This is a genomic window from Maribacter sp. PR1 (assembly GCF_028464145.1).
Taxonomy (GTDB): domain Bacteria; phylum Bacteroidota; class Bacteroidia; order Flavobacteriales; family Flavobacteriaceae; genus Maribacter.
In genome coordinates, this window is record NZ_JAQPCG010000013.1 from 1 (window position 1) to 57,671 (window position 57,671).

General features: G+C 39.5%; 53 protein-coding genes (1 of these 53 running past the window's edge). 33 read left to right on the forward strand and 20 right to left on the reverse strand.

The window, feature by feature from the left end; translation table 11 throughout:
- The first annotated feature begins 11 nt into the window (after positions 1-11).
- From PP182_RS20060 to PP182_RS20155, 20 genes are all read left to right on the forward strand, one after another.
- The gene (locus PP182_RS20060; protein ID WP_272653091.1) at positions 12-152 is read left to right on the forward strand and encodes a T9SS type B sorting domain-containing protein; all 141 of its coding nucleotides are present in this window, start codon (positions 12-14) and stop codon (positions 150-152) included.
- Positions 153-248: 96 nt separating this feature from the next.
- Positions 249-1,718, forward strand: coding sequence for a DUF5687 family protein (locus tag PP182_RS20065; protein ID WP_272653035.1), 1,470 nt, complete (start codon positions 249-251; stop codon positions 1,716-1,718).
- Positions 1,719-1,733: 15 nt separating this feature from the next.
- The gene (locus PP182_RS20070) at positions 1,734-2,429 is read left to right on the forward strand and encodes an ABC transporter ATP-binding protein (RefSeq protein ID WP_272653036.1); all 696 of its coding nucleotides are present in this window, start codon (positions 1,734-1,736) and stop codon (positions 2,427-2,429) included.
- Positions 2,430-2,673: 244 nt separating this feature from the next.
- Complete coding sequence (gene porW / locus PP182_RS20075; RefSeq protein ID WP_272653037.1) at positions 2,674-5,289, forward strand: type IX secretion system periplasmic lipoprotein PorW/SprE; 2,616 nt, start codon at positions 2,674-2,676, stop codon at positions 5,287-5,289.
- 3 nt (positions 5,290-5,292) lie between these two features.
- Positions 5,293-5,739: a bactofilin family protein gene (locus PP182_RS20080; protein WP_272653038.1), complete on the forward strand. Its 447-nt coding sequence runs from the start codon at positions 5,293-5,295 to the stop codon at positions 5,737-5,739.
- Positions 5,717-5,950 carry an AtpZ/AtpI family protein gene (locus tag PP182_RS20085; RefSeq protein ID WP_272653039.1) on the forward strand — a complete coding sequence of 78 codons (234 nt, stop codon included), beginning with the start codon at positions 5,717-5,719 and terminating at the stop codon, positions 5,948-5,950. Before PP182_RS20080 ends, PP182_RS20085 begins: the two co-directional genes overlap by 23 nt.
- Before the next feature lie 227 nt (positions 5,951-6,177).
- Entirely contained in the window at positions 6,178-6,576 is a 399-nt protein-coding gene (locus tag PP182_RS20090; RefSeq protein ID WP_272653040.1) for a DUF6168 family protein, read from the forward strand.
- Positions 6,577-6,683: 107 nt separating this feature from the next.
- Positions 6,684-7,811, forward strand: a complete 1,128-nt coding sequence (gene atpB, locus PP182_RS20095; protein WP_272653041.1) for a F0F1 ATP synthase subunit A — start codon at positions 6,684-6,686, stop codon at positions 7,809-7,811.
- An 88-nt stretch (positions 7,812-7,899) separates the two neighbouring features.
- Positions 7,900-8,091 (forward strand): ATP synthase F0 subunit C, encoded by a 192-nt coding sequence (atpE, locus tag PP182_RS20100; protein ID WP_089889166.1) that lies wholly within the window; start codon positions 7,900-7,902, stop codon positions 8,089-8,091.
- Positions 8,092-8,177: 86 nt separating this feature from the next.
- Positions 8,178-8,678 (forward strand): F0F1 ATP synthase subunit B, encoded by a 501-nt coding sequence (locus PP182_RS20105; protein WP_272653042.1) that lies wholly within the window; start codon positions 8,178-8,180, stop codon positions 8,676-8,678.
- Positions 8,679-8,682: 4 nt separating this feature from the next.
- Entirely contained in the window at positions 8,683-9,222 is a 540-nt protein-coding gene (gene atpH, locus PP182_RS20110; protein ID WP_272653043.1) for an ATP synthase F1 subunit delta, read from the forward strand.
- Positions 9,223-9,283: 61 nt separating this feature from the next.
- Positions 9,284-10,861, forward strand: a complete 1,578-nt coding sequence (gene atpA / locus PP182_RS20115; RefSeq protein WP_272653044.1) for a F0F1 ATP synthase subunit alpha — start codon at positions 9,284-9,286, stop codon at positions 10,859-10,861.
- A 65-nt stretch (positions 10,862-10,926) separates the two neighbouring features.
- A complete protein-coding gene (gene atpG / locus PP182_RS20120) occupies positions 10,927-11,787 on the forward strand; it encodes an ATP synthase F1 subunit gamma (protein ID WP_272653045.1) in 861 nt (286 codons plus the stop codon).
- A gap of 241 nt (positions 11,788-12,028) precedes the next feature.
- A complete protein-coding gene (locus PP182_RS20125; RefSeq protein ID WP_272653046.1) occupies positions 12,029-13,285 on the forward strand; it encodes a TCR/Tet family MFS transporter in 1,257 nt (418 codons plus the stop codon).
- A gap of 68 nt (positions 13,286-13,353) precedes the next feature.
- Complete coding sequence (locus PP182_RS20130; RefSeq protein ID WP_272653047.1) at positions 13,354-14,811, forward strand: lipopolysaccharide biosynthesis protein; 1,458 nt, start codon at positions 13,354-13,356, stop codon at positions 14,809-14,811.
- 30 nt (positions 14,812-14,841) lie between these two features.
- On the forward strand, positions 14,842-15,276 hold the full coding sequence (dut, locus tag PP182_RS20135) for a dUTP diphosphatase (protein WP_272653048.1): 435 nt from the start codon (positions 14,842-14,844) through the stop codon (positions 15,274-15,276).
- A 4-nt stretch (positions 15,277-15,280) separates the two neighbouring features.
- Positions 15,281-16,225, forward strand: coding sequence for a tetratricopeptide repeat protein (locus PP182_RS20140; RefSeq protein WP_272653049.1), 945 nt, complete (start codon positions 15,281-15,283; stop codon positions 16,223-16,225).
- Positions 16,225-17,013, forward strand: a complete 789-nt coding sequence (locus PP182_RS20145; RefSeq protein WP_272653050.1) for a DUF4292 domain-containing protein — start codon at positions 16,225-16,227, stop codon at positions 17,011-17,013. The genes PP182_RS20140 and PP182_RS20145 overlap by 1 nt, the downstream gene beginning before the upstream one ends.
- Before the next feature lie 31 nt (positions 17,014-17,044).
- Positions 17,045-18,244, forward strand: coding sequence for a murein hydrolase activator EnvC family protein (locus PP182_RS20150; protein ID WP_272653051.1), 1,200 nt, complete (start codon positions 17,045-17,047; stop codon positions 18,242-18,244).
- Between the two features lie 149 nt (positions 18,245-18,393).
- The gene (locus PP182_RS20155; protein WP_272653052.1) at positions 18,394-19,227 is read left to right on the forward strand and encodes an aldo/keto reductase; all 834 of its coding nucleotides are present in this window, start codon (positions 18,394-18,396) and stop codon (positions 19,225-19,227) included.
- A 54-nt stretch (positions 19,228-19,281) separates the two neighbouring features.
- On the opposite strand, the gene PP182_RS20160 is transcribed toward PP182_RS20155, so the two are convergent.
- Together PP182_RS20160 and PP182_RS20165 are read right to left on the reverse strand one after the other, a co-directional pair.
- Positions 19,282-19,794 carry an acyl-CoA thioesterase gene (locus tag PP182_RS20160; protein ID WP_272653053.1) on the reverse strand — a complete coding sequence of 171 codons (513 nt, stop codon included), beginning with the start codon at positions 19,792-19,794 and terminating at the stop codon, positions 19,282-19,284.
- A 60-nt stretch (positions 19,795-19,854) separates the two neighbouring features.
- On the reverse strand, positions 19,855-20,817 hold the full coding sequence (locus PP182_RS20165) for an SPOR domain-containing protein (protein WP_272653054.1): 963 nt from the start codon (positions 20,815-20,817) through the stop codon (positions 19,855-19,857).
- Positions 20,818-20,907: 90 nt separating this feature from the next.
- Between PP182_RS20165 and dprA the strand changes: the two genes are divergently transcribed.
- Positions 20,908-22,026 (forward strand): DNA-processing protein DprA, encoded by a 1,119-nt coding sequence (gene dprA / locus PP182_RS20170; RefSeq protein WP_272653055.1) that lies wholly within the window; start codon positions 20,908-20,910, stop codon positions 22,024-22,026.
- Positions 22,027-22,206: 180 nt separating this feature from the next.
- Here dprA and trpS read toward each other — a convergent pair whose 3' ends face one another.
- Positions 22,207-23,175, reverse strand: coding sequence for a tryptophan--tRNA ligase (trpS, locus tag PP182_RS20175; protein ID WP_272653056.1), 969 nt, complete (start codon positions 23,173-23,175; stop codon positions 22,207-22,209).
- A gap of 73 nt (positions 23,176-23,248) precedes the next feature.
- Between trpS and PP182_RS20180 the strand changes: the two genes are divergently transcribed.
- The gene (locus PP182_RS20180; RefSeq protein WP_272653057.1) at positions 23,249-23,995 is read left to right on the forward strand and encodes a lysophospholipid acyltransferase family protein; all 747 of its coding nucleotides are present in this window, start codon (positions 23,249-23,251) and stop codon (positions 23,993-23,995) included.
- Between the two features lie 9 nt (positions 23,996-24,004).
- Here the strand turns inward: PP182_RS20180 and PP182_RS20185 are convergent, their stop codons facing one another.
- The 4 genes from PP182_RS20185 to recA all read right to left on the reverse strand — a co-directional run bounded on the left by PP182_RS20185 (position 24,005) and on the right by recA (position 27,602).
- Entirely contained in the window at positions 24,005-25,474 is a 1,470-nt protein-coding gene (locus PP182_RS20185; RefSeq protein WP_272653058.1) for a hypothetical protein, read from the reverse strand.
- Between the two features lie 34 nt (positions 25,475-25,508).
- Entirely contained in the window at positions 25,509-26,072 is a 564-nt protein-coding gene (locus PP182_RS20190) for an RNA polymerase sigma factor (RefSeq protein ID WP_272653059.1), read from the reverse strand.
- Positions 26,073-26,095: 23 nt separating this feature from the next.
- A complete protein-coding gene (locus PP182_RS20195) occupies positions 26,096-26,515 on the reverse strand; it encodes a hypothetical protein (protein WP_272653060.1) in 420 nt (139 codons plus the stop codon).
- A gap of 79 nt (positions 26,516-26,594) precedes the next feature.
- Positions 26,595-27,602: a recombinase RecA gene (gene recA / locus PP182_RS20200; protein ID WP_272653061.1), complete on the reverse strand. Its 1,008-nt coding sequence runs from the start codon at positions 27,600-27,602 to the stop codon at positions 26,595-26,597.
- Between the two features lie 343 nt (positions 27,603-27,945).
- On the opposite strand from recA, the gene trhO reads away from it, so the two are divergent.
- From trhO to PP182_RS20250, 10 genes are all read left to right on the forward strand, one after another.
- Positions 27,946-28,977, forward strand: a complete 1,032-nt coding sequence (gene trhO / locus PP182_RS20205) for an oxygen-dependent tRNA uridine(34) hydroxylase TrhO (protein ID WP_272653062.1) — start codon at positions 27,946-27,948, stop codon at positions 28,975-28,977.
- Positions 28,978-29,131: 154 nt separating this feature from the next.
- The gene (locus tag PP182_RS20210; RefSeq protein ID WP_272653063.1) at positions 29,132-30,313 is read left to right on the forward strand and encodes a PSP1 domain-containing protein; all 1,182 of its coding nucleotides are present in this window, start codon (positions 29,132-29,134) and stop codon (positions 30,311-30,313) included.
- Positions 30,306-30,791 carry a gliding motility lipoprotein GldH gene (locus PP182_RS20215; protein WP_272653064.1) on the forward strand — a complete coding sequence of 162 codons (486 nt, stop codon included), beginning with the start codon at positions 30,306-30,308 and terminating at the stop codon, positions 30,789-30,791. Before PP182_RS20210 ends, PP182_RS20215 begins: the two co-directional genes overlap by 8 nt.
- Before the next feature lie 4 nt (positions 30,792-30,795).
- Positions 30,796-33,138 (forward strand): penicillin-binding protein 1A, encoded by a 2,343-nt coding sequence (locus tag PP182_RS20220; RefSeq protein WP_272653065.1) that lies wholly within the window; start codon positions 30,796-30,798, stop codon positions 33,136-33,138.
- Positions 33,139-33,248: 110 nt separating this feature from the next.
- Positions 33,249-33,950, forward strand: coding sequence for a CoA transferase subunit A (locus tag PP182_RS20225; protein ID WP_272653066.1), 702 nt, complete (start codon positions 33,249-33,251; stop codon positions 33,948-33,950).
- 3 nt (positions 33,951-33,953) lie between these two features.
- Positions 33,954-34,610: a CoA transferase subunit B gene (locus tag PP182_RS20230; RefSeq protein ID WP_272653067.1), complete on the forward strand. Its 657-nt coding sequence runs from the start codon at positions 33,954-33,956 to the stop codon at positions 34,608-34,610.
- A 514-nt stretch (positions 34,611-35,124) separates the two neighbouring features.
- On the forward strand, positions 35,125-35,493 hold the full coding sequence (locus tag PP182_RS20235) for a hypothetical protein (protein WP_272653068.1): 369 nt from the start codon (positions 35,125-35,127) through the stop codon (positions 35,491-35,493).
- Between the two features lie 178 nt (positions 35,494-35,671).
- On the forward strand, positions 35,672-38,038 hold the full coding sequence (locus tag PP182_RS20240; RefSeq protein WP_272653069.1) for a S9 family peptidase: 2,367 nt from the start codon (positions 35,672-35,674) through the stop codon (positions 38,036-38,038).
- Between the two features lie 13 nt (positions 38,039-38,051).
- Positions 38,052-38,573, forward strand: a complete 522-nt coding sequence (locus PP182_RS20245; RefSeq protein ID WP_272653070.1) for a GNAT family N-acetyltransferase — start codon at positions 38,052-38,054, stop codon at positions 38,571-38,573.
- Between the two features lie 10 nt (positions 38,574-38,583).
- Entirely contained in the window at positions 38,584-39,735 is a 1,152-nt protein-coding gene (locus PP182_RS20250) for a serine hydrolase domain-containing protein (protein ID WP_272653071.1), read from the forward strand.
- On the opposite strand, the gene PP182_RS20255 is transcribed toward PP182_RS20250, so the two are convergent.
- The 9 genes from PP182_RS20255 to PP182_RS20295 all read right to left on the reverse strand — a co-directional run bounded on the left by PP182_RS20255 (position 39,732) and on the right by PP182_RS20295 (position 49,828).
- Positions 39,732-40,886 carry a methionine aminotransferase gene (locus PP182_RS20255; protein ID WP_272653072.1) on the reverse strand — a complete coding sequence of 385 codons (1,155 nt, stop codon included), beginning with the start codon at positions 40,884-40,886 and terminating at the stop codon, positions 39,732-39,734. The genes PP182_RS20250 and PP182_RS20255 overlap by 4 nt on opposite strands.
- A gap of 69 nt (positions 40,887-40,955) precedes the next feature.
- A complete protein-coding gene (locus PP182_RS20260; RefSeq protein WP_272653073.1) occupies positions 40,956-41,501 on the reverse strand; it encodes a type 1 glutamine amidotransferase domain-containing protein in 546 nt (181 codons plus the stop codon).
- Positions 41,502-41,637: 136 nt separating this feature from the next.
- Positions 41,638-42,114, reverse strand: a complete 477-nt coding sequence (locus PP182_RS20265; protein ID WP_272653074.1) for a very short patch repair endonuclease — start codon at positions 42,112-42,114, stop codon at positions 41,638-41,640.
- A 70-nt stretch (positions 42,115-42,184) separates the two neighbouring features.
- On the reverse strand, positions 42,185-42,931 hold the full coding sequence (locus PP182_RS20270) for a succinate dehydrogenase/fumarate reductase iron-sulfur subunit (protein WP_272653075.1): 747 nt from the start codon (positions 42,929-42,931) through the stop codon (positions 42,185-42,187).
- A gap of 34 nt (positions 42,932-42,965) precedes the next feature.
- Positions 42,966-44,981, reverse strand: coding sequence for a fumarate reductase/succinate dehydrogenase flavoprotein subunit (locus tag PP182_RS20275; RefSeq protein WP_272653076.1), 2,016 nt, complete (start codon positions 44,979-44,981; stop codon positions 42,966-42,968).
- Between the two features lie 12 nt (positions 44,982-44,993).
- A complete protein-coding gene (locus PP182_RS20280; protein WP_272653077.1) occupies positions 44,994-45,671 on the reverse strand; it encodes a succinate dehydrogenase cytochrome b subunit in 678 nt (225 codons plus the stop codon).
- Positions 45,672-46,001: 330 nt separating this feature from the next.
- Positions 46,002-46,430, reverse strand: coding sequence for a hypothetical protein (locus PP182_RS20285; protein ID WP_272653078.1), 429 nt, complete (start codon positions 46,428-46,430; stop codon positions 46,002-46,004).
- Between the two features lie 105 nt (positions 46,431-46,535).
- Positions 46,536-46,925 carry a DUF2721 domain-containing protein gene (locus tag PP182_RS20290; RefSeq protein ID WP_272653079.1) on the reverse strand — a complete coding sequence of 130 codons (390 nt, stop codon included), beginning with the start codon at positions 46,923-46,925 and terminating at the stop codon, positions 46,536-46,538.
- A gap of 17 nt (positions 46,926-46,942) precedes the next feature.
- Complete coding sequence (locus PP182_RS20295) at positions 46,943-49,828, reverse strand: glycosyl hydrolase (RefSeq protein ID WP_272653080.1); 2,886 nt, start codon at positions 49,826-49,828, stop codon at positions 46,943-46,945.
- 231 nt (positions 49,829-50,059) lie between these two features.
- Here PP182_RS20295 and PP182_RS20300 point away from each other — a divergent pair, with 231 nt between their 5' ends.
- Positions 50,060-50,638, forward strand: coding sequence for a peptidylprolyl isomerase (locus PP182_RS20300; protein WP_272653081.1), 579 nt, complete (start codon positions 50,060-50,062; stop codon positions 50,636-50,638).
- Here PP182_RS20300 and PP182_RS20305 read toward each other — a convergent pair.
- From PP182_RS20305 to PP182_RS20320, 4 genes are all read right to left on the reverse strand, one after another.
- Complete coding sequence (locus tag PP182_RS20305; RefSeq protein ID WP_272653082.1) at positions 50,635-52,356, reverse strand: M28 family peptidase; 1,722 nt, start codon at positions 52,354-52,356, stop codon at positions 50,635-50,637. The genes PP182_RS20300 and PP182_RS20305 overlap by 4 nt on opposite strands.
- A 20-nt stretch (positions 52,357-52,376) precedes the next feature.
- The gene (locus PP182_RS20310; protein WP_272653083.1) at positions 52,377-53,939 is read right to left on the reverse strand and encodes a sulfatase family protein; all 1,563 of its coding nucleotides are present in this window, start codon (positions 53,937-53,939) and stop codon (positions 52,377-52,379) included.
- A 69-nt stretch (positions 53,940-54,008) separates the two neighbouring features.
- The gene (locus tag PP182_RS20315; RefSeq protein WP_272653084.1) at positions 54,009-55,460 is read right to left on the reverse strand and encodes a M20/M25/M40 family metallo-hydrolase; all 1,452 of its coding nucleotides are present in this window, start codon (positions 55,458-55,460) and stop codon (positions 54,009-54,011) included.
- Positions 55,461-55,481: 21 nt separating this feature from the next.
- A protein-coding gene (locus tag PP182_RS20320) for an exo-alpha-sialidase (protein ID WP_272653085.1) crosses the window boundary here: on the reverse strand, positions 55,482-57,671 show its 3' portion. 972 nt of this gene lie beyond the right edge of the window; 2,190 of the gene's 3,162 nt are visible here — the last part of the coding sequence; its start codon lies beyond the right edge, outside the window; its stop codon occupies positions 55,482-55,484.

Here is a 57,671-nt window from a genome sequence, read left to right on the forward strand (position 1 = left end):
GATATGGCAAGCTGTTAAAACAATTGGCCTATAATTCAGAAGGGTGGGATGGTACCTATCAAGGGCAACCCATGCCCGCTTCGGATTACTGGTTTCGCTTTGTTTACAACCAAGACCAGGTCTATACGGGACATTTTACCTTGAAAAGGTGAAATTGGTATTTGAATTAAGCTCATAAAATTTTCTAGATTTTGTAACATTTCCCATTTTTAACTTACTTATGGTCTAAACAACAACATCCAACCCTTATGTTTAAACAATTTGCTTCCCTACAATGGAAATCCTTTTTTAGGTCGGCCAATTTTGGTAAAAGCCTTGCCGTAAAGATTCTCATGGGCTTTTTCGCAGTCTACATGCTTGTCGTTTTGGCAGGTTCAGGTGCTGGGATGTATTTTATACTCAGAAAAGCCGTGCCGGACCAAAGTCCTATGTGGACCTTGAGCCAGTATCTTATTTACTGGGTACTGATTGAATTGTTTCTGCGGTATTTCATGCAGAAACTTCCCGTGATGGACATTAAGCCCTTTTTGACCACACCCGTTAAGAAAAGTTCCATCGCCCATTATATTTTAGGACGATCGGCCGCTTCCGTCTATAATTTGTTATCCCTTTTCTTTTTTGTTCCGTTCTGTATCGTCCTTTGGTTTCAAGGATATCCAGGATTAAACGTGTTACTTTGGTTAGTAGCCATCGTAGCCATTGTTTTGAGTATCAACTATCTTAACCTTTTGATCAATAAAAGTGATAAGGCGTTAATCGCTATTGGAATTGTAATAGTGACTTCCTATGCGCTGGATTATTTTGGGATTTTCTCCATAAAAGACGTTTTTGGTCCTCTCTTCCATGCCTTATATGCGTTCCCCATAACTGTTTTAGTTCCTTTGGCCTTGGCAGTTTTCATTTACTATATCAACTATAAGTTCCTCCATGATAAGATATACTTGGACTCCACTTTAAAACCTAAAAAGGTAAAGGCCAATACCAGTGATTTGGCCTGGACAAAGCGTTTTGGGGATTTGGGAACCTTTCTTCAATTGGATTTAAAAATGATTTGGCGGAACAAACGAACGAAATCCCAGGTTTGGATATCCTTGTTATTTGTTTTTTATGGACTCATATTTTATACCCAGGAAATCTATGCCAGCATGATGCCCATGAAAGCCTTTTTGGGCGTTTTTATGACGGGTATTTTTCTGAGTAATTTCGGGCAGTTTATTCCCGCATGGGACAGTAGTTATTATAGTATGATGATGTCCCAAAACATACCTTTGAGAAAATATTTGGAGTCCAAAGCGCTACTCATATCAGTGAGTGTAGTATTTATGTTCTTGTTAACTATCCCCTATGTTTACTTTGGTTGGGAAGCATTGGCCATTAATTTTGGTTGTGCCCTTTATAACCTAGGTGTAAATATACCGGTCATTTTATATTTTGGGTCCTTCAATAAGAAAAGAATAGAATTGGATCAGAGTCCATTCGGAAATATGCAGGGCACCAGCGCCAATCAGTTTCTGATTATGGTCCCTGTGCTTATTGTTCCTATACTCATTTTCACCTTGTTTTATTACTTGGTTTCCCTCCAGGTTGCGGTAATTGTTCTGTGCGTCTTGGGCTTGGTAGGACTGGCTTTAAGAAATACACTTTTGAACAAGGTGACCGAGCAATACCGAAAAAAGAAATATGGCATGATTGCCGGATTTAAGGAAAAAAATAGCTAACACATATCAACCATTATGATAACAGTACAGAATTTAACAAAGAAATACGGGAAGCAGACCGTTTTGAATATAGAAAACCTTGAAATACCTACCGGACAGAGTTTTGGTCTTGTCGGTAACAATGGTGCCGGGAAAACTACGTTCTTTAGTCTATTGTTGGATTTGATTCAGCCAACATCCGGGCATATTGAAAACAATGGCGCTCAAGTGAATACCAGTGAGGAATGGAAACCCATTACTTCTTCTTTTATAGACGAAACTTTTTTAATAGGATATTTAACCCCAGAGGAATATTTTTATTTCATTGGTGACTTAAGGGGACAGAATAAAGCGGATGTGGATGCATTACTTTCCCAGTTTGAAGACTTCTTCCATGGAGAGATTCTGGGGCAAAAGAAATATCTGCGGGATTTGTCCAAGGGAAATCAGAAAAAGGCGGGTATCGTAGCCTCTTTTATTGGAAATCCCAAAGTGGTAATTCTAGATGAACCCTTTGCCAATTTAGATCCTACTACTCAAATTCGCTTAAAAGGAATCATCAAGGACTTGGCGGCCAAGGATAATGTTACCGTTTTGGTTTCTAGTCATGATTTGATCCATGTAACCGAGGTCTGCGAACGTATCGTGGTGTTGAACAAGGGCGAAATGGTCAAGGACATCAAAACGTCTACGGAAACCTTAAAGGAACTGGAGACATTTTTTGCGGGGTAACCTTAAAAAGAAGGTTAATCCACCATACATACTTAAAACCGACCATCAAGTCGGTTTTTTTAATTGATTTTAAAAGTATTGATTACCGCAAATCCGATTTTCGTTCAATGACCATCGTTAAAAGGTTAAAAAGTGTCCCAAGAATGACCTACAATTGGCCGAAACAGACTGTTGGGTCTGTAAATTTTTAGGCGATTGCTTAAGCACTCCATCCATAACTGATTCTTAAAGTTGCCTTTTGTCGATGAACTGTATAATAATATGGATGTTTTTCAGTTATGCATACATACGTATACTGTCTATTTTGAACTTCAGAAACAAACTTTTTTTATTCGTTATTTTGGGAACTTTGCTCTTTAACGCATGTTCCACAAAAAAGGATGCCTTTATCAATAGGAATTGGCATGCCCTAAATACCAAATACAATACCCTTTATAATGGTAACATAGCTTTTGAAGAAGGAAGGTCCACCTTGAACGATACATATAGGGACGACTACTGGGAAATATTACCGATTGAGCGTTTGGAGGTATCGGGGGAAGTAAAACTGGATTCTGAAGATAACAATCCCAATTTCTTAATTGCCGAGGAGAAGGCCACTAAAGCTATTCAAAAGCACAGTATGGATATCAAGGATGAGGAACGAAACCCTCAGACTGATGAAGCTTTTTTACTATTGGGTAAGGCCCGTTATTTTGACGAACGTTATATCCCGGCATTGGAATCATTCAATTATATTTTGAATAAATACACGGAGAGCGATAAACTGAACGAAGCGAGCATCTGGAGGGAAAAAGTAAATATTAGATTAGAGAATGAGGAATTGGCCATTAAGAACCTTAGACGCTTAATGAAGTTTGAGACCTTAAAAGATCAAGAGTATGCAGATGCACGAGCCATGTTGGCACAGGCATACATAAACTTGAATGTACCGGATACCGCGATCCAACAATTGAAAGTTGCATCATATTATACCAAAAAGAATCCTGAAAAAGGAAGGTACTATTTCATCATTGGACAATTATACAATCAATTGGGCCATAAGGACAGCGCCAATTATGCTTTCGATAAGGTAATCGACTTGAATAGGAAATCACCTCGAGTCTATTTGATTAATGCTGAAATTCAAAAAATCAAGAATACGAGGGTCACTTCGGAGAACAAAGAGGACATATTAGAATATTTGACAGATTTGGAAGAAAATCGGGAAAACAGACCTTTTTTAGATAAAATTTACAGACAAATCGCTGAGTTTCATATGGAACAGGAGTCGGACAGTTTGGCTTTGGCCTACTTTAATAAATCACTGCGAGCCACGCAGAACGAGCCCAAACTAAATGCTTTAAACTATGAAAATCTGGCCGAATATAATTTCGACGAGAATCAATATAGAAATGCCGGGGCATATTATGACAGTGTGTTGACCAACCTAAATGAAAACACCAAAAAATACCGTACTACCAAAAAGAAGTTGGACAATCTTGAAGATGTAATCAAATACGAAGACATCGTGCAATACGCAGATAGTGTAATTACCATTTACGATTTGCCGGTAGATGACCAGATTGCTTACTTCGAAAATCATATAGACGAGTTAAAAGCTGCCAAGGAAGCGGCTCAAAAAAAGGAGCGCGATAAGTTAACTGATGGTTTTGCGAATTTTGCCAAAAGCAAGGGAGGAAAGGAGAATAAGGGTAAATTTTATTTTTACAACATCACCAGTCTTGGTTATGGCCAGAACGATTTTAAAAATAAATGGGGTAACAGGGAACTGGAGGACAATTGGCGTTGGTCCAATAGGTCCGTCTCCAACATATCGGAGGCTACAGGAGAACCAATTGCTGAAAATAGTGAAGAGGGAGTACCTGTTTCTGAAGATGAAAAATTCTCATTGGATTTTTATATGGATAGGGTGCCCAAGGATGAATCTATCATTGATAGTTTAAAGACGGAGCGAAACTTTGCCAACTACCAGTTGGGTCTCATTTATAAGGAAAAGTTTAATGAGAATTTACTCGCCGCTGAAAAATTAGAGGAAGTACTCGCCTCCAATCCGGAAGAGCGTTTAATTCTTCCATCCAAGTACAATCTTTATAAGATATATGAAGAGGAGGGGAGTCCATTAATGGCATCCATGAAAGCTGATATTATTGCCAATCATAGGGATTCCCGTTATGCGGAAATTCTCTTGAACCCACAGGCAGTATTAGCAGACAATGCCGATAGTCCCGAAAAAAGGTACCAGAAACTATTCAAAAAATTCCAGGACCAGGAGTTTCTTGAAGTGATTACAGGTGCAGAAGAGAACATCAATAAATTTACAGGAGACCCTATAGTCCCAAAATTTGAAATGTTAAAGGCGAATGCCATTGGCAGATTACAGGGTTTTGAAGATTTTAAAGAGGCCTTAAACTATGTGGCCCTCACATACCCAAATAATCCCGAAGGAAAAAAGGCCGAACAAATGGTCGCTGAGCAACTTCCAAAATTGGAGCCTACGGAATTTTCACCGGAAACAGGCTCAACAGGTACTTCAAATTGGAAGGTCATATTCCCTTTTAAAAGAAGTAATAACGAAAAGGCTTTGAAGCTTATGGAGCTTTTAGAAAAATCCATAGTCGACCTTAAGTATAAGAATATCGTCTCCAAGGATATTTACAATTTGGAATACCAATTTGTAGTTGTACATGGATTTAAATCCAAGGATTTTGCCCTAGGCTATTCCGAGCTTTTAAAAAACAATAAGGATTACAGGGTTGCTGATGAGAATTTCGTAATTTTATCGGACAACTACAAAACAATACAAGTACACAAGAATTTACAGGCATATAGAAATACACTTATAACCCCAAAACCTTGAACAATGTTTTCAGATAAACAAAAACCCAGAACTATGAGCGAAATAGGAGGACAACCAAACAGAATTGAGAAAAACACGAAAATTAAAGGAGATATTATTTCTGAAGCGGACTTTAGAATCGATGGCAAATTAGATGGCAATGTAAAGACATCTGGTAAGGTGGTCATTGGAAAGGATGGCTATATTCACGGAAAGGTAGAATGTGTGAATGCCGATATAGAAGGAAGCTTCAATGGTGAACTTTTAGTGTCGGACTTACTTTCCTTAAAATCCTCTGCCGTTATAGAAGGTACAGTGTCTGTATCAAAATTGGCCGTAGAACCAGGTGCTACATTCAACGCCTCATGTACCATGGGTGGCGGCAAACCTACAAGCTCTAGCGCAAATACCAATTCCGGAGGTTTCAAATCTTCCATGAGCGGAAAAAATGAGCCAGCAAAAGCCTCCTAAAAAAAAGGATAAAAACCTAAAAAATATAGCAATGCTTTCGGGCATTGCTTTTGAAATGGGGGCCATTATTTTTTTGTCTGCAAAGGGAGGAATTTGGCTAGATGAACATTATCACAATGAAAAAAAAATATTTACGGCCATAACGACAATAATCGGTGTGGCTGTGGCTATTTGGGTGGTTTTAAGACAAATTAAACGGATTAAATATTAAGTGACCCAAAATCCTATACCTATACTATCATATTTGAAATGCGCGTATTCCTAAAAGTTTATTCTTTTAGGGAACGGATTATTCTAGGCGAAAATTCATATTGGAATCCTAAATTTGCAGGTTACGAGAACCGAAACAACGTATTTTGACTTATTTAGTTAAAAGGTTCTTTTCTTCCCAAATGACAAATGCTTTATTTTGCGGTGTCTTACATTTAGTGACTTGTAATGAAGAAACAAAACCCTATACTACTTTTCAATTTTATTCTGGTAACCTTATTGGCGGTGGTTTTTTTCATTCATACAAGTATCTTGTCGTTACAGGGATTTCCTAAATATGGCAATTCCATTATTTTATCCTACCTACTCAATTTCTTGCTGGCGGCCATAATTTATATTGGCTTGTTTCTTTTTAGGAACAGGATTAAAACTCAAATTGGTTTTGTTTTTATTGCAGGCAGTTTTTTAAAGTTTCTCGTTTTCTTTTTAGTTTTTTATCCAGGTTTCAAGGTAGATGGTAATATTTCGAGTTTAGAATTTGCCGCATTTTTTGTTCCATATGCCATTTGTCTTAGTGTAGAGACCATTTTTATGGCTAAAATGCTACAGAAAATGGACAAATTTTAGATTCTAAATCCCCTGAAAAATAAAGCCTTAAATTTCTTTTTTCTTTTTGAAAGAATGCCATACATTTGCACCGATTTTTAGGGAACGATATTTTGAGCAATAGGCCCATGACTTACACTACAAAACTTATCTGTATTGTTTTACTTTTTGTCGGCAATTTCGCTTTGGCGAAAAATGATGCGCAGCACTCTGAAGCCCCAAAGAAAGACAAAAAGACAGAAATCAAAGAATATATTGAGCATCACTTGCAAGATTCGCACGACTTTAGTCTGTTTTCCAGCACTGATGAAAACGGGGAGGTGCATCATTATGGTTTTCCATTACCCGTAATACTATGGGATAATGGCATTAAGGTTTTTTCCTCTTCTAAATTTCATCATGGGGAAGAACTTGCCGAGGTAGATGGCAATTATTACAAATTGCATCATAGCAAAATTTACAAGACTGATGCTAGTGGTACGCTGAATTATGACGATTCCCATGGAGAGCATCCTACAAATGTGCGACCCTTGGATTTTTCTATTACAAAAAGTGTCGTAATGATGTTGGTGACCGGACTTTTATTGGTATGGCTTTTTAGTAGTCTGGCCAGGAGTTATGCCAAAAATGGAAGCGTACCCAAGGGAATAGGCCGTTTCTTTGAGCCTATAGTACTTTATATTAGGGATGATATTGCAATTGCGAATATTGGAGAGAAAAAATATAAAAAATATATGCCCTTCTTGTTGACTGTATTTTTCTTTATATGGTTTTTAAATATGTTCGGCTTAACGCCTCTAGGGGTCAATGTAACGGGTAATATTGCTGTTACAACTGCGTTGGCGGTCTTGGTGTTTTTGTTGACCAACTTTACCGGTACCAAAGATTATTGGAAACATATTTTTGATCCTTTGGGAGATGGCATGCCGTGGTACGGAAAAATGATAATATATATCATTTTGGTACCTATTGAAATCTTGGGTCTTTTCATTAAGCCGTTTGCCCTTTTAATTCGTTTGTATGCGAACATGACCGCAGGCCATGTAGTATTAATGAGTTTGATTGGACTAATATTTATATTTAAGAGTTGGGTAGGTGGTCCGCTATCCTTTGGTCTTTCTTTCGCCATTTCCATGATAGAGTTGTTAGTGGCGTTGTTGCAGGCTTACATTTTTACAATGTTGGCGGCCCTTTATTTTGGCTTTGCATCGGAGGAGCATGATCATGACGATGAGGCAGAGTTGGCCCATTTATAAAAATTGTTTTAATCAACACTGTTCATTGATCAGGGTTGGTAGATAGATAATTTAAAACATGTTTGTTTAATTTTTAATTATATATTTTATGGAAATTCCAAGTGTAATAGGTGCCGGTCTAGCCGTAATCGGAGCAGGTATCGGAATAGGAATGATCGGTGGTAAAGCCATGGAGGCAATCGCCCGTCAGCCTGAAGCCTATGGTAAGATTCAAACAGCGATGTTAATTGCAGCAGCGCTTATTGAAGGAATTGGTTTCGCAGCAATTTTTGCTGGATAAACCTAAACAAAAAACGAACGGCTGTAACGGTTGGTTGCAACCGTTCGTTATTATTTGTTCAACATAAAATAGTATACTGAACGATTATGGAAAAACTGGTAAACGATTTCTCATTTGGACTTTTTATTTGGCAGATTGTATTGTTTTTACTTCTGCTTTTCTTATTGCGAAAATTCGCTTGGAAACCTATCCTAAATGCTGTTGAGGAAAGGGAAGATGGCATAAAAAAGGCCTTAGCTTCTGCCGAGGATGCCAAAAAAGAGATGCAAAATGTAACCGCCGATAGCGAAAAGCTTTTGAAGGAAGCCAGGGCTGAACGTGAAGCCATGATGAAAGAAGCACGTGAAATCAAGGAAAAGATGATTGCGGATTCCAAGGAGCAGGCGAAAGTGGAAGGAGATAAAATGATAAAGCAGGCGCAAGCAACGATTGAAAGTGAAAAGAAGGCTGCTGTTGCAGAACTAAAAAGTCAGGTTGCTGAACTTTCCGTATCCATAGCCGAAAAAGTAATTAAAGAGGAGTTGTCTGGAAAGGACAAACAATTGAAGCTAGTAGAAAAAATGCTAGACGATATAAAATTGAATTAAAACGATGAGCAATTCTAGAGCGGCACTAAGATATGCCAAAGCAATTTTAGATTTGGCCACGGATAACAAAGCCACCGAGGCTGTTGAAAAGGACATGCGCTCGGTAGTTGGTACAATATCCGGAAGCAAAGAGCTTAGGGATATGCTATCAAATCCGGTTATTTCCGGGTCGGCCAAAAAGAATGTGTTAAAAGAGATTTTCAAAGGAGGTCATGCAATTTCAGAAGGATTGATGAATATGTTGGTTGACAACAAAAGAGTTTCAATTTTAAATGAAGTGGCTTTAAAATATATCATTCTTAACGAAGACTTGAAAGGAAAAGATGTGGCCTATGTTACCACAGCGGTTCCAATGAACAGTAGTCTGGAAAACCAAGTTTTAAAACAGGTAGCTTCAATTACAGGTAATGAGGTAACCCTAGAAAACAAAGTCGATGAGAGTATCATTGGTGGCTTTATTTTAAGAGTTGGGGATTTGCAATATGATGCAAGTATCTCCAATAAACTAAACAATTTAAAAAGAGAATTTACAAACAGTCTATAAATAATTATTGGTAGAGGGAAGAGTATTCGCTCTTGATCGCTACATTTTATATCTAGAACATATGGCAGGAGTAAAAGCCGCAGAAGTATCTGCAATTTTAAAGAAACAATTATCAGGATTTGATGCAACCGCTACTTTAGATGAAGTAGGAACTGTATTGCAAGTAGGTGATGGTATTGCAAGGGTATATGGTCTGGCCAATGCTCAATACGGGGAATTGGTAGAGTTCGATGGCGGTTTGGAAGGAATCGTTTTGAACTTGGAAGAAGATAACGTAGGTGTAGTACTTTTAGGTCCCTCCAAGGCTGTTGGAGAAGGAGATACTGTAAAAAGAACCCAAAGAATTGCTTCCATTAATGTTGGTGAAGGAATTGTAGGTCGTGTTGTAGATACATTAGGTAACCCAATCGATGGAAAAGGACCAATTGCTGGGGAAACTTACGAAATGCCCTTGGAGCGTAAAGCACCTGGTGTAATTTTCAGGGAGCCGGTAACAGAACCATTGCAGTCAGGTATTAAGGCGATAGATGCTATGATTCCTGTGGGTAGAGGACAAAGGGAACTTGTAATTGGTGACCGACAAACAGGTAAAACAACCGTTTGTATCGACACTATCCTGAATCAAAAAGAATTTTATGATGCAGGTGAACCTGTATATTGTATATATGTTGCGATAGGGCAGAAAGCTTCTACCGTTGCTGGTATTGCACAGACATTGGAGGATAAAGGGGCCATGGCCTATACCACTATTGTTGCTGCCAATGCATCCGATCCAGCGCCTATGCAGGTATATGCTCCATTTGCCGGTGCTTCTATCGGTGAATATTTTAGGGATACTGGTCGTCCTGCGTTGATTATATATGACGATTTATCCAAGCAGGCAGTTGCTTACCGTGAGGTTTCTTTGTTATTAAGAAGACCACCGGGACGTGAAGCTTACCCTGGTGACGTTTTCTATCTACACTCCAGATTATTGGAGCGTGCCGCAAAAGTGATCAATGATGATGATATCGCCAAAAATATGAACGATTTACCAGAGGTGTTAAAGCCAATGGTTAAGGGTGGTGGATCTTTGACGGCACTACCAATTATCGAAACTCAGGCGGGTGATGTATCAGCGTATATTCCAACCAACGTAATCTCCATTACAGATGGTCAGATTTTCTTGGAACAGGATTTATTTAACCAAGGGGTTAGACCTGCGATCAATGTTGGTATATCCGTATCACGTGTTGGAGGTAACGCACAGATTAAATCGATGAAAAAAGTAGCGGGTACGCTCAAGTTGGACCAGGCTCAATTCCGTGAATTGGAGGCGTTTGCCAAGTTTGGTTCAGATTTGGATGCAGCTACCCTTAATGTGATCGAAAAAGGACGTAGAAACGTTGAAATATTGAAACAGGCACAGAACGATCCTTTTACGGTTGAAGATCAAATTGCCATTATTTATGCAGGATCTAAAAACCTATTGCGTAATGTTCCAGTGGAAAAGGTAAAGGAGTTTGAGAAGGACTATTTGGAGTTTTTGAACGCTAAACATAGAGATGTATTGGACACCCTTAAATCAGGAAAGTTAACTGATGAGGTAACGGATACACTAACATCTGTTGCCAAAGACCTTTCCGAAAAGTATAACTAAGGGGATTTAGATAAATAAAGTGAAGGAAATGGCCACCGTGCCAATTTTCAAAATAGGGAACATATATGGCTAACTTAAAGGAAATACGGAATAGGATTACATCGGTCTCTTCAACTATGCAGATTACCAGTGCCATGAAAATGGTATCTGCCGCTAAGTTGAAAAAGGCACAAGATGCTATTACCGCAATGAGGCCGTATGCAGATAAGCTTACTGAGCTTCTACAGAATCTAAGTGCCAGTTTAGAAGGTGACTCTGGTAGTGTGTATGCAGATAATAGACCGGTTAATAAGGTCTTGGTCGTTGCGATAACATCTAATAGGGGGCTTTGTGGTGCTTTCAATACTAATATTTTAAAGCAAAGCACAAATCTTATTGAGAATGTTTATGCAGGAAAGCAAGTAGATTTTGTGGCCATAGGTAAAAAAGCAGATGATTATTTGGGTAAACGTTACAAGGTAATCGCAAATCACAGCAGTGTTTTTGACGACTTGACTTTTGATAATGTTGCCGAAATCGCAGAGGACTTGATGGATAAGTTTTCCAATGGAGCATATGACCGTATTGAAATTGTTTATAATAAATTCAAAAATGCGGCCACACAGATTGTAATGACTGAACAGTTTTTACCGATTAACCCTGCCCAAGAGGGGGAAACCGGCAACGCCGATTACATGTTTGAGCCTTCCAAAGCAGAAATCGTTGAACAATTGATCCCAAAATCTTTAAAAACGCAACTTTACAAGGGTATAAGGGATTCCTTTGCCAGTGAGCACGGTGCTCGTATGACAGCTATGCATAAAGCGACCGATAATGCTACTGAGTTAAGAGATCAGTTGAAGCTTACCTATAATAAAGCGCGGCAGGCTGCAATTACCAATGAAATTTTGGAAATTGTTGGTGGTGCGGAAGCACTGAACAATTAGGCGCAGGCCAAATGTTCAAAAGGTGGTGCGGAAGCACTGAACAATTAGGCGCAGGCCAAATGTTCAAAAGGTGGTGCGGAAGCACTGAACAATTAGGCGCAGGCCAAATGTTCAAAAGGTGGAGCCGAGGCTTTAAATAACTAAGTTTTAAAAAATAATTTATTTTCCAAACCCTTGCTAACGTAGGGGTTTTATTTTTTTATTTCCGTATTCCAGTTTTTATCCGACTTTTGTCGCCAATATGAAATCAAAAAAAACAGCCTTACTCTTCATTTTTGTCACAATACTTGTAGATGTCATTGGTATAGGCATCATTCTACCAATTATTCCGGACTTGATTATGGAGTTAACGGGAGAGGGAACGGCAATGGCTGTTATTTATGGTATGTGGCTGACTACGGCATTTGCCGGGATGCAATTCTTGTTTTCTCCTGTGCTCGGGGAGATTTCAGATAAGTTTGGAAGGCGCCCTATTTTATTGTTAGCGCTACTGGGACTGAGTATAGACTATTTGATACACGCGTGGGCTCCCTCTATTACTTGGTTATTCTTGGGTAGATTTTTAGCGGGTATTACAGGTGCAAGTTTTACTGTGGCCTCCGCATATATTGCGGATGTTAGTACCAAGGAGAACAAGGCAAAGAATTTTGGTTTAATAGGTGCAGCCTTTGGTTTAGGCTTCATTATTGGCCCCGGTGTTGGTGGTTTCTTTGGTGAAATTGATATTCGGTTGCCTTTTTATATCGCAGCCGGATTAACCTTTTCTAATTTTCTCTTTGGTTTGTTTTTTGTCCCAGAGTCACTAACACCTGAAAACCGACGAGAAATAAACATCTCCAAAATGATTCCTGGTGTATCTTTATTCGCATTACGAAATTATAAAGGGGTACTGCTGCTAATTTTCGCCTTCTTTTTGGCCAACTTGGCCGGCCAGGCATTGCCTTCTACTTGGTCTTATTATGGTATTGAGCGATATAATTGGAGTCCTAAAGAGATTGGTGTTTCACTCATGGTGGTAGGTCTATTGGTTGCCATTGTACAAGGGGTCTTGGTGGGCGTTTTGGTTAAAAAATTTGGTAAACGTATGGTTGTGAGTGTTGGGTTTTTACTTTGGACCGTGGGAATGTTCTTTTTCTCCCTAGCCACTGAACCCTGGATGCTATATGCTTTTTTAATTCCGTATGCTTTGGGTGGAGTGGCTGGCCCCACCGTACAGAGTATTATTTCCAACCAAGTTTCGGAAAAGGAACAGGGTAATCTTCAAGGTTCTATCACCGGTCTTGTAAGTATTACCGCTATTTTAGGACAACTTATTTTCTCTCCGGTTTTTTACTTTTTTATACGTCCCGGAGGAGCTATATACTATCCTGGAGCGCCCTACACACTTGCCGCAATTTTTCTATTCATTGCGTTTATTATGGCCTTTTTAGCTATGAAACGTATGCAACTTGAAGATGAAATGAAAATGGAGATTAAACCAAACCACTCCAGTTCCTAGAAATCGGAGAAAACCAACTTTTTTTAACGAGGGTAAATAGGTACATTTAACACTTCAATCTAAGGTGTTTGAATCCACTCAAAAAACTTTTTAAACAAACAGCGATATATGGCTTGGCAACCGTCCTCCCCCGGATGTTATCGTTCTTGTTGGTGCCCATATATACTTCGGTAATGCCTCCTGGCACCTACGGTGAGGTTACCCTTATTTTTACATGGTTTGCTATTTTCAATATTTTCCTGGCCTACGGCATGGAAACTGCTTTTTTTCGATTTTATAAGGATTCTGAAAACAAGAAAAAGGTAGTTTCAACCGCTCTTATCTCCTTGGGTGTCTCGTCGTTTATTTTCTTAATACTGGGTCTATTGTTCAAAACAACGATTGCTACCGGGCTGAATATTGAGCTCAGGTTCATGAACTATGTACTTTGTATTTTGGTGTTGGATGCACTTGTAATCATTCCCTTTGCTTGGTTACGTGCTAATGAGAAACCCATTAGGTACGCTATTGTAAAAACTCTGAATGTAGCCTTGAATTTAGGATTTAACTTATTTTTTCTGATACTCTTACCGAATTTAGCTACTGGAGAAAATACAGGGTTTTTTGGAAAACTCTATGTGCCAAATTTTGAAATATCCTATATTCTAATATCTAATTTAATTGCCAGTAGCGTTACACTTTTATTAATGCTTAGGGTGTATCTAGGAAGGGCTTATGTTTTTGATAGCGATTTATGGAAACGTATGATTACCTATGCAATGCCAATTATGGTTGCAGGAATCGCATTTACCATCAACGAGGTTTTTGATAAGTATTTGTTATCCGAATTGCTACCTCCCGATATTGCCAAAAGTGAAATGGGTAAATATGCGGCATGTTATAAGTTGGCTTTGTTCATGACCTTGTTCGCCACTGCCTTTCGTATGGGGATTGAACCTTTTTTCTTTAGCCACTCCGATACTAAAAACCCGCAAAAGGCCTATGCTCAAATTACCAACTACTTCGTAGTTCTAGGGAGCATTATTCTTTTAGCAGTAGTAGTTTTTGCCGATATATTAAAGCAATGGTTTGTATTGAATAGTTCCTATTGGGATGCGATGTCCGTTGTGCCCATAATTGTATTGGCAAGCTTTTTTCTTGGTATATACCACAATCTATCGGTTTGGTACAAAGTAACGGACAGGACCAAGTTTGGGGCCTATATCTCTTTAATTGGGGCCGTACTAACGATTGTAATAAATGTGGCACTTATTCAATACTTTAGCTACGTAGCATCTGCCATTGCCACTTTGGTCGCCTACGGTACTATGATGCTACTTTCGTTTTATTTTGGACGTATGTATTACCCCATACCCTATAATTTTAGAAAAATTATATTTTACTTAGGAATTTCTATTCTGTTTTCAATCATTTCCTTCTATATCTTTGATAGAAATTTATATGTGGGTATTCCCCTATTGTTGATTTTCCTAGGCCTTGTTTACAAATTGGAAATTGATAATTTAAAAAAGGTATTTGTCAAGTAACGAAAAACTTGATTTTAAACAACCGACATTATGAAAATTAGGATAATAAATAAATCGGAGCATAAACTTCCACATTACGAAACGGATGCATCCGCAGGAATGGATTTACGAGCAAATTTAACGACGCCTGTTACCCTAAAACCTTTGGAGCGGGCCATAATTAAAACAGGTCTCTTTATGGAGCTCCCCATTGGCTTTGAGGCTCAAGTACGACCAAGAAGTGGACTAGCTGCTAAAAAGGGCATTACGGTATTAAACGCACCTGGTACGATAGATGCTGATTATAGAGGTGAGGTTGGTGTTATACTGGTAAACTTGTCTAATGAGAATTTCACCATTGAAAATGGTGAGCGTATCGCACAAATGGTCATCGCAAAACATGAACGCGCCGAGTGGGAAGCCGTTGAAGTGCTATCTGAAACCCTGAGGGGAGCGGGTGGTTTTGGAAGTACCGGGGTAAAATAAATCTATGAAAATAACAATCCCATTAATGATACTTTGTATAGGAGCAATTTTTGCACCTGGGATTGTTTTTGGACAAGCTGAAGATCCAATTGTTATAGAGGAAAGTGCCGAAGTCTCTCTAGAGGATTATACCGATGAATTTCAGGAAAGCTTCTTCGAAGGCCTAAAGCAAAAAGGAATTCAAAACTATGATAAGGCCATCAATGCGTTTTTAAAGTGTAAAGAAATGGAGCCAGAGAAGGATGTTATTTCCTTTGAACTAGCCAAAGCCTATTTATCGGACAAACAATTCATCAATGCGCAGCAATATGCAGAGGAGGCAATAACCAAAAATCCTTCCAACTACTGGTACGCGCATACCTTAGCAGAAATAATCAAGGCCCAAAACTCATCTATAGCCATGGTCAAGCATCAAGTTCCTTGGGAAAATGAGGAGTTTAAATCCAATTTGGCCCAAGTTTACTATAAAATGTCCGAATATGAGCAGGCAAAATCAGTATTGAAAGAGCTGAAAAAAACAAGAAATACGGTATACCTTGCTTCAAAAGTTAACGATTCCATCGCCAAGGAAGCGGCCGAAAACTCAAATAAGAGTCTAGCTGCTGAAGACAAAGGGAATGAGGCCATAAAAGATGTATTGGGTTTTGAGCAAAAGATTGATGGATTAATGAAAGGAAATGCAGCTCCTGAAGTGTTGTTGCAAGTAACTGAGGAGGCCACGGAGCGCTATCCTTTGCAGCCATTTTTTTATTATGCCCATGGATATGCCTTGAACGGGAGTAATCAAAGTAAAAGAGCCATAGAGGCTTTAGAAGCAGCTTTGGACTATTTAATTAACGATGTCTCTCTGGAAAATAGAATATATAAGGAAATGGCCAAAGCCTATAACGCTCTGGGCGATAGTGAAAAAGCAACCGAATATCAAAACAAGGTTAAACCTGGATTTTAATGATGAAAAATAATTTAAATCGATATAGTAAATACATATTCTATTGCACCCTCGTCCTAATCGTATTTTCCTGTAAGAGTGCCAAAGTGATTTCGGATGGGTCCATAGACAATAAGCTTTCCGCTAGATCTGTGGTAAAAGCGCATTATCAAAATAGGCTCGATTTTAAGACCATTACGGGTAAGGTAAAAATTGAATACTCCGATGGCGAGGATGACCAAAGTGTTTCGGTAAGTCTTCGTATGGAAAAGGACAAAGGTATTTGGATGAGCGCCCCTCTAGGCATAGTCAAGGCTTATATTACCCCAAGTAGAGTATCTTTTTACAACAAGTTGGACAATGAATATTTTGATGGGGATTTCTCTTATTTAAGCAAATTACTCGGTACAGAGGTCGACTATGCCATTCTTCAAAATATATTGCTTGGCCAGGCAATTTTCGATTTACGGGACAACAAATACAATCTTTCCATTGCCGACGAAACGTATAGATTAACGCCCAGAACGGCCGGTGTTTTGTTTAAGACTTTGTTTCAAATAGAGCCGAAAAATTTTAAAATGGCCTCACAAACACTTTCGCAGCCCTTAAAAAAAAGACTGTTGGAGATTAATTATCAAAATTACCAAAGTGTAGGGAATGAGGCGATTCCTAATGAAATATCGATTTTGGCCGTCGAGGAAAATACAGAAAATAGAATTTCCTTGGAATATAGAGGTATGGAACTGAATCGACAAGTGAACTTTCCATATAAAATACCGAAAGGTTTTAAAGAAATAGTTTTGGAATAAGGTGGCGCCAATAAGACAACATAAACTATTAATGATTTTTCTGCTGATATTCAGCGGTCTACAATTAGTTGGGCAGACTAGTGAGCAAAAGGCGTTGGAAGAAAAGCGAGAACAGCTTCAAACCGAAATACGAGAAATTAATCGCTTGTTGCTTTCCGAAAAAAAGGAAAAGGGTACCGTCCTAGATCAAATGGAGGCTTTGGACAAAAAAATAACCGTCCGTCAGCAATTGATAAGGGTGACCAACCAACAAGCCAATCTCCTGAACAGACAAATTAATACGAATATTCGAAACATCAGTAAACTCAAGGGAGAGCTTAAAGAAATAAAGGAGGAGTATGCAAGAATGATTCAAAAATCCTACCAAAACAAATCCAAACAGAATCGATTAATGTTTCTGTTATCTTCAGAAAGCTTCTATCAGGCCTTCAAAAGACTGCAGTATATGAAGCAATATACCGATTATAGAAAGGAACAAGGAGAACAGATTCTAGCCAAAACGGATGAGCTTACACGTTTGAATATGGACTTGAACGAAGAAAGAAAGGTAAAGGAGGTTTTGTTGGCCCAAAACACTAAAGCAAAAAATCAATTATTTTCAGAAATACAAGAGCAAAAGGCGCTGTTGGGAACCATTCGAAAAAATGAAAGCAAATATGCCAGTGCTATAGAAGCAAAAAAGAGGGAAGCCCGTAAAATTGATCAACAAATCGAGAAATTAATCCGCTCTGCTATTGCCGCCTCGAATAAGGAGGCTGGAAAGAGCACCAGCAGCTCTAGTAAGTTCGTTTTGACCCCTGAGGCGACCATTGTTGCCAATAATTTTTCCGCAAACAAGGGGAAATTGATTTGGCCTGTGGAAAAAGGAATTAAAAGCCAAGGATTTGGTATTTATAACGATGCGGTATATCCGGGAATTAAACATCAAAGTAACGGTGTTATCATTGCCACGGACCCCGGTTCAAAGGCCCGTGCAATTTTTGAAGGAGAGGTTATAGCCATCCTTGCGGTACCGGGAGGGAACAAAGGTGTTCAGATTAAGCATGGAAATTTTATAAGTACTTATTATAACTTGTCCGAACTGAATGTTAAAAAAGGGGACAGAGTTAACATAAAGGATGAACTAGGTACTATTTATACCAATCGGTCTAATGGTCAGACACGCTTAAAATTCTATCTCTATCAGGATACGGCAAGGTTGAATCCCGAAGATTGGGTTTATCGACTTTAAGCCAAAAAATTGATTTGAATTTGTTTAAATAGATTCGCCATTTAAACATAAACTATCTCCACCGCGTAATTGTTCTATTTTTTGAAATCACTTATGGTGACACTTCATATTCTACTATTATTCCATTAATTTTAGAAAAAGTCAAAAAAATGAAAATTACAGATATCAATGCAGGTTTTGAATTAAGGAACGGGGTTACAATGCCTTATCTAGGTTTGGGTACTTATCAAGCAGAAAACAATCAGGAGGTTATAGATTCGGTAAAGTATGCCCTGGAGATTGGGTATCGTCATATTGATACAGCCTCGGTTTATGAGAACGAGGAAGGTGTCGGAAAAGGAATAAAGGAAAGCTCGGTTGCTAGGGAGGATGTTTTTTTGGTGACCAAAGTATGGAATAGTGATCAAGGATATGATAGCACCCTAAAATCCTTTGAGGACAGTATCAATCGCCTTCAAGTAGATTATCTAGACCTTATTTTAGTACATTGGCCCGTACAGGAAAAATATAAGGAAACATGGAAGGCACTTGAGTACTTATATGAGAATAAAAAAGTAAGGGCGATTGGTGTCAGTAACTTTTTACAACATCATCTAGAAGATTTGATGATGGATTGTAAAATTATTCCAATGGTGAATCAAATGGAGTTTCATCCTTATTTGGTTCAGCAGGAATTACTGGATTTTTGTAATAAAAATACGATTCAGTATGAGGCTTGGTCTCCCTTTATGCAAGGTAAACTGTTCAATTTGGATATTTGTAAAGAACTTACCGCAAAGTATAATAAATCAGCTGCGCAAATTATTCTTCGATGGAACCTACAAAAAGGGGTGGTCACCATTCCCAAATCAGTACATAAAAATCGAATCGCTTCCAATGCAGACATCTTTGACTTTGAACTAGCCGAGGATGATGTGGCTTATCTAGATAGCTTGGATCGGGATGAACGGAGTGGACCGCATCCAGATCATTTTGATTTTTAAGCATATCCTATAAATTGGATTTAATCAAAATATTTAAAATACTGAGTAATCCTTTTATTGTGTAAACAATGCCTTTAACTCGGTGGCATCATTCGGTTTCATTTTGCCTGCCAATACTAAACTCAATTGTTTCCTTCGCAATGCACCGGCGTAGCGTTCCTTTTCAAGGGCTGTTTCAGGTTCTATTGGTGGAACTTCAGTTGGTTTTCCGGTTTCGTCCACGGCAACGAAAGTGTAGATGGCCTCATTGGCCTTTGTCCGCTTACCATTATAGCGGTCTTCTATCCAAACATCAATATACACTTCCATTGAAGTGTTATAGGCTCTTGAAACGGCAGCTTCAACGGTCACAACGCTTCCAACAGGTACAGCTAGATTAAATGCCACATGGTTTACCGAGGCCGTTACCGTAATTCTTCGACTATGTCTTCCAGCGGCTATGCTTGCGGCACGGTCCATCCTGGCGAGCAATTCTCCTCCAAATAGGTTTTGTAAGGCATTGGTCTCACTGGGTAAAACCATATCTGTCATGGTAGTTCTCGATTCTGATGGCGTTTTAGATGTCATATGAGAAAATTTACCACAAAGATACGAGCAACAAAATTTCTAAAGAGTGGATGTTTCCAGTTATTTTTCGGAAAGTAGCCAAGCGTCTTTGGATTCTGTACGCTTAATCTTCCTTAATACCTTTAATGCCTCTTGAGGGTCCTCAAACCGGTCATAAGTCACCATATGTAGTCCATATGCGTTAGTTCCATGGTAAGCGGCTTTGTAACCTTTGCTTTTAAGCGATTTGATTTTTCTATCGGCATTCGCCTTTACTCTAAATGCTCCAGCTACAATATGATGTTTGGCTTCAGGATTAATTATGCTTTCATTGGAAGAAACCGCATTCACATTTACAATAGGTAGTTCAAGGGGAGAAGTATCAAAAAATGTAGCTTCCTGGATTTGACGATCAACGGCGGTTTTTGCATCTTCACGTACTACCTTTTGAGATTGAAACTGGTCATTAATAACTCGATATCCTGTTAAACCCGCCGATACGGCTAGCAAAAGAATAGCCGCATATTTCAAATAAGGTCTAAAACTACCTTTTTCCCGTTGTTCGGGACTTATGATAAAAGGAATCTTCTCTTCGATAGTCTCTACTTCTTCCTTTAAAACCTCTCTTGTAACGGGAATTGGCTTGAAGGAAGACAAACCAAAAGAGGAAGTTAGGTAATTTACCTCGTAATAGGGTTGAAATTGAATACGACCTTCACCGTTGAACCACAAGAGACCAATATTTTTTAGACTTAACTTTTCACCGGTCTTTAACTGGTTCTTCCATTTTTTGGTGACCTCCTCGATACGGGTAAGTATTTCCTCAAAAGAGGTTTTCTCCGCTTCGGCTATAAAAGAGACCAACAACCCATCATTTGAGATTAATTGCTCGTTAAAGGAAATGGATTTTGTAGGAGCATAAAAAGTGTTGGTAATTTCATTTATCCTTGCCGAGGCCTTCTGGGTAAGGAATGCCCCAAAATTTGGCACAACCACACAGTTATATCTGTAAAGTAATTCGCTTATATAGTGTTCTACTACCATTCCCGACAAATATCACAAAAATAAGGGGTTTCTATAATGGGTGGTATAACTTTTTATTAACATTATATTTGTAATCTTTTGTTGAAAACAATGAGCACCACACAACATCCTGCCGATGAGTTAATTGCGATTTTAAGATTGCAACATGTTCCAAATATTGGAGATGTCATTGCGAAAAAATTAATTTCTCATTGTGGCGGTCCTTGCGCAATTTTTGAAGATAAACGAAGTCAATTATTAAAAATTGATGGTATAGGGACACAGACCATTAAGCATCTTTATGATTCAAAGAACCTAAGGGCGGCAGAAAAGGAATATGAGTATATTATCAAGCATAATATTTCTTACAATTATTTTGAGGATGAAGAGTATCCAAAACACCTTAAGCATTGTATAGATAGTCCAATTCTCCTGTTTAAAAAAGGAAATATTAATTTGGAGGGTAGAAAAATCATCAGTGTTGTCGGTACTCGGAACATAACCAGTTATGGTTCTTCATTTTGTGAGCAGTTTATTGCGGAAATAGCACCATTAAACCCCATTATTGTTAGTGGGTTTGCCTACGGGGTAGATATTAGTGTACAAAGGGAAGCTATTAATCAAGGGCTACAAACCATAGGCTGCTTGGCACATGGTTTAAATCAAATGTATCCGAAGGTTCATACTAAATACGAAAGTGATGTCATACAGAACGGAGGTTTTTTTACCGAGTTTTGGAGCAGTAGCAATCCAGAACGAGAGAATTTCCTAAAACGGAATAGAATTATCGCCGGAATGAGCGAAGCGACAGTGGTCATTGAATCTGCAGAAAAAGGTGGTAGTTTGGTTACAGCGGATATTGCCAATAGTTACAATCGTGATGTATTTGCACTCCCAGGTCGTAGTACCGATAAGTACAGTATAGGGTGCAATAATCTGATTAAGCAACAAAAGGCCCAAATGTTGACCTCTGCAGGAGATTTGGTTTATTTACTCAATTGGGAGCTTGAAGAGAAGAACACTAAGGCCGTCCAAAAACGACTCTTTGTGGACCTGGACGAAACCGAACAGAAAATTTACGCGTACTTAGAAAAGCAGGGGAAGCAATTGTTGGATAGTATTGCGCTCGACTGCGAATTACCCATCTTTAAAACCTCCGCTACCCTATTAAATATGGAAATGAAAGGGGCAATTAGGCCATTGCCCGGTAAATTGTTTGAGGCCATTTAATTTTTCAACAAACCATTCGGTTTGTTAGGATTCTTTAAGACAAAAAAATACCTGGAGTTTTAGTACTTCATCGAGATTAACTCTTTACAAATCGAAAGAGCCGGGAATTTCTTGAATGCCGGTCATTCAAAAACCAACTGAAAGGTCGGTTACCTAATCTGCTGCAGTTTTCACTCTTAATTAATAACCCAATTTCCCTCTGACCCTTTCCAATACTCCATGAGCCACTTTTTTGGCCTTTTCTGCGCCGATGGCCAAGGCTTCATCCACTTCCTCCAAATGGTTCATATAATATTCGAATTTTTCACGGGGCTCTTCAAATTTATTGAGAATAACCTCGTAAAGTGCCTGTTTGGCATGTCCATATCCATAATTGCCTCCTAAATAATTTGCAGACATTTCCTCAATTTGAGGTTGGCTGGCTAAGATTTTGTATAAAGCGAATACATTGTCCCTAGATGGGTCCTTTGGTTCTTCCATGGGCGTACTATCTGTTTGTATCCCCATAATTTGTTTGCGCAATTTTTTATCCGTTTGAAAGATATCGATAAGGTTTCCCTTGCTTTTGCTCATTTTGGCGCCATCGGTTCCTGGAATATACATAGTCTCTTGCTGTACTTTTCCTTCTGGAATAATAAAGGTTTCCCCCAATTGAGTGTGAAAGCGATGTGCAACGTCTCTGGTGATTTCCAAATGCTGCATTTGATCTTTCCCTACTGGAACAATATTCGCATCGTAAAGTAGAATGTCGGCTGCCATCAGCATAGGATAGGTAAAAAGGCCAGCATTTACATCTTCCAACCTATCGGCTTTGTCCTTAAAAGAATGGGCCAAGGTTAAACGTTGATATGGAAAAAAACAACTCAAATACCAGGATAGTTCCGTGACTTGGGGTACGTCACTTTGTCTGTAAAAAACGGTTTTTTCAATATCCAGTCCAAAGGAAAGCCAAGTGGCTGCAGTTCTATATGTATTATTTCGCAGTTCCTTCCCGTTTTTAATTTGGGTGAGTGAATGCATATCCGCGATAAAAAGAAAAGATTCATTTTTAGGATTGCTTGCCATTTCTATGGCTGGGATAATTGCTCCAAGGATGTTACCTAAATGAGGGGTCCCTGTACTTTGGATACCCGTTAAAATTCTTGCCATTTGCTATATTCTCTAAGTAGACAAAGGTAAAACAAATCGAAAAAAACAATGGCAGAATACCTACTTTTGATTTATGTTAAAATTATTGAGGCGAATAGGTCAAACGTTCTATCGTATTTGGTTTTACGTTTTGGTTGCCATTCCAATTTTTATATTTTTTCCTTTTCTATTGCTGTTTGCTTCAAGGGAGAAATGGTACCCCTACTTTTTTTGGATGGCCAGAAACCTATGGGCAAAAACAATTTTATTTGGCATGGGATGCCCTCCCACAGTGAAGTATGATCAAAAGTTGGTAAATGGTAAAAGTTATATGTTGGTGGCCAATCATACAAGTATGTTAGATATTATGTTGATGTTGTACGTCAGCAGAAACCCCTTCGTATTTGTCGGCAAAAAGGAATTGGTGAAGATTCCTGTTTTCGGTTTTTTTTACAAGAGGGTCTGTATAATGGTCGATAGGGATAGTACCCAAAGCAGAACCGGGGTATATCGTAGGGCACAAAAAAGACTACATCAAGGTTTAAGCATATGTATCTTTCCAGAAGGTGGTGTGCCGGATGATGAGCACATTGTGTTGGACAACTTTAAGGATGGGGCTTTTAAAATGGCGATAGCACATAAGATACCTTTGGTACCCATTACCTTTTTTGATAACAAAAAGCGATTTTCCTTTACTTTTTTCAGTGGAGGACCAGGCAGGGTAAGAGCTAGGGTTCATGAGTTTTTTGAAACCGGAATACTCGATGAAGAAGATAAGGGTACATTACGTGAAGAAGTCAGGGACATTATTTATAATGACCTTATTTCTACTGTAAGCTAAAAAGCGATTTTAGAATTTAAAGCTAAGGCCGCTATAAACTCCAACAGAATAAGGATTAAAGGTGCCATCTACATTGGAAAAAGTATTTAACTGATATTTAAATACAGGTTCAATATTCAATCTTAGGTTTTGTGAAAATTGATATCCTAGACCAATCCCGAAATTAGCACTAAAGTTTAAATCGTTTACGTTATTGGCTTCCCCTATCTGGGTAGTTAAACTGCCCGAAGTTAAATCCACTGCATTATCTACAAGAAATAATGAGCTTACTCCTCCTATTACGTTCAAACCAAACTTGTTGTTTACTAAAGCGTAGCTAAGCTCAACGGGAACCTCCAAATATCCCAATTGTTGTGCCATAACCCCTGATTTATTTACATTCTTTGCCGATACATCAAAAGATTTACTAGATGAGTTTAAGGTTGCGTTATTGCTTGATACCACTAAGTTTTCTGACGTTTCTGCATAATTAATGTTCGAAATCTGGCCTTGACTTAATGCTGAAATTGACGAAGTAAAATACACGTCATTGGTATTATAACCATAATCTACTTTATGGACTCCCGAACGTACGGAGAATTTTGGACTAATCTCGTAGGCTATGGCTACCCCATAGCTCAAATTTATGTTTCCAGATTTTGAATTGGAACTGAACATGGGGCTTACGGGCGAACCTTTTCCCATGGCATCGTAATAAACGGGGGCAATACTTGGTCCGGCAGACCATCTTTTTCCGGATTTTCCGACTACCGCGGTTTCTTCATCGTCTTTTCTATCGAGCTCATCAAACAAGGATTTTTTAAGATTAATTTTTTCATTCGATTTAGTAACTTCTTTTTCCTTGCCCTTTAAATTTTCAGTAGTACTGTTAATTAAACTATTCGTATTGTCGATATTTTTATTGGTACTCTCTTCCAAAGCAAGTCCGGAATTTTTACTATTCTCTTTGATTACGTTATGTATGGTCTCGCTTTGGTCATCAGAATCATCAAAGGACTGTTCTTGTGAAGCAAGATTGGCATTCGTTGCTTTATAGTCTTTTGTATCATTTGATTCTTGAATAAAACTATTGGCTTTTTTCTTTTTAGGTGTAACAACATCTTTATTTTTCAATGATTTGGCTATTTGGCTATCAGCGTTAGTGTCATCGGGCTTTACTTTCTCCGATGTAATTTCGCTATCATTTGGAATCTTTTGAACTTTATCCAAATCATTGGCAGGGGATTCATTATCCTTTTGCTCAATATTGGTAATGCCATCATCCTCCGGAACTGTTACTCCGTCAGAAGGATTAAAAAACAATAACCCGATAGCTAAAAGAGCAGCAATACCTCCCAATTGCCACCAAATGGGAATAATTCTTTTTTTCTTTCTTTTGTTCAGTGAGGTTTCAATGGAACTCCAAACCTTTTCATCCGGGGTTTCCTTGAAATTCAAAAATTTCTCTTGGAACAATTTGTCTAAACTTTTTTTACTCATCTCGTAATACTCATATTTTATGATTTCTTAGAAATCATAAACAGTTTCCAAATACTATAACCAGTCCAATAATGGACTGGGATACTTTAATTTCAATCTTTTCCTTCAATAACATTCTTGCACGTGCCAAGTTGGATTTTGATGTTCCTACGGAAGTTCCCAGAAGCTCGCTTATCTCTTTGTGGGTATATCCGTCCAAAACATACAAATTGAAGGTAGCTCTATATTTATTGGGCAATTCTTGTATATATTTCAACAATGTCTGGAGCCCAATATCCTCATAGTTGGATTCCACGGTTACTTCCTCCGGAGTATTTTCATTAACAACACTCAAATACTCTTCTCTCCTATATTTTTGTAATACCGTATTTACCGTAATTCTTTTAATCCAACCTTCAAAGGAACCTTTAGACTTATATTGCCCTATTTTTTCGTAAATGGTCATAAAACTATCGTGTAGATTATCCTCGGCTTCTGTTTTATTTCGGGAATACTTTAAACAGATTCCATAGAGTACTCCTGCATATTGTCTGTACAATAGCTCCTGAGCTTTACGTTCTCCTTTTTTACATTTATGTACCAGTTCTTCTAAAGACACTCGGTCGGTTATATTATAAGCATTTAGTTTACGGGAACCACTACTTCTAAAAACTCAGGCTCTCCCTCGTTATTCTCACCTTGATAAAATCTAAAAGTATAGGGTTGGTTATATTTAACAATAAAGTTAAACGAAGCCTCCTCTTCGGTTACCACCTGGGTACAAGATACCAAATCTGTCATTGCAACTCCTACGGCAACCACATTTCTTACGGTTGTATCTTCTTGGGTCACATCAAACCCTTCATATTGGGTACATCCATCAGGCAAAGAATAGGTTACATTAATTTGATAGGTTTGATTTAAGCTGAAGGCTTCGGGAAGTTCTGCACTATTGATAGGTAAAGATGTAAAGTAAAAATTGGGTTCATCCTCTTCAATGGAACAACTTCCCAATAGCAGTGAAAACAAGACAACCACTAAAGTAAATTTTTTCCTCATCATTATATTTCTTTTCTAAGAAAGATGAAAATTTACCTTAATGGTTGCGTGTCTTCCCTATTTTTTAGGGAAGGCGTAATTTTTATTGATTAAGGGCATTAATGGCATCCCGTATTTTACCATCAAGCTCTTCCAATAATTCGGGATTATCCAATAAAAGGGTTTTAACCGCATCCCTACCTTGTCCAAGTTTGGTATCTCCGTAGCTAAACCAAGAACCACTTTTCTTAATGATTTCATACTCCACACCTAGGTCAATTATTTCTCCTACTTTAGAGATTCCTTCACCGTACATAATGTCGAATTCCGTGGTCTTAAATGGTGGGGCTACTTTATTTTTAACCACTTTTACCCTGGTTTTGTTACCTTTTACATTACCATCGGTATCTTTTATTTGGGTAGACCGTCTAATGTCCAACCTCACAGAAGCATAGAATTTTAATGCATTACCACCCGTAGTTGTTTCCGGATTTCCAAACATTACACCAATTTTTTCACGTAATTGGTTGATGAATACAACGGTACAGTGAGTTTTACTTATAGAACCTGTCAATTTTCGAAGCGCCTGTGACATTAAACGCGCATGTAGGCCCATTTTGGAATCTCCCATTTCACCTTCGATTTCACTCTTGGGCGTTAATGCGGCTACCGAATCCACAATTACAATATCGATAGCTCCAGATCGGATTAGATTATCCGCAATTTCCAAGGCTTGTTCACCGTTATCCGGTTGGGAAATAATTAGATTATCTATATCTACCCCTAGTTTTTGGGCATAAAAACGGTCAAAAGCGTGTTCGGCATCAATAAAAGCGGCAATTCCACCCTTTTTCTGAGCCTCTGCAATGGCATGTAAGGTCAAGGTTGTTTTACCGGAAGATTCAGGTCCGTAAATTTCGATAACCCTTCCGCGTGGATAGCCACCAACGCCCAAGGCTATGTCTAAACCAAGTGATCCCGATGGAATAACTTCTACATCTTCAACAACACTATCTCCCATCTTCATTACCGCACCTTTTCCATAGGTTTTATCCAGTTTGTCCAAGGTTAGTTTTAGGGCTTTTAATTTGGCTTCTTTTTCGGAACTCATTATGTGTTTTTTAGGAACGCTAAATTAGTATTTCTTTTCGTAAAAAAGAATATTGAGTTTTATTACGCAACCTTTTGCGACTTTATCTATCTAATTAAAAAGTTCAGGGTTAAAAATTGGTTAACTCAACGATTTTGGTGTCAAAGTTTTTTACTGACTATCTCCTTTATAAACTAACTCAAATAGTGCTGTGAAGAGGAAAAACAGGAATGGTCAAATGAAAAGTCCCGAGAATTCGGGACTTTTTTTGTTTGATGTTTTTGAAATTTCTCCCCAACCCAGATTCTAATTGAAAGTTATATCTTTGTCGCTCTAATTTGTAATCTTAAAATATTAGTATAGCATGCAACTGTACAATACCTTAAGTGCAAAGGAAAGAGCCGCCCTAATTGAAAAGGCTGGTCAAGAGCGTTTGACCATTTCTTTCTATAAATATGCACACATTGGCAATCCTGCCATTTTTAGAAATCATTTGTTTATTCATTGGAACGAATTGGATGTCCTAGGTCGAATTTACGTGGCTCATGAAGGCATCAACGCGCAACTATCCGTTCCCGCAGAGAAGTTTGAAGAGTTCAAAAAGTTCTTGGACAGTATTTCATTTCTGGAAAATGTTCGTTTGAATATTGCTATAGAGCAGGACAATATGTCTTTCTTAAAATTGAAAGTAAAGGTCCGTCATAAAATTGTTGCGGATGGATTGAACGATAAAACATTTGATGTGACGAACAAAGGAATACATGTAGGTGCGGAGAAATTTAATGAACTTATAGAGGACCCTGATACCGTACTTGTCGATATGCGAAACCATTATGAAAGCGAAATAGGTCATTTTAAAAATGCAGTAACTCCCGATGTGGATACTTTCCGAGATTCATTGGATATTATTGAAAAAGACCTGGCCGACCATAAGGAAGATAAGAAGTTGGTCATGTATTGCACCGGAGGAATCCGTTGTGAAAAGGCAAGTGCTTATTACAAGCATAAGGGATTTAAACAAGTTTATCAGTTAGAAGGAGGTATTATTGAGTATTCTAGGCAAGTAGAGCAAAAAAAACTGGAAAATAAATTTAGAGGTAAGAACTTTGTCTTTGATCACCGTCGCGGAGAGCGCATAAGTGAACATGTTATTGCCCAATGCCACCAATGTGGAGAGCCTTGCGATGAACATGTTAATTGTGCGAACGAAGCCTGCCATTTATTGTTCATTCAATGTAAAAAATGTGCCGAAAGGATGAACAATTGTTGTTCGGACAATTGTAAGGAAATACATGGTTTGCCTTACGAGGAACAAAAAGCACTTCGGAAGGGGAAAGTGGTAAGTAACAAAATTTTTAAAAAGGGTAGGTCGGAAGTACTCAAGTTCAAGAAATAGGATAGTAGGTAACCTAGCGATTTTTGAATTCGCCTACAAATGGGGATATAGTGCTCTTTTTTTCGCATATTATTTCGTTATCTTTACCATAAGATTTTTTATGAACCTAGTTTGGTAAATCCATTTGGGATTTATTCAAATCAATATATATAATATGGGTTGTAGTAGTTGTTCTACCGGTAAGGATGGACAACCAAAGGGATGCAAGAATAATGGTACTTGCGGTACAGATGGTTGCAATAAATTAACTGTTTTTGATTGGCTTTCAAACATGTCGCTCCCCAATGGAGAGCGTCCATTTGAATATGTTGAGGTTCGATTTAAGAATAGTAGAAAAGAATTCTTCAAAAATTCGGAAAACCTAACACTTTCCATAGGTGACGTGGTTGCTACCCAGGCACAGTCTGGTCATGATGTGGGCATGGTTACCCTAACCGGTGAGCTTGTTCGCGTACAGATGAAGCGAAAAAAAATAGACCCTGCAAAAGAGGAACTTCCAAAAATTTACAGAAAGGCTACACAAAAGGATATTGATATTTGGCAAAAGTGTAGAAATAGAGAAGAAGAAATAAAGAAAAGATCTCGAGAGATTGCCATTATATTGAAGTTGGAAATGAAAATTTCTGATGTGGAATTTCAAGGGGATGGATCCAAGGCTACTTTTTATTATACCGCCGAGGAACGTGTTGATTTTCGCCAGTTGATAAAGGATATGGCAAAGGCTTTTGGAATACGCATCGAGATGCGGCAAATTGGCTATAGACAAGAGGCCCAGCGCTTAGGAGGTATTGGTTCCTGCGGAAGGGAATTATGCTGCTCCACTTGGCTAACGGATTTCAGATCGGTAAGCACCTCGGCCGCCCGGTATCAACAACTTTCATTGAATCCCCAAAAATTGGCAGGGCAATGTGGTAAACTAAAATGTTGCCTAAACTACGAATTGGATGTTTACTTGGATGCTCTAAAGGATTTCCCCCCTCAGGATACCAAGCTCTTCACGGAAAAAGGATTGGCATTTTGTCAAAAAACCGATATTTTCAAGGAACTCTTGTGGTTTTCTTATAAGGATGACCCGGCCAACTGGCACGTACTATCCAAAGACCAGGTCAATGAAATCTTGGAGAAAAACAAGAAAAAAGATAAAGTTCCTAGCCTAGAAATTTATGCTGCGGACAATATTATCGAGGATAAAGTAGTTTTTGAAAATGTTGTCGGACAAGATAGCCTAACTCGTTTTGATAGGCCAAAGAAAAAGTCTAACAGAAATAGGAACCGCAACAGAAAAAAGAACAGCAATAAAAACCGAAAACGTAATAAGAGTAAAAATAATGCGTAGTTCTTTTTTATTTACGTGTATCATCTTGTTTCTTTCCTCTTGTAATTCCAAGGTGGTATCTTCAGAGTATAAAAGCCTAAACGGTGCTGTTTGGAATAAAGAGGAGGTTTTGGAGTTTAGTTTCTCCGAAATGGATACCGTTCAGGAATATAATTTGTTTATCAATGTCAGAAACGACAATACTTTCCCTTACAGTAATCTTTTTTTAATCACCTCTTTAAGTACTCCGGAAGGAGAAGTTCTGCAGGATACGCTAGAGTATAATATGGCATTACCTGACGGCACCTGGTTGGGTAAAGGCTCGGGAAGTTTAAAGGAAAACAAATTATGGTATAAGGAAAACATCGTTTTTCCCACTTCTGGCGTATATACTTTAGAAGTTTCACATGCAATGCGAAAAAATGGTAATGTACAGGGCATCATAGCTTTGGAAGGTATTACCGATGTAGGACTGGAAATAACAAAAAATAATCCCTAAGCTCATGGCAAAAGCGGTAAAGAAGAAAAGTAACTCTAACTTTTCCAAGTTTATTAAATGGTTCTGGATTTTATTTGTATCAGGTGTGGCATTTGTCGCATTGATATTCCTTTCGGCTTCCTGGGGCTTTTTTGGTGAACTTCCTCCTTACGAATACCTGGAAAACCCACAGACAAATTTAGCTTCTCAAATCATTTCTTCGGACGGAAATTTATTGGGAAAGTTTTATTTGGATGATAACCGAACGGATGTTAAGTACGAAGATCTTCCGGATAATTTGGTGAATGCCTTGGTAGCTACTGAAGATGCGAGATTTCAAAGTCATTCCGGAATTGATTTTAGGGGAACGGTAAGGGCATTTTTCTTTTTGGGAACAAGAGGAGGGGCCAGTACCATTAGTCAGCAATTGGCTCGTCAACTTTTTGTAGGAGTCCGTTCCAGAAGTAAGTTGGACGCCTTAAAACAGAAAGTTAAGGAGTGGGTATTGGCAACTAGATTGGAGCGCAGCTATACTAAAGAGGAGATTATTAGTATGTACTTTAATATTTATGATTTTGGGAATAATGCGGATGGTATCCGATCAGCTGCCAGAATATATTTTGGAAAGGAACCTAAGGATTTAAAAATAGAGGAATCTGCCATGTTGGTGGGCATGTTCAAGAACTCTTCTCTTTTCAACCCTTTAAGAAGAGAAGAAATGGTCAAGACACGTAGGGATGTGGTTCTGGCCCAAATGGCAAAGTATGACTATATCACGGAAGAAGAAAAGGATTCCTTACAAGCAATGGAAATGGACCTTAACTATAATCCGGAGAACCATAGGGAAGGTCTGGCCACGTATTTTAGAATGTATTTACAGCGTTACATGAATAATTGGATTGGTAAAAATCCAAAACCTGCTTTGGAAGGGGAACGTGATAAATGGAACATCTATTTGGATGGCCTAAAAATTTATACCACAATAGATTCTAAGATGCAGGCCAACGCGGAGGAGGCCGTCTATGAACACATGAAAAACCTTCAGGCGGAATTTTTTAATCAAAATACACCGGAAAGGAATCCAACCACTCCATTTTCAGACTTAACTCCAGAAGAAACAAAAGGTATCATGGAACGCGCCATGAAAAATTCAGATCGTTGGAGAGAAATGAAAGCCGCCGGTAAATCCGAAGAGGAAATTAGAAACTCCTTCAACAAAAAAACGGAAATGACGGTGTTTGATTGGAATAGCGATATCAAAGAGAAGGATACCATCATGACACCTTTGGATTCAATACGGTACTATAAAACTTTTTTACGTGCTTCAATGATGTCCATGGAACCACAGACCGGTCATGTAAAAGCATGGGTCGGTGGAATCAACTATAAGCATTTTCAATATGATAATGTTATTCAAGGTGCAAGACAGGTAGGGTCTACCTTTAAACCTTTTGTATATGCTGCCGCTATTGACCAATTAAGGTTATCTCCCTGCGAAATGTTGCCGGATACACAATATTGTATTGAGGCGGGAAAACATGGAAATATGGAGGCTTGGTGCCCTAGAAACTCCGATTTTAAGTATTCGGGTAAAGAAATGACCTTAAAGCATGCCTTGGCCAATTCGGTTAATACAGTAACCGCCCAATTAATAGATAAGGTTGGGCCTAAATCGGTCGTAGCTATTGCCAAGAATTTGGGAATGTCCGGAGAAATTCCTGAAGTTCCTTCTATCGCCTTGGGAACACTCGATGCGAATGTCTATGATATGGTGGGTGCCTATGGTGCATTTGCCAACCAAGGAGTTTATGTAAAACCAGTAATGGTTACCAGAATTGAGGATAAAAATGGAACGGTACTTTACGAGTATGTTCCAGAGACTAAGGATGTGTTAAGTAAGGAGGTCTCCTATGCCATGGTCGAATTAATGAAAGGGGTAACGCAAGGAGGATCAGGTACTCGTCTACGTCATTCTTATAATAAAAATAATACGGTTTATAAAGAAATCATTACAGGTTATCCGTATGAACTCACAAATCCAATTGCTGGAAAAACCGGAACCACGCAAAATAATAGCGATGGTTGGTTTATGGGCATGGTACCCAATCTGGTTACCGGAGTTTGGGTAGGTGGTGATGATCGGTCCATACATTTTAAAAATATTTTGTATGGTCAAGGAGCTTCCATGGCTTTACCTATTTGGGGACTTTATATGAAAAAGAATTATGCAAACGAAGAACTGGGAATTTCAAAAGATGATTTTGAAGAACCTGAAGATATGTCCATAGTGATCGATTGTACAAAATTTGTGGAAGATCAGCAAAAGGATACGGATATTGAAGATGATTTGAATGACTTGGATTTTTAGCAATAAAGGAACAAATATTTACTTTGAATAAAGCCCCGGTAAAGACCGGGGCTTTTTATTTTTTTCAATTTAAAAACCTTATTTTAGTAATAAGACATTTAAATAGAGATATGATTAGAAAAACGGTACCAAGTGTTGAAGAGGCATTGAAGGGAGTAAAGGAAGGAATGACCTTTATGCTAGGAGGTTTTGGTCTTTGTGGTATTCCTGAAAAGGCTATTGCTGAATTAGTTCGATTGGGCGTAAAGGATATCACTTGTATTTCGAATAATGCAGGAGTGGACGACTTTGGATTGGGCCTATTACTTCAAAAACACCAGATAAAAAAAATGATTTCTTCCTATGTTGGCGAGAACGATGAATTTGAACGGCAAATGCTTAGTGGAGAATTGGAAGTGGAATTGACACCACAGGGAACCCTAGCAGAAAAATGTAGGGCTGCTCAGGGGGGATTTCCGGCATTTTTCACCCCGGCAGGTTATGGGACAGAAGTAGCGGAAGGAAAGGAAACCAGAGAGTTCAATGGGAAGATGTATGTGTTGGAGGAAGCTTTTAAAGCGGATTTTGCTTTTGTCAAAGCTTGGAAAGGGGATGAAGCAGGGAATTTAATTTTCAAGGGAACGGCACGGAATTTTAATCCTTGTATGTGTGGTGCGGCTAAGGTAACGGTAGCTGAGGTAGAGGAATTACATCCTGCTGGGTCATTGGACCCGAATCAAATTCATGTACCGGGAATTTTTGTGCAACGAATTTTTCAGGGAGAAGGATATGAAAAACGAATCGAACAACGAACCGTAAGAAAAAGAGACTAAAAGATGTTGGATAAAAACGGAATAGCAAAGCGAATTGCACAGGAAGTAAAGGATGGTTATTACGTTAATTTGGGGATTGGTATCCCAACTTTGGTAGCCAACTTCGTTAGAGACGATATTAGTGTAGAGTTTCAAAGTGAAAACGGTGTTTTGGGTATGGGACCTTTCCCATTTGAAGGAGATGAGGACGCCGATATAATCAATGCCGGAAAACAGACCATAACGACGCTTCCAGGAGCTTCTTTTTTTGATTCGGCAACAAGCTTTTCCATGATAAGAGGGCAGCATGTAGACCTTACTATTCTAGGAGCTATGGAAGTTGCAGAAAACGGGGATATAGCCAATTGGAAAATTCCTGGTAAAATGGTCAAGGGCATGGGGGGAGCTATGGACCTGGTCTCTTCGGCGGAGCATATTATTGTGGCCATGATGCACACAAACAGGGCTGGGCAATCCAAATTGCTTAAAAACTGTTCCCTACCGCTTACCGGTGTAAAATGTGTAAAGAAAATAGTAACGAATATGGCAGTTCTGGAAGTTGGCCCTAAAGGTTTTATTTTATTAGAGCGAGCTCCTGGTGTTTCCGTTGAGGAAATAAAAGCTGTAACTGAAGGCAATCTTATTATTAATGGAAATATACCAGAAATGAAAATGAGCTAGCCATACCTGGGTTTGTTTTGATGATAGATTTGTTCTTTTTAATTATTTCACAACATTACTGAACAACTTCACAACATTTTTTTATTGAAAGAATCCCTTTTTGTTATATTTACGATAGACAGATATTAACCCCAAAGTAAACGACAAAATTTAACCAAAATGGATTCCCAAAATTACGTTCCGCAAGAGGAAAAAGTACAAGTATATCACAATGATTTTCTTAGTGGTTTTGTACGCTTGACCAAAAAACTATTTATGCTTTAGTCAAAGCCCAAAAATTTTTAAAAAGAGCAACTTCCCCAAGTTGCTCTTTTTTGTTTCAGTAAATTCATTATCCAGTAGGGACTTTCAGTGTATACCTAGTGGATGTTGTCACGATAAATAACAATTTTATCGCTGTTCACCACAATAGAAATAGATTTTACCACAAAATAAAATATGTAAGAAAAAGATTACATATTTTTGTTTCATAGTTAATCGGTGTATCCCAAATCACTTTAAAACTTAACCTACTATGAAATGCCTATATAGCTACTTAATAGTATTGATTTTTATCGTTTCCTGTTCTAAAATAGAAGTGAACAATGACCCTGTTATTGGAATTTGGAAAAATAAGGTTAAATCTGCCTCAAACATAAATAATATGGTAATCGATAAAGAAGAATGGATTTTTAATGATGTTTACCTAGGAAGGTTTCATGGGTATAGGAATGGAGAAGTAACCTATTTAACAGATTTTAGATGGTCCTTTGACGGAAATGTTTATACCATTTCCTATCCAGGTACCGATTTTCCTGAAGATACCGTGAAAATTAAAAATGAAGAAGGTATTACTTACTTGTCCCGATTATCGGGAAAACCTTTTGCCATAAGGCAAAATTGAATACATCAATAATTTACCTACTTATGTTTTGATGGAGAACTGCCACAAAGCCAATAAAAGGAGCAAAGAAATTTGCTCCTTTTTTAATTATAGACATCAAGAACTAAGTCCCTTTAAATATCCCTATTTTTATATCCATAAAAGAATTGATTTAATTACTATTAATAGGAATTTTCAAATGAGACACTTTCTACTAAGCTTTTTTTGTCTTGCAGCTATACATACAGCTAGCGCTCAAGAACCTAATATTTCATCCTTAGAAATAGCGGACATTATGAAAGGCTACGACTTTATTGGTCATAGACCTTCCAATGTTTTTTGGGCAACCGATAATTCTTCCGTTTATTTTGATTGGAATCCTGAAATGGCCTTTAGTGATTCCCTATATAACTACAACCTCGCAAAAAAGAATATCGATAAGGTAGCGTATATAGAAGCACAAAGGCTTCCCTCTACTAGAAGAACGGACCACCCTACAATTGATAAAGCCATTTATGTAAAGGATGGTGATATTTTCGTTTTGGATAAGTCTACCTCCAAAATCATGGCGATTACCAATACTAAGGAACGGGAGTCTAATCCACATTTTACAGATAATGGGAAAAAGGTAGCCTTTGTGAACGACCAGAATATTTTTACCTGGAGCATGGCAACAGGCACCATTGAACAAGTAACCGATTTTGTAGAAAAGTTAGATGAGGACCCTAAAAGAAACAGTAAGGATGAATGGCTTTATCAAGACCAACTAGAACTTTTTGGAGTCCTTAGGGAACGTAAGGAGAAAAGGGAGTTGGGTGAAAGTATCCGTAAAAGGATGGAGAAATTTGCTCCTATACCTATAGTTTTTGGCAGTAAACGTGTTATCAACCAAACAGTGTCTCCAAGTGGTCGTTATGTCACCTACGTACTTATGGATTCCAAAAAGAATAAAAGAACTATGGTTCCGCATTTTGTAACGGAATCCGGTTATACAGAGGAGCAGTCAACTAGAACTAAAGTGGGCGATGAACTGCCAATCTATGAAATGTTCGTTTATGATACGCAAAAACGTACGAACTACGAAGTTAAATTGGATAGCCTGGAGGGCATGTACGATGTTCCAAAGTTTACCCAGGATTATCCGGACAAAGTCTATGAGAATGAGAACCCTTTGGGTAGAATTAGCAGCCCTATATGGCATTCAAATGGGAATAAAGCCATTTTAGATATCCAGGCTAGTAATTATAAGAACCGGTGGCTTGTTTTACTTGATGCTGAAACGGGTACCATAACACAATTAGACCGTCAACATGACGATGCTTGGATTGCTGGACCCGGAATTACAGGATGGTTTGATGGTGGTGACTTGGGCTGGATGCCAGATGAAAAAACGATTTGGTACAAATCGGAAAAAACAGGATACGCTCACCTATATACCATGGATATGGACGGGGAGAACAAAAAAGCCATAACCTCGGGTGAATTTGAAATCTATGACCCATTTATAGCTAAGGATAAAAAACGTTGGTATTTTACCGCGAATAAAAACCATCCTGGGGACCGTCAATTTTATACAATGCCCTTAAAAGGAGGAAAGATGCAGCAATTGACCCAATGGGAGGGAAGAAACGATGTTACACTTTCTCCAGATGAGAAACAGATGGCCATTCTTTATTCCTATTCCAACAAACCCACTGAACTTTACCTACAGGAAAATCCTTTGTATAACAAAGGTGCGGAGCCTTTGGACATAACAAAATCCAATACTGAAGAATTTAGTGATTACGATTGGAAAGACCCCGAGATTATTACTTTTTCAGCATCGGATGGAGCAGAGGTTCATGCCCGATTATACACGCCCAGAACGGAAGTAAAGAATGACGCCGCCGTAATTTTTGTTCACGGTGCCGGATATCTTCAGAATGCACATAAATGGTGGAGTTCTTATTATCGGGAATATATGTTTCATAACTTTTTAGTGGATAACGGCTATACGGTTATGGATATCGACTATAGGGGAAGTGCCGGTTACGGACGAGATTGGCGCACAGGAATATACCGTCATATGGGAGGAAAAGATCTTTCCGACCAAGTAGATGGGGCTAAATATTTGATAGAAAACTATGGTGTGGATTCAGAAAAGATAGGTATTTATGGCGGTTCGTACGGTGGTTTCATCACGCTAATGGGAATGTTTAACGCTCCGGAAACCTTTAGTGCAGGCGCGGCTATACGCTCCGTTGGGGACTGGGCAGCCTATAACCATGGATATACTGCGCATATTTTGAATACCCCAGCATCGGATAGCTTGGCTTACAAGCGAAGTTCCCCAATCTATTTTGCTGAGGGACTGGAGGGTAAACTTTTAATACTACACGGAATGGTGGACGACAATGTCCATTTCCAAGATATGGTGCGTCTTTCACAACGATTAATAGAACTTGGAAAAGAGAATTGGGAAATGGCTGTTTATCCTGTAGAACGTCATGGATTTGTAGAACCTAGTAGTTGGACAGATGAGTATAAACGAATCTATAAACTTTTTCAGGAAACATTGACCGATTAAGTAGTGATGTAGCATGAAACTAGATTTTGTACCATGCCAATTATCGGACCTAGAGCATTTGATTTCGGTTTCTAAAATGACCTTTGTACATGCGTTCAAGGAGCAGAACAATCCTGATGATTTTAATACATATATCGATCAGGCATTTTCCAGGGAACAGTTACATACTGAATTAACGAACCCCAATACTGAGTTTTACTTCGTGTACCTTAAGGGTCAATTGGTCGCTTATTTTAAGTTGAACCAAAGTGATGCCCAATCGGATATAAGGCGTAATGATAGTATGGAATTGGAGCGAATTTATGTACTGAAAGCGTTTCAGGGAAAGCAATTGGGCAAAAAAATATTGGACTGGGTAAAAAGTAAGGTTAGTAAGGCTCATAAGTCGTTCCTTTGGTTGGGGGTATGGGAAAAAAACCAAAGGGCCATAAAGTTCTATGAACGATACGGCTTCTATAAATTTGGAACTCACCCTTATTTTATTGGTAGCGATGAACAAACAGATTGGTTAATGCGTTTAGACATAAAATCATAAATACATGATAATGAAGAAACATATTTTTACCCTTTTCTTACTTTTTAATTCTTTGGTATTATTAGCTCAAGAATCTTACTTTCCAGAGCGTAATGCCGTATGGGAACAAAAAAGTTCTTCTGATTTTAAAATTGATTCAGAAAAACTGAATGCAGCTTTAGATTTCGCGAAGGATAATGAGTACTCTGGTTCAAGGGACTTAAGAATTGCAATTTTAAAAGGATTTGAAAGAGAGCCGTTTCATGAAATATTGGGACCTACAAAAAAACGAGGCGGTCCTGCTGGAATGATTCTTAAACATGGATATGTTATAGCACGATGGGGTGATACCAAACGTGTGGATATGACCTTTAGTGTCACCAAGAGTTTTTTGAGTACTACTGCTGGGTTGGCTTTGGACCAAGGCTTGATATCCTCCACCAAGGACAAAGCTTCGGATTATATTTGGGACGGTACCTTTGGAGGGGAACATAATTCAAAGATTACATGGGAACATTTATTACAACAAAATTCAGCTTGGTCCGGAGAACTTTGGGGAGGCAAGGATTGGGCCGACCGGCCACCAAGAGAAGGGGATATTGATGATTGGAAATTTGAAAAACCCAAAGAATCAGGTACGTTTATGGAATATAATGATGTTCGTGTCAATGTTCTCGCCTATGCCTTAACACATGTTTGGAGAAAACCGTTGCCTCAAGTCCTTAAAGAGCATGTTATGGATCGAATTGGAGCGAGCACTACATGGAGGTGGCATGGTTATGATCACGCTTGGACAGAAATTGATGGTCTACAGATGAAATCGGTTACCGGTGGGGGCCATTCGGGAGCGGGGATGTTTATAAGTACGGAGGATATGGCACGTTTTGGACTCCTTTTCCTTAACGACGGTAAATGGAAAAACGAACAAATCATTAGCCAAAATTGGATTCAACAAGCGATCAAGCCATCAGAACCCAATGTCAATTACGGTTACATGTGGTGGTTGAATAGAAAAGGGGACCGATATTGGGAAGGGTTATCCGAAAATATTTATTACGCCGCTGGTTTTGGCGGTAATTTTATCGTGGTAGATAAGGAAAATGATATGGTAATAGTTACCCGTTGGTTGGAACCTAATAAAATTGGTGAATTTATGACCAAGTTAAAGGAAGCTTTGGATTAGAGTGCACTTAAAATTGCAACTGCTTTTTCAAGTGATGCCTCTTTTTTGGCAAAACAGAAACGCAAGACTTTATCATCCCTGTCGTTAACATTAAAGGACGATATGGGAATGCTGGCCAATTTTTCTTCCTTTATAAGTCTAGTGGCAAATTCTTCATCACTTTCCTTTGTAATTTTCGAATAGTCAAGCAATTGGAAATAGGTTCCTTCAGAAGGTTTAAAGTTAAACTTGCTGTTGGTTAGGCCATTAAGAAAGTAGTCTCTCTTTTTTTGATAAAAATCATTGAGCTCCAAGTAGCTTTCAGCATTTTTTAAATAGTGAGCCAATGCCCGCTGCGTAGGATGGTGGACACAGAAAACCGCAAATTGATGCACTTTTCTAAATTCATCCATTAGATATGCAGGAGCGGCACAGTAGCCCATCTTCCAACCGGTAACATGAAAGGTTTTGCCAAAGGAGGCACAAACAAAACTGCGTTGGGCCAAATCGGTAAACCTAGAAACACTTTCATGTTGTTTACTATCAAAAACGATATGTTCGTATACCTCATCACTAAGAACCAATATATCGGTTGATTCTAAAATGCTTTGCAACTGTAACATATCCTCCTTTGTAAAAATTTTACCGCTTGGATTATGTGGAGTATTGATGATGACCATTCGGGTTTTGTTGGTAATTTTTCTTTGGAAGTCTTCCCAATCTATTTTATAATCATCAGCAGATGTTTGAAGAAATACAGGTATTCCCCCATTAACCTCAATGGCAGGTTCATAGCAATCATAAGCAGGCTTAATCACGATAACTTCATCACCAGGATGAACAAACGCTGTAATGGCTGTGTAAATGGCCTGCGTTGCCCCGACCGTTACTGTGATCTCACGCTCTGGGTGATAATATTGTGCATGTAAAGATTCTATTTTTTTAGAAATTATTTCTCTAAGTCCATAATAACCTTGCATTGGAGCATATTGGTTGTAACCATTTTCCATAGCATGGTTAACCAATGATATTAGTTTAGGGTCTGCATCAAAGTTGGGAAAACCCTGAGAAAGGTCTAAGGCTCCATGATCACGAGCTAGTTTACCTATGGTCGTAAAAATAGTAGTCTTTACTTTTGGAAGTTTGGATGTAAATTTATTTTCTGGGCTCATCTATATAAAAATAGAAATAAAAAAGCCCGGGAACGAACCCCGGGCTTTAATAAACAACTAAACTAAAAATTAAGCATGTTGCTCTTGATGTTTACCTTCCTTAATTTCCTCAATCAATTTTGAGTTAAAGGCCGGTAAGTCTTGTGGATTTCTACTGGTAACAAAACCTTTGTCCACAACAACTTCTTTATCCTCCCATTTTGCTCCGGCATTGATTAGGTCATCTTTAATTGAGCTAAACGATGTCAGTGTTCTGCCTTTAACCACATCAGCGCTTATTAATAGCTGAGGGGCATGGCAAATCGCTGCTACCGGTTTTTTCATGCTAAAGAAATCACGAACTAAAATGAGTGCATCCTCATTTCTTCTTAGGGTATCGGGATTTAGCACACCTCCTGGCAACATTAAGGCATGGTATTCCTTTGCATTAACTTCACTTAATGTTCTATCTACTTTATAACTGTTAGACCAGTTTCCGTTCGACCAACTTTTTATTTCGCCGGATTCCGGGCTTACAATATCTACCGCAAAACCTTCTTTTTCCATAGCTTCCTTGGGAGATCTTAATTCACTTTCTTCAAATCCATGTGTTGCTAAAATTGCAATCCTCTTCATTATATTTAGTTTTTTAGGTTAATAACTTATTTCATATTTAATATAGGAAAATGATAGCCCAATGTGCGTTAATGCCTTATTAAATAAAGGGTTTGCAAGGTTAAAGGTCTCTTAAACTATTTTTGTTGAGAATTTTTTATTCGTTTTTAAAATCCTTCAAATGCTTAAGCACTTCGGTAAGGCATCTATCCAACTCTTTTTTTACTTCACTTTCCCAAAATCTGAAAATGGTATAACCCATGAGTTCCAGTTCTTCATTGACCTCCTCATCACGTTGCATATTGCGTTCTATTTTTGCAACCCAGAAATCCCGGTTGGTCTTAATCTTGGGTTTTCTTTCTTCCCAGTTGTACCCGTGCCAATATTCTCCGTCGATAAAGATTACCGTTTTGTATCTGTTTAGGGCGATATCTGGTTTACCAATCAGCTTTTTATAGTCAATGCGATATCTATATCCTGCAGCAAAAAGAGCTTTTCTAAAAGCCATTTCAGGTTTTGTGTTTTTGCCCCTTATCTTGCTCATAATTTTGGAACGCTGGGGTGTAGTATAAAAACCAGCTTCCTCGTTAAACCGAGGTACTATGATACGTTCTTTGGAATATGTTTTGGACATCACTTAAAAATAAAAAATCCCATTCCGAAAGGAGTGGGATTTTAAAAAACATTATGATTTTATAAAAAACTTAGTCTTTAATATTTGCGGTTAGATACTCCCTATTCATTCGGGCAATGTTTTCTAAGGAGATACCCTTAGGACATTCAACTTCGCAAGCACCTGTATTGGTACAATTGCCAAACCCTTCCAAGTCCATTTGTGCAACCATGTTCTTAACGCGATCAACAGCTTCGATACGACCCTGAGGCAATAAGGCGTACTGTGAAACTTTCGCACCAACAAATAACATGGCAGAAGCATTTTTACAACTAGCAACACAGGCACCACAGCCAATGCATGTTGCAGCGTCCATAGCCTCGTCAGCGGCATGTTTGGAGATTGGGATGGCGTTCGCATCTTGTGTATTACCAGAGGTGTTTACGGAAATGTAACCCCCGGCATGTTGTACACGATCAAAGGAACTTCTATCCACTACCAAATCCTTTATGACAGGAAAGGCCTTGGCCCTAAAAGGTTCGATTGTTATTGTATCTCCATCCTTGAACATTCGCATATGTAATTGACACGTAGTAACACCGCGATCAGGTCCATGAGCTTCGCCATTGATGAACATGGAGCATGAACCACAAATCCCTTCTCTACAGTCGTGGTCAAAGGCAACAGGCTCCTCTCCTTGGTTGATCAATTGCTCGTTAAGGACATCCATCATTTCCAAAAAGGACATGTGTTCAGAGATTTCCGAAACTTTATAATCGACCATGGAACCTTTATCTTTCGGTCCTTTTTGTCTCCAAATTTTTAAAGTCAGATTCATATTTTTTAGTTTTTATAGCAGTGTTTAAAAACTCCTATTTGTAACTTCTTTGTTTTAATTCTATTTCGTTGAATTCTAGCTGCTCCTTATGTAAAATAGCATCGAAAGGCTCGCCCTTATATTCCCATGCCGAAACAAATGCAAATTCGGCATCCTTACGTTTGGCCTCACCTTTTTGTTCACCATCTAGTTCAACAGATTCTTCCCTAAAATGCCCTCCACAAGATTCTTCACGTACCAATGCATCTTTTGCGAACAATTCGCCTAGTTCTAGGAAGTCGGCAACACGGCCAGCTTTTTCCAATTCGCTGTTCAGTTCATTTGCCGTACCGGGAACACTAACGTTTTTATAGAAATCCTCACGAAGGGCTTTAATTTCTTCAGCAGCTTCTTTAAGCCCTTCAGCATTTCTGGACATACCACATTTGTTCCACATGATATTTCCTAAACGTTTATGATAATAGTCTACCGAGTGATTTCCTTTGTTGTTGATAAAGAAATCTATTCGCTCTTTGACTGATTTTTCGGCTATCTCAAACTCAGTGGTATCGGTGGGGATTTCACCAGTACGTATTTCCTTGGACAAGTAATCTCCAATGGTGTAGGGCAAGACAAAATAACCATCCGCCAAACCTTGCATCAGTGCGGAAGCACCTAAACGGTTTGCGCCATGGTCAGAGAAATTAGCTTCGCCAATTGCATAGCAACCAGGTATCGTTGTCATTAAATTGTAATCTACCCAAACACCACCCATAGTATAGTGTACCGCAGGATAAATCATCATTGGAGTTTCATAAGGATTCTCGTCAACGATTTTCTCGTACATTTGGAACAAGTTTCCATATTTTGCTTCTACGATTCCTTTTCCTAATTCATAAACTTTGGCCTCTGACGGATTTTTAATACCGTGAATTTGCGCTTGCTCCTTACCGTAACGGATAATTGCAGAAGCAAAATCAAGATACACGGCCTCACCCGTAGCATTTACCCCGTATCCAGCATCACATCTTTCTTTGGCAGCTCTGGAGGCAACATCTCTAGGGACAAGATTACCAAAGGCCGGATAACGGCGCTCTAAGTAATAATCCCTTTCGTCTTCACTTAAATCCGTTGGTTTCTTGCGGCCTTCACGAATTGCCTTTACATCTTCTATATTTTTAGGTACCCAAATCCTACCATCGTTTCGTAAGGATTCTGACATTAATGTCAATTTGGATTGATAATCCCCAGAACGAGGAATACAAGTTGGGTGAATTTGAGTATAACATGGGTTGGCAAAAAATGCCCCCTTTTTATGTATTTTCCAAGCAGCGGTTGCGTTTGAGCCCATGGCATTGGTTGAAAGGAAATAAACATTTCCATATCCTCCTGATGCTATAACTACAGCGTGTGCTGAATGCCTCTCAAGTTGTCCAGTGACCAAATCCCTTGCAATAATACCTCTTGCCTTACCGTCTACCTTCACCACATCCAGCATTTCATGTCGGTTGAAAGGAGTAATCTTACCCCTGGCTATCTGTCTGTTCATAGCAGAATAGGCCCCTAACAATAATTGTTGACCTGTTTGCCCTTTGGCATAAAAGGTTCTCGAAACCAGTACACCACCAAAAGAACGGTTATCCAAAAGACCACCATAATCACGGGCAAAAGGGACACCTTGTGCTACACATTGGTCAATGATATTTGCAGAAACTTCGGCCAAGCGATACACATTGGCTTCCCTTGAACGATAGTCACCACCTTTAACAGTATCGTAAAATAACCTGTAAACAGAGTCACCATCACCTTGATAATTTTTAGCGGCGTTAATACCCCCCTGAGCAGCAATTGAATGTGCTCTACGCGGGGAATCCTGGTAACAGAATGTTTTTACATTATATCCCAATTCTGCCAATGTAGCAGCTGCAGAACCACCTGCTAGCCCTGTACCCACAACGATCACGTCGATGTTACGTTTGTTGGCAGGGTTTACAAGATCAATATGGTCCTTATAGTCGGTCCATTTTGTTTTCAACGGACCCTTAGGTACTTTTGAGTCTAATACAGACATAAGTATTTGGTATTAATGATTAAAATGATGATAAAGAGCAATTATGATAAACCCTAACGGCAATACGATTGCATATGCCTTACCAAAAGTTTGTAGTTTCTTCTTTCTCATGGAGCTGATTCCTGCAGATTGAAACGCAGAACTGAACCCGTGCAACAAGTGAAGGGATAAAAACACAAAGGCAATAACATAAGCGCCTACCCTTAAAGGACTAACAAATTTATGAGTAAGCTCTTCATAATAACGATATCCTTCTCCATCTGCCAATAACCCCGACATGTCCCCTTGAATATATTTTGTGTTGATTTCAGGAATCCAGAAATCAATGAAATGTAAAACTAAAAATGCTAATATGGCCAAGCCGGAATAAATCATATTTCTGCTCATCCAAGACGAATTGGCTCCACCATTGTTTTTGGCGTATTTTTTTACTCGTGCACTCCTATTTTTGGCCTCTAGAATGAAACCCATTACAAAGTGATAGACAACACCAAAAATTAAAATGGGTTGAAATATGTATTGTACAATCCAAAAAGTTCCCATAAAGTGCGAAGCTTCGTTGAAAGCATCTGCGCTGAAAACCGATAAGATGTTAATGGCAAAGTGTTGAAGTAGAAATATCATTAAGAAAAAGGCTGAAAGTGCCATCGCATATTTTCTACCTATCGAAGATTTAAAAAATCCGCTCATTAGTTGATTATTTTATTTACAAATTTACACCACAATAGAGTTATTAACAAGTTTTCAAGAATCTAAGTAAGCTATTTAGACCCATTTTAAGAATACTTTATTTACTGTTTAAAATCTCAAGCCTAAAAGGGGTTTTTAAGGTATTTTCTTTAAACAGATTTAAGTAGTTATTTGTGTCCCAAGTTAAAAAGCAGTGTAAAATTATTTTGTGGTATTAAGGAGTCAGTTTTGACTGGCCAGTGTAAGATTTTTATAAATCCATTTAAAATTTGAAGGAACTGATTTTTTATGGAAATAAAATTACTGGTCAAGATGGACTGTTTTAATGAGCTATGGCGCCGTTTTTTGTTGGTTTTCAATTTTTTGAAGGCTCCAAGCAATCGCAGCTTCCAAGTCATTGAATTGCCTAAGGGATTCCTTGAAAAACATTTTTTCCAAAACGATACTGGCAAAACTACCTTGGGTACTTCCCACAACACTATAGTAGGATAACTGATGCCTGTTTTTATAAAATTTGAGCCACTCCGTAGGGATTACAGTATAACTATTTATACGGTTGGAAATGTAGGCAATGGGCTTATGCTCGCCGAAAATTTCCTTTGCAGCTTTAACTGCCTTTTCAGCCATACTCCATTCGAATACAACACCTTCTTTCATCTCGGAAATGACTAATCCTTCAAAATAATAAAAGACCCCGAATTCAAATTCCCTTACCTCGCGTATTTTTTTGAAATAGGGAACGTCTTTTACACGTTTCATAGTGTTTTCTTCTATTTAAAGGGATGTAAATATACTAGTTATTTGGATTTAACAACCTTAAAATTAACGGATAATGAGGGGTTTGAACAATAAAACCACGGAGATCTAATTTTCCATATTCTTAAGTTGGATTTCCAAAGCTTTGGTGGAAAGTTGAACCTCAATAAAGGAAAGAATCAAGGAAATCATAAGCGCCAATAAACTAATTCCAAAAACGAGATTCGCCCAAAAGGTAAGTCGTATATAGATTAAGGACATGGTTATTACCGCCAGCAAAAAGCTGAAAATAGCAGTGGCTTGCATATTTTTAATAATCGTAAGTCTTCTTCGAAGCTTTCGTACCTGTAGCCCAACTGATTTTGAAGCGGTTTCCTCAAATTTTTGATGAAGCTGCCTAATTAATGCAGCAATGGCCAGGTATCTGGCGTTGTAGGCCAACATGGTCAGAGAAATGGCCGGAAACAGCAATGCGGGAATTCCTAGGTTTAGTTCCATTTTGTACGCACTATTTTTTATTCAATTTTAAAGTTACTTTTTTCTGTTTTTCCATTGCATGAAATTTCTACATTATACGTTCCTTTTGGTAAATAGGTTTTGCCGTCTTTAGCCTCTTCCAGCTTGGTTTTGTGTTTTTGTAAATAATTATTTTTTCCCTCTTTGGAAAAGGCCACATCAAAAGAGAGGATATTAATTCCTTTGTCGGCGTTCGTTTCTGTTTGGCTCACAACAATCCCATCTTCAGAAAGCACCTGAGCTTTAATCATACCAGGTGTTGAAACATAGAATACAATATCAAGTCCGGGAGTATTCGGTTTTTGCCATACGCTTCGTGCATTGCCCCATCGATTTGAATATTTTTTGTTTTCTAGGGGAAATACGTGTATTTTTTGATTTAGAATATCCGGGGTCATGGACTGCAAAGGTGCGATACCTGCTTTATAGATTCCCCTTCCATGCGTGGCCACAACCAATTCTTTTGCTTCGGGCTGTATTACAAGGTCATGTACGGCTACATTAGGCATGCCGTTTTGAAAAGCTTCCCAAGTCTTCCCTTGGTTCAACGAGGCATATAGGCCATTATCCGTACCTACAAAAAGTAAATTTTCATTTGCAGTATCCTCAATGATCACATTAACCGGAGCGTCTGGTATGTTGGAAGCAATGGATTGCCAAGACTTTCCATAATCCTCGCTCTTAAATACATAGCTGGTGAAATCGTCGTAGCGGTAACCGCTGAGCGCGGCGTATACCCGTTCCTTTTTATGCTGGGATGCCACTACTTGAGCTACCCAAAGGGGATGCCCCCTATTTGTACTTATCGTACCGGAAATCGATGTAAGGTTGATGTTCTGTCCGATATCCTCCCAAGTACTACCTCCATTTTTGGATACCTGTATATGTCCATCATCGGTACCTGCATAAAGTAGTCCAAATTGAAAGGGTGATTCTGAAATGGTCGTAATGGTTCCATAGGGGACATTTCCTGTTTTTCCACCGGATGTCAGGTCAGGGGAGATGGGTTCCCAAGTATCGCCTTGGTCCATGGACCGCATAAATTTGTTGGTGCCGAAATACAGGATGTCCTGATTATGGGATGATAGTAGGATGGGAGACTCCCAATTGAACCGATAGGGCGATTCCCCCAAACTGTGGGTGGGCCTGATGAAGGTGCGGGTGTCTTTCCCAAGGTCCAATCGTGAATAATAACCGAATTGTGAGCCTGTATATACGATTTGTGGGTTTCTACGGTCTATTTGTATCTGCATTCCGTCCCCACCTGCAATTCCCTTCCACGGATTATGTCCCGTTTGTTGCCATTCAAAGTCGGTCTCAGCATTGTTTGGACCCATCCAAACGCCATTGTCCTGGAGACCACCATATACGTTGTAGGGTTCTTGATGGTCTATATTTACCGCAAAAAAGGTTCCCACGGATTCGGAATTTTGTTTTGTCCAGTTTGCCCCATCATCATAGGAAATATTCAAACCGCCATCATTACCATTGATGAGGTGCCCGGGCCGTTTTGGGTTCACCCAAAGGGAATGATGGTCCACATGTACATTTTCCCTTTGGATAGAGGTATAGGTTTTTCCCGCATCATCGGATTTGATAATGGGAACGCCTAGAAGATAGATTTTATCCTTATTGCTGGCGTCTACTCGCACTTGGGCAAATACATAACCATAACTGTAAAACAGATTATCAATGTAATCTTCGTTCTGTTTTGTCCAAGTTTGACCTCCGTTATCACTGCGATATACCTCGGCCCCAATGACTGGTGTGTCCTGTTCATCTGAATCCCCTTCTCCAAGATATCGGGCCACATCAGAAGGTTGTATTTCTTTTTTTATGACCATTTCCTTCATGGTTTGGGCCGTATATTTTTTGGGAAAACGGTTCTTTTTTAGAAAGGAATCCAATTCGGTATTTTTCAGTTCCTGAAACTCGGATACGGTCATACTCGTAAAGTCCTTTCTTGTAAGGCCAGAGGGTTGATCTTCTTCTTTTGTGGTTTTTGGGCGCCGAAACTGATTGTCATGCACGGCATATACCGTTTGTTCATCGAATACAGCAAATCCTATCCGACCTACACCTTCCCCCGTTGGAAACCCGCTTCCCGAACCAGCTATCTTTTTCCAGGAACTACCGCCGTCCGTACTTTTATAAATGCCCGATGCATTTCCGCTACCTATAAAATCCCAGGCCTTTCTATCCTTTTCCCAAGCAGCCGCATACTGTATGGAGAAATTGTTGGGCGCATGGGCCACATCAATGATTCCCGTAGTATTGTTTATATAAAGGGTCTTTTGCCACGTTCTCCCGCCATCGGTACTTTTGTACATGCCCCGTTCTTCATTGGGGGAATAGAGATGGCCCGTAACCCCTACCACTACTTCGTTTGGATTGTTGGGATGTACGAGAATGCGCCCAAAGTGATGCGCATCGGCAAGGCCCATGTTTTCCCATGTTTTTCCATTATCGTTCGTCTTTAGTATGCCAATGCCAGAATAGGATGAACGAGAGGAAATATTCTCTCCCGTACCCACCCAAATGGTCCTGGAAGGCCAGTGGATACCAATATCCCCTACATTGATGCTTGGCGCATTATCCATAATTGGGGTGAAGGTGGTCCCATTGTTTCTGGTATGCCACACACCACCCGATGCATAACCAACATAAAATTCGGTGGGGTCATCTGGATTGACTTCTAAATCGGCCACCCTTCCACTCATGACCGTAGGTCCGATGTTTTTTAAGGGAATATGCTTAAAAATCGATTGTTCCTGTAGTGTTGCCTTGGCGGATATATCAAGGGCCACCTCCTCGGGTTTAGTAGGTTGTACCTGTGAAAAGCCTAGGCCTATAGAAAACAAAGTGATAACGAAAAAAAGTCTCATAGTAAAAAATCAGAAATTACAATTTGGAAGGTAGCAATAAGTTCAGGGTGCAGCAAAAAAAATCTCTTGGCAAAAACCGTTGTAATATAGGTCCCGAAAACTAACAAGGTGGGACAATAGTTGATCTCCCTCTTTTTTGTAGTTTTAGGACCGAAATAGATACAATGAAACATCCTTGAAGAATTATTTTGGATGTTCCATGTAACTTTTGAAAAACTATAATTACAATACATGAAATATAGTATCCTAGTTTTTGTCTTTTGTCTTGTTGTTTCTGCCTGTTCATCCCTAAAAAAGTACGATGTAGGCCAAATTGTAACTCCCCAGGGTGAAATTTTGGTATGGCTCCATGACGAGACGCCCAATCACAAAAAAAGCTTTATTCAATTGGCGAATGCAGGGTATTGGGACAGTCTCACCTTCAATAGGGTCATTCCCAATTTTGTGGCACAGGCAGGTTGCCCGGATGCGCCAGAAGGCTTCAATGACCCCGAATACCTGCTGGCGCCGGAATTCAATGAGAAGTTGACACATACGTACGGTGCCTTTGGTGCTGGCAGGGATGGAAATCCGGATAAACTATCGGCACGCTGCCAATTTTATATAGTACAGAACAAACAGGGCGAACATCGCTTGGATGGTGATTATACGGTGTACGGCAAGGTAATCAAGGGTATGCAGGTGGTAGATGCCATGGTCAATGTGCCCACGGACAGTTTGGACGAACCGGTAACACCCATTACCATGGACGTAAATATTTTGAAGATGAGCGCCAAAGACCTTAAGAATTTTACCCTTGATTTCGATTAACGTGCGTCAAGTTCTGTCAAGTAGTTTTGGGTCCTTTCTCTTACTTTTTGTTGGGCAACTTTAATCTTATGTTGCAAATCCTTCGTGGGTAGGGGTTCCAAATCTGTTATAGATTGTAAAGCTTTTAAGTACCAATCCTCCCAAGCGGCAAGTATTGGTTTTTCATCCGCGGGAAGTGTACTTTTAATGCTGAGCTCAAATTCCGATTCCAAACGTTTTAGGGCCGATTTTTCAACGAGATTCAGTATCTCATTGGCTGTATCGGTATTGGCATTGACCAGATAAAGTCCACTGGCCAAAGCGGCCGTTCCAACATTTTTCAAAGTCTCTTGGGAGACTTTGTCAATTCTGTCATTATCGGTATGATAGAACTGATCCGTAAAATGCCATAAAAGTAGCCCGGGGATATCCGATTTTAAAAAGGGCGTATGGTCGCTTCCTCCCTCAAAAGGGTTTGTATTCACCTTCCAATTCGCATAGTTCCCCTGTTCTTTAAAATTATGGATGATAAAATCGTTGAGGTAATGGGGTTTCATATCCTCCAAGGCTAGTACTTCGCCTCCCCATTCCGTATGTTTATCTTGGCCACGGGTCCAAATGGCACTGGGATCTGGCATTTTTTCTATTAGGAATGAGCCACCCGTGATGTCTGTATTCTCACCTACCATATCCAGACTAATGCCCCATTTTATGCCTTTGGCCCTCTCTTTATCTTCTTGTATGTACCTATGGGTCGAAGAGATTTCATCACCCCATAAAAAGGTCAAGGTTCGGTCCACATCTAGTTTGTTTTCTTCAATTAAACTTGCTGCAATAGTGGCCATTTCCAATTGTGTTCCAACACCACTGGCATTGTCGTTGGCTCCGGGTTCTTGAATATGGGCGCTAAACACCAATCTTTCCTGAGGGTTTTTGGAGCCTTTTATGTTGGCGATTACCGTAAGCTCATCCGTAGTGTAGATTTTTGTTTGAATATTCACGGTCACTTTTGTTCTTCCTTTTTTCAAGGCTTCTTGGAGTCTTTCCTTGGCTTCAAAGGACAGGGCGATACCCCAAAATTTCGTATCGGTTTGTGATGGCAGGCTTCTAAATTGGATGGAAGTGACATTTTTTTCGGGTTGCAGATAATCCGGATTATCATAGGACAGGACACCCAAAACGCCGTTTCCCAAAAGTTGTTTGTAGACACTTCTGATGCCCGATTCTATAAAGACGACTTTATCTTTTAAATCCATCGACGAAAGATCATCCTCCGGTTTTATATAAATGACCTCCGCCGTAATACCTGCCTGAGGGGTGGAAACGGAGTTGAGGAAGGTCATATTCCTGTTTTTGGAAGAGACTAAAAGCGGTGTGCTTTCCCCTACGATACTCAACTGTGCCGAAACAGGTTCCCAGGTGGGCCTATCCATGGGTCTGGATTCAATGCGATAAGTGAGTCGACTCGTTGACTGGGCTTCGGATTCCAAAACGTAGCCGGCTTTTTCCAATTCGGATGCAATCCAATCAACACTTTTATTGAAACCGGTATTTCCTGGAACTCGCCAGTATTGGGCTACGAACTCGGTCGTGTTATAGGCCAAAGTTCCATCAAATGCCGGGCGGACAAGTACAAGGTAACGGTTACTTTCATTTTCTGAAGTTTGGGAATGCCCCAAGAAGAAAGAAAAAATTAAAAAAATAAATAGAAAGGCGTTTGATACTTTTTGATGGCTCATATTGTTATTCAGAATCAATTTTATTCTAACCGAAGTAATTCATTATGGGTTTGTTTATGGTCAATGATAGCGCGGTATTCCTGTATCATTTCCTCTAATTTTTCAGGATTACTATGGGCCAAATTTTTTTGCTGACCAATATCTTCCTTCAGATTATATAATTGGTATACGCTGTCATTTCCCAATTCAATATCTACCAAAACGTTTCTGACAGCCCCTTTATAAGGTGGAATCATCGCCCAATCCCCTTTTCTGAAGGCCGTTCTGGAAGTCGCTTCCATAACCAGTTTGTCCCTTCCATCCTTACTTTTCCCCATCAACACACCCAATAAATCTTGGCTATCGAGAGACGATTCATCACTATCCACCAAATTGGCAAGGGAGGAAAATAGGTCTAATTGAGAAACCATTGCATCCGATACTCCAGGTGCTATGACCCCTTTCCAGTACGTAATAAAAGGTACTCGGGTCCCCGCTTCGAACAGACTATATTTACCTCCTCTGAGTACCCCTGCAGGTTTATGGTTTCCCAATTTTTCAACGGCTTCATCGTAATATCCATCGTTTACGACCGGGCCATTATCACTGGAGAAGATTATCAAGGTATTTTCCAATAATCCTACCTCTTCAAGAGTTTTCATAAACGCACCGATAACCCAGTCAGCTTCAACTATAACATCTCCCCTGGGCCCCATACCGGATTTCCCAACGAACCTTGGATGCGGCGTTCTAGGAACATGGGGCTGTTGTAGGGCATAATAAAGAAAGAATGGACGATTCTTATTCGTTTTGACATAGGCTTGGGCATCCGCAAGAAAATAGTCGGCCATATCCTCATCGACCCATTTGGCGGCTTCCCCACCCTTCATAAAACCGATTCTTGGAATTCCGTTAACAATACTGTTATTATGTCCGTGGTGCCATTTCATTTTAAGCATTTCCGGATTATCCAAACCAGTAGGTTCACCTTCAAAATTCTTTTCATAGCTGACTTCAATGGGGTCGTTAGGGTCTAGATTTACGACTTCACCATTTTTAATATAGACCGTTGGAACCCTATCTTGTGTAGCGGCCAAAATATTGCTATAGTCGAAACCCACTTCATTGGGACCCGGACTTATATGTTGGTTCCAATCGATTTCTCCTGCTCCCAGGCCGAGATGCCATTTTCCGATAATTCCCGTAGCATACCCTTTTGATTTGAGTATTTTTGGAATGGTGTTTTGTGCGGTATCGATAATTAACGAGGCCGACCCTGGAAGAATTTTGGCATTTTTGTTTCGCCAAGGATAAACTCCCGTTAAAAGGGCATATCTACTAGGCGTACAGGTGGCGGATGAGGCATAGCCGTTGGTAAACCTGAGTCCACCATTGGCCAGTACATCCATATTGGGGGTTTCCAATTCGGTGGCCCCATAGGCACCAATTTCCCCGTATCCTAAATCATCGGCATATATGATAACTATGTTAGGTTTCTCTGGTAAATTAACGGACGATTCCTTTTTTAATATTTTATCGTTCTTACAGCAAAAAAGCGTTAAAATTATTGATAGAAAAAGAATTGTGGTCTTATAATCTTTCATAACTATGGAATGAAATATCAACTTTAGTAATTAATTATAGTAAACTGAAAAACCACATAAAAAGAGATCCTATTCATCCCATTTCCAATCGCCCCCAATAATCAGTTTTTCCTTTAAGTTGTTTTTGATCATAAATTCCTTTGTGGTCTCGCTGTCCATTTTGGTAGCGGGCAAGGTCTCGGCATTGGCTAGGCCATAAAGCATCATGGTTCCAAATCTGGAAGTATTGGTCATATGTTCCTCGTTCACCAAATTAAAGTCGTCGCAATCCGAATGATAGCAGCCATAAATGGAACGGTCCAAGTTGCTGTGCACGGATAAAATAGGCACCCCTTCCAACATAAAAGGCTGATGGTCGCTATGCAGTCCGGAGCGGTTGGAAAACTCGTTTTTATAAATACTGTCCTGTTGTTGAATAGCAGCTCCTAATTCGGTAAAAAAGGCCTCGTTATCCAATTTTCCACCGGCGTTCATTCCTATGGGGTTACCCGCCATATCTAAATTCATCATGTATTTGATTTGTTCCATTTTACCCTCTTTTAAAGCCTCGGCTACCATATGTCTTGATCCAAAAAGCCCTTGTTCCTCACCCATAAACATAACAAACTTTACAGTTCTTTTTGGTTGAAGATTATTTGCTTTAAATGCCCTGGCAATATCCAATACGGCAAACGAACCAATTCCGTTATCAATGGCACCCGTAGCTAGATCCCAAGAATCCAGATGACCCCCTATCACAATGATCTCGTCAGGAATTTCACTTCCCGGTAATGTAGCTACCACGTTCCTTGCCTTAATCATGTCGCTATTATTGGTCATTTCAATGGTGGCGGAGGCGGTTCCTTCTTTCAGGGTTTCTTTTAAGGCCATACCATCTTCCTTGCCGATACATACCGCAGGAATGGGTATCAATTCCCCGGTTACGGAGGCGGTTCCCGTTAATAGTACCCCATTATCTACCTGATTGATAATGATGATTCCCTTGGCGCCGTATTTGATGGCCAAGGCCGTTTTTTCACTTCGGTGAAGGTTGGTCAATCCCTCCGGACTTCCCTCTAAAATACTGATATAGACCAGGGCAATTTTATCGGTTGCCGCATCTGGGTTGGCTGCATAATCCGCTTCCAGTCCGTTGCCCATATCCACAATTTCTCCAGTTACGTTAGCTTCCACAGGGGAATGTCCCAAGGTTACTGCCTTCACGGCTTCGTCGTTAATGGAAACGGATACCGTTCCGCGAGACCAAGCCTCTACCTCAAAGGTTTGGTATTCCACATCCTCAAAACCGTATTCCTTAAACTTGTTATAGGTATATTCCTCTGCCTTGGCCCCATTTTCAGAACCTGTTAGGCGGTGACCGATGGTTTCACTAGCTTCTTTAAGGGTGCTGTAACCCTTGGCATTTTGCTGTATTTCCGTGTCGATTCTAGCAAATAGTTCCGCTTGCGATTCTTCTTTTTTGGATTCACCGCAAGACATGGCCAAAACGGTTGTTAAGGCAATAAAGAGTTGTTTTTTCATAGGTATGTTCGTTGAATTATGTTATGATTTTATTTTTTTGGCAGGTTGTATTTGTAGTTCGCTTTTCTTCAATTGGCTGTTTAATTGTTTTACCTCCACATCGATAAACTTTTTAAACTTCGCATCCACATCCTTAAGGCGTTTATTAAAGATGGCATATACGTCCCTTTGCTGGTCCGTGGGTTTAAAATCGGCACCAAAACCGCCAATATCACTGGCCAAGGCACTCAATCGGCCATAAAGCTTCATAGGTGACCTAAAGGCATCTTCCCGGGCCCCGGTCAGATGGATATCATATAGGCTACCTGCAATGTTGGTCGCCAAGATACGCAATTCGGCCGCTTTTTTTCGATCGGCTTCCTTGCGTAATTTTGGGATGATGATGTTCAGTTCTTCCCTAATGGTCTCAATATCGTTGATCATGGTTACGGCGAGGTTCATGGCATCCCGAAGTTCCAAGGAAAAGCTTACCTGTTCTTGGATATCCTCTAGACTTCCTTCCGTACTGGGGTCTTTCAAGACTTCCACTTCCCTAATATATTCCTTATTGCCGATGATCAATTTTACCTTGTAGGTATCGGGCACTACTTTGGGTCCGTATTGTCCTCGCATAAGATCCAGGTCCCACGTGACCAAAGGTCGCCATCCTTCACCATTGAGTTGCACCCAGGGCCTTCCGGGAGGGGTAGTCTGGAGTTTGGGTTTAAAGGTGGGTTCGTATCTGAGGTCCCACATAACCCTATGGATGCCCGGGCCGTTTTTGCCTTTCAAGGTTCGGACCACTTCATCCTCCAGAGTCAAAATCTGCAGTTCGATTTTTTGATCTGTACTATCCTTTAAATAGTAATTGATATCAGCTCCGTACGCAGGATTTCGGCCAGAGTTTAGACTGGGACCGTCCGTTTTGATGCTCTGTACATCTTGGAAACCAAATGTTGGCCTAAGACTAAAAAGATGTGCATCTGTACCCTTGGCGTCCATATCATATTCGCGTAAAGGGGAAATATTGTCCAGGATGTAATAGCCCCTTCCGTAAGTACCCACCACAAGGTCATCAAACCGTTCTTGGATTTCCAGCCAATAGACCGGGGCAGGGGGTAGGTTGTTACGCAGGCGCATCCAATGTTCACCATCATCATGGCTTATATAAAGTCCGTTATCTACTCCCAAGTAGAGCATTCCTTCCCTTTTGGGGTCTTCTTTTATTACGTGGGCAAAGCTATGAACGGATTTGGGCACGGTACTGCTTATCAGTTTCCAGGTTTGCCCATAATCCTCTGTTTTGTAGACATACGGGTCAAAGTTGCCCATTTGATGTAGGTCTACCGTAATATAGACACTACCCTTTTTGAATCGTGATGCTTCTATGTTGGCAATGGTGCCCCATTTGGGAAGGTCAGGAATATTGGAGGTTACATTGGTCCAAGTGGTTCCACCATCTTTGGTTAGCTGGACTTGCCCGTCATTGCTGCCCGTCCAAATAAGGCCCGGTTCCAATGTTGATTCCACGATACTGAACAAAACCGAACCATCAAAGGTCATAAGGTTGTCAACGGCAATACCCCCTGAATTTTGTTGATGTGTCTTATCGTTCAAGGTCAAGTCCGGACTGATTACCTGCCAACTTTGTCCGCCGTCATCACTTTTATGCACATATTGGCTACCCACATATACCCTATGTTTTGTATGGGGCGAAAAGGCCAAGGGAAAATTCCAATGCCAACGGTATTTCAATTTTCCCGGTTCCCAACCGTACCCGGCCTCTGGCCAAACCCGTACGTCACGGGCGTGTCCCGTTTTAACATTATAACGCTGCAGCCCCCCATCATAACAACCGGACCAAACGATGTCATTGTCAAAGGGATCGGGCTGTGCAAAGCCACTTTCGCATCCGCCCACACCTTTCCAAAGGCCCAAGGGGATATAGCCCTGTTTGCTGTTACTTGGCCCCATATAGGAATAGCCGTCTTGCCTGTTCCCAAAAACATTATAGGGAATTTTATCATCTACGGCCACGTGGTACATCTGGGCAATGGGAAGAACAATACGCTGAAAGGTTTTGCCATGGTTCATGCTGATACTGGCACCCCCATCGTGGGCCACCATGAGTCGGTTCGCATTGGTGGGGTCCACCCAAATGTCATGGTTGTCGCCACCTGCACTGTAACCGCTTTCAATGGTCTTACCGCCATCCTTGGAGATACTGAACTT

Coding starts and splice junctions, on each gene's coding strand:
- PP182_RS20065 (WP_272653035.1), top strand. CDS start 249: ATGTTTAAACAATTTGCTTCCCTACAATGGAAATCCTTTTTTAGGTCG.
- PP182_RS20070 (WP_272653036.1), top strand. CDS start 1,734: ATGATAACAGTACAGAATTTAACAAAGAAATACGGGAAGCAGACCGTT.
- porW (WP_272653037.1), top strand. CDS start 2,674: ATGAACTGTATAATAATATGGATGTTTTTCAGTTATGCATACATACGT.
- PP182_RS20080 (WP_272653038.1), top strand. CDS start 5,293: ATGTTTTCAGATAAACAAAAACCCAGAACTATGAGCGAAATAGGAGGA.
- PP182_RS20085 (WP_272653039.1), top strand. CDS start 5,717: ATGAGCCAGCAAAAGCCTCCTAAAAAAAAGGATAAAAACCTAAAAAAT.
- PP182_RS20090 (WP_272653040.1), top strand. CDS start 6,178: ATGAAGAAACAAAACCCTATACTACTTTTCAATTTTATTCTGGTAACC.
- atpB (WP_272653041.1), top strand. CDS start 6,684: ATGACTTACACTACAAAACTTATCTGTATTGTTTTACTTTTTGTCGGC.
- atpE (WP_089889166.1), top strand. CDS start 7,900: ATGGAAATTCCAAGTGTAATAGGTGCCGGTCTAGCCGTAATCGGAGCA.
- PP182_RS20105 (WP_272653042.1), top strand. CDS start 8,178: ATGGAAAAACTGGTAAACGATTTCTCATTTGGACTTTTTATTTGGCAG.
- atpH (WP_272653043.1), top strand. CDS start 8,683: ATGAGCAATTCTAGAGCGGCACTAAGATATGCCAAAGCAATTTTAGAT.
- atpA (WP_272653044.1), top strand. CDS start 9,284: ATGGCAGGAGTAAAAGCCGCAGAAGTATCTGCAATTTTAAAGAAACAA.
- atpG (WP_272653045.1), top strand. CDS start 10,927: ATGGCTAACTTAAAGGAAATACGGAATAGGATTACATCGGTCTCTTCA.
- PP182_RS20125 (WP_272653046.1), top strand. CDS start 12,029: ATGAAATCAAAAAAAACAGCCTTACTCTTCATTTTTGTCACAATACTT.
- dut (WP_272653048.1), top strand. CDS start 14,842: ATGAAAATTAGGATAATAAATAAATCGGAGCATAAACTTCCACATTAC.
- PP182_RS20140 (WP_272653049.1), top strand. CDS start 15,281: ATGAAAATAACAATCCCATTAATGATACTTTGTATAGGAGCAATTTTT.
- PP182_RS20145 (WP_272653050.1), top strand. CDS start 16,225: ATGATGAAAAATAATTTAAATCGATATAGTAAATACATATTCTATTGC.
- PP182_RS20150 (WP_272653051.1), top strand. CDS start 17,045: ATGATTTTTCTGCTGATATTCAGCGGTCTACAATTAGTTGGGCAGACT.
- PP182_RS20155 (WP_272653052.1), top strand. CDS start 18,394: ATGAAAATTACAGATATCAATGCAGGTTTTGAATTAAGGAACGGGGTT.
- PP182_RS20160 (WP_272653053.1), bottom strand. CDS start 19,794: ATGACATCTAAAACGCCATCAGAATCGAGAACTACCATGACAGATATG.
- PP182_RS20165 (WP_272653054.1), bottom strand. CDS start 20,817: ATGGTAGTAGAACACTATATAAGCGAATTACTTTACAGATATAACTGT.
- dprA (WP_272653055.1), top strand. CDS start 20,908: ATGAGCACCACACAACATCCTGCCGATGAGTTAATTGCGATTTTAAGA.
- trpS (WP_272653056.1), bottom strand. CDS start 23,175: ATGGCAAGAATTTTAACGGGTATCCAAAGTACAGGGACCCCTCATTTA.
- PP182_RS20180 (WP_272653057.1), top strand. CDS start 23,249: ATGTTAAAATTATTGAGGCGAATAGGTCAAACGTTCTATCGTATTTGG.
- PP182_RS20185 (WP_272653058.1), bottom strand. CDS start 25,474: ATGAGTAAAAAAAGTTTAGACAAATTGTTCCAAGAGAAATTTTTGAAT.
- PP182_RS20195 (WP_272653060.1), bottom strand. CDS start 26,515: ATGATGAGGAAAAAATTTACTTTAGTGGTTGTCTTGTTTTCACTGCTA.
- recA (WP_272653061.1), bottom strand. CDS start 27,602: ATGAGTTCCGAAAAAGAAGCCAAATTAAAAGCCCTAAAACTAACCTTG.
- trhO (WP_272653062.1), top strand. CDS start 27,946: ATGCAACTGTACAATACCTTAAGTGCAAAGGAAAGAGCCGCCCTAATT.
- PP182_RS20210 (WP_272653063.1), top strand. CDS start 29,132: ATGGGTTGTAGTAGTTGTTCTACCGGTAAGGATGGACAACCAAAGGGA.
- PP182_RS20215 (WP_272653064.1), top strand. CDS start 30,306: ATGCGTAGTTCTTTTTTATTTACGTGTATCATCTTGTTTCTTTCCTCT.
- PP182_RS20220 (WP_272653065.1), top strand. CDS start 30,796: ATGGCAAAAGCGGTAAAGAAGAAAAGTAACTCTAACTTTTCCAAGTTT.
- PP182_RS20225 (WP_272653066.1), top strand. CDS start 33,249: ATGATTAGAAAAACGGTACCAAGTGTTGAAGAGGCATTGAAGGGAGTA.
- PP182_RS20230 (WP_272653067.1), top strand. CDS start 33,954: ATGTTGGATAAAAACGGAATAGCAAAGCGAATTGCACAGGAAGTAAAG.
- PP182_RS20235 (WP_272653068.1), top strand. CDS start 35,125: ATGAAATGCCTATATAGCTACTTAATAGTATTGATTTTTATCGTTTCC.
- PP182_RS20240 (WP_272653069.1), top strand. CDS start 35,672: ATGAGACACTTTCTACTAAGCTTTTTTTGTCTTGCAGCTATACATACA.
- PP182_RS20245 (WP_272653070.1), top strand. CDS start 38,052: ATGAAACTAGATTTTGTACCATGCCAATTATCGGACCTAGAGCATTTG.
- PP182_RS20250 (WP_272653071.1), top strand. CDS start 38,584: ATGAAGAAACATATTTTTACCCTTTTCTTACTTTTTAATTCTTTGGTA.
- PP182_RS20255 (WP_272653072.1), bottom strand. CDS start 40,886: ATGAGCCCAGAAAATAAATTTACATCCAAACTTCCAAAAGTAAAGACT.
- PP182_RS20260 (WP_272653073.1), bottom strand. CDS start 41,501: ATGAAGAGGATTGCAATTTTAGCAACACATGGATTTGAAGAAAGTGAA.
- PP182_RS20265 (WP_272653074.1), bottom strand. CDS start 42,114: ATGTCCAAAACATATTCCAAAGAACGTATCATAGTACCTCGGTTTAAC.
- PP182_RS20270 (WP_272653075.1), bottom strand. CDS start 42,931: ATGAATCTGACTTTAAAAATTTGGAGACAAAAAGGACCGAAAGATAAA.
- PP182_RS20275 (WP_272653076.1), bottom strand. CDS start 44,981: ATGTCTGTATTAGACTCAAAAGTACCTAAGGGTCCGTTGAAAACAAAA.
- PP182_RS20280 (WP_272653077.1), bottom strand. CDS start 45,671: ATGAGCGGATTTTTTAAATCTTCGATAGGTAGAAAATATGCGATGGCA.
- PP182_RS20285 (WP_272653078.1), bottom strand. CDS start 46,430: ATGAAACGTGTAAAAGACGTTCCCTATTTCAAAAAAATACGCGAGGTA.
- PP182_RS20290 (WP_272653079.1), bottom strand. CDS start 46,925: ATGGAACTAAACCTAGGAATTCCCGCATTGCTGTTTCCGGCCATTTCT.
- PP182_RS20295 (WP_272653080.1), bottom strand. CDS start 49,828: ATGAGACTTTTTTTCGTTATCACTTTGTTTTCTATAGGCCTAGGCTTT.
- PP182_RS20300 (WP_272653081.1), top strand. CDS start 50,060: ATGAAATATAGTATCCTAGTTTTTGTCTTTTGTCTTGTTGTTTCTGCC.
- PP182_RS20305 (WP_272653082.1), bottom strand. CDS start 52,356: ATGAGCCATCAAAAAGTATCAAACGCCTTTCTATTTATTTTTTTAATT.
- PP182_RS20310 (WP_272653083.1), bottom strand. CDS start 53,939: ATGAAAGATTATAAGACCACAATTCTTTTTCTATCAATAATTTTAACG.
- PP182_RS20315 (WP_272653084.1), bottom strand. CDS start 55,460: ATGAAAAAACAACTCTTTATTGCCTTAACAACCGTTTTGGCCATGTCT.